Source organism: Granulicella sp. L60, from assembly GCF_009765825.1.
Classification (GTDB): Bacteria; Acidobacteriota; Terriglobia; order Terriglobales; family Acidobacteriaceae; genus Edaphobacter.
Genome location: NZ_LMUR01000018.1, coordinates 1,425,900 through 1,483,570, shown reverse-complemented (window position 1 = coordinate 1,483,570; position 57,671 = coordinate 1,425,900). Strand labels below are relative to the sequence as shown.

41 protein-coding genes, 2 tRNA genes and 1 pseudogene (1 of these 44 only partly in view) are annotated in these 57,671 nt (G+C 57.1%); 24 read left to right on the top strand and 20 right to left on the bottom strand.

What is annotated here, in order from left to right; translation table 11 throughout:
* From GSQ82_RS16505 to GSQ82_RS16490, 4 genes are all read left to right on the top strand, one after another.
* On the top strand, positions 1 to 258 hold the final stretch of the coding sequence (locus GSQ82_RS16505) for a DinB family protein (protein WP_158793281.1). 300 nt of this gene lie to the left of the window's left edge; the window shows 258 of its 558 coding nt (coding positions 301-558); the start codon falls outside the window, past its left edge; the stop codon is at positions 256 to 258.
* A 37-nt stretch (positions 259 to 295) separates the two neighbouring features.
* On the top strand, positions 296 to 1,285 hold the full coding sequence (locus GSQ82_RS16500) for a heme-binding domain-containing protein (protein ID WP_158793280.1): 990 nt from the start codon (positions 296 to 298) through the stop codon (positions 1,283 to 1,285).
* Positions 1,282 to 1,779, top strand: a complete 498-nt coding sequence (locus GSQ82_RS16495; RefSeq protein WP_158793279.1) for a hypothetical protein — start codon at positions 1,282 to 1,284, stop codon at positions 1,777 to 1,779. Before GSQ82_RS16500 ends, GSQ82_RS16495 begins: the two co-directional genes overlap by 4 nt.
* A 292-nt stretch (positions 1,780 to 2,071) precedes the next feature.
* On the top strand, positions 2,072 to 2,491 hold the full coding sequence (locus GSQ82_RS16490) for a DUF1810 domain-containing protein (protein ID WP_158793278.1): 420 nt from the start codon (positions 2,072 to 2,074) through the stop codon (positions 2,489 to 2,491).
* 102 nt (positions 2,492 to 2,593) lie between these two features.
* On the opposite strand, the gene GSQ82_RS16485 is transcribed toward GSQ82_RS16490, so the two are convergent.
* The 3 genes from GSQ82_RS16485 to asnS all read right to left on the bottom strand — a co-directional run bounded on the left by GSQ82_RS16485 (position 2,594) and on the right by asnS (position 5,793).
* Positions 2,594 to 3,676 carry a DNA topoisomerase IB gene (locus GSQ82_RS16485; protein ID WP_158793277.1) on the bottom strand — a complete coding sequence of 361 codons (1,083 nt, stop codon included), beginning with the start codon at positions 3,674 to 3,676 and terminating at the stop codon, positions 2,594 to 2,596.
* 222 nt (positions 3,677 to 3,898) lie between these two features.
* Positions 3,899 to 4,411 carry a hypothetical protein gene (locus GSQ82_RS16480; protein WP_254061689.1) on the bottom strand — a complete coding sequence of 171 codons (513 nt, stop codon included), beginning with the start codon at positions 4,409 to 4,411 and terminating at the stop codon, positions 3,899 to 3,901.
* Between the two features lie 35 nt (positions 4,412 to 4,446).
* A complete protein-coding gene (gene asnS, locus GSQ82_RS16475; RefSeq protein ID WP_158793276.1) occupies positions 4,447 to 5,793 on the bottom strand; it encodes an asparagine--tRNA ligase in 1,347 nt (448 codons plus the stop codon).
* A 146-nt stretch (positions 5,794 to 5,939) separates the two neighbouring features.
* On the opposite strand from asnS, the gene GSQ82_RS16470 reads away from it, so the two are divergent.
* Positions 5,940 to 6,434, top strand: coding sequence for a DoxX family protein (locus GSQ82_RS16470; protein ID WP_216847101.1), 495 nt, complete (start codon positions 5,940 to 5,942; stop codon positions 6,432 to 6,434).
* 27 nt (positions 6,435 to 6,461) lie between these two features.
* Here the strand turns inward: GSQ82_RS16470 and GSQ82_RS16465 are convergent, their stop codons facing one another.
* Positions 6,462 to 7,340, bottom strand: coding sequence for a sugar phosphate isomerase/epimerase (locus GSQ82_RS16465; protein WP_158793275.1), 879 nt, complete (start codon positions 7,338 to 7,340; stop codon positions 6,462 to 6,464).
* 99 nt (positions 7,341 to 7,439) lie between these two features.
* Here GSQ82_RS16465 and GSQ82_RS16460 point away from each other — a divergent pair, with 99 nt between their 5' ends.
* Complete coding sequence (locus tag GSQ82_RS16460; protein ID WP_254061688.1) at positions 7,440 to 8,231, top strand: SGNH/GDSL hydrolase family protein; 792 nt, start codon at positions 7,440 to 7,442, stop codon at positions 8,229 to 8,231.
* A gap of 2 nt (positions 8,232 to 8,233) precedes the next feature.
* Here GSQ82_RS16460 and GSQ82_RS16455 read toward each other — a convergent pair whose 3' ends face one another.
* The 3 genes from GSQ82_RS16455 to ggt form a co-directional block, all read right to left on the bottom strand.
* Positions 8,234 to 9,004: a DUF72 domain-containing protein gene (locus GSQ82_RS16455; RefSeq protein ID WP_158793274.1), complete on the bottom strand. Its 771-nt coding sequence runs from the start codon at positions 9,002 to 9,004 to the stop codon at positions 8,234 to 8,236.
* An 8-nt stretch (positions 9,005 to 9,012) separates the two neighbouring features.
* Entirely contained in the window at positions 9,013 to 9,363 is a 351-nt protein-coding gene (locus GSQ82_RS16450; RefSeq protein ID WP_158793273.1) for a hypothetical protein, read from the bottom strand.
* 178 nt (positions 9,364 to 9,541) lie between these two features.
* The gene (gene ggt, locus GSQ82_RS16445) at positions 9,542 to 11,281 is read right to left on the bottom strand and encodes a gamma-glutamyltransferase (RefSeq protein ID WP_158793272.1); all 1,740 of its coding nucleotides are present in this window, start codon (positions 11,279 to 11,281) and stop codon (positions 9,542 to 9,544) included.
* 133 nt (positions 11,282 to 11,414) lie between these two features.
* Here ggt and GSQ82_RS16440 point away from each other — a divergent pair, with 133 nt between their 5' ends.
* The 9 genes from GSQ82_RS16440 to rplI all read left to right on the top strand — a co-directional run bounded on the left by GSQ82_RS16440 (position 11,415) and on the right by rplI (position 18,544).
* Positions 11,415 to 12,647, top strand: coding sequence for an amidohydrolase family protein (locus GSQ82_RS16440; protein ID WP_158793271.1), 1,233 nt, complete (start codon positions 11,415 to 11,417; stop codon positions 12,645 to 12,647).
* 52 nt (positions 12,648 to 12,699) lie between these two features.
* The gene (locus GSQ82_RS16435; protein WP_158793270.1) at positions 12,700 to 13,866 is read left to right on the top strand and encodes a 4-(cytidine 5'-diphospho)-2-C-methyl-D-erythritol kinase; all 1,167 of its coding nucleotides are present in this window, start codon (positions 12,700 to 12,702) and stop codon (positions 13,864 to 13,866) included.
* Positions 13,867 to 13,921: 55 nt separating this feature from the next.
* Positions 13,922 to 13,995: transfer RNA gene (locus GSQ82_RS16430), tRNA-Gln, on the top strand.
* A gap of 361 nt (positions 13,996 to 14,356) precedes the next feature.
* Positions 14,357 to 15,337: a ribose-phosphate diphosphokinase gene (locus tag GSQ82_RS16425; protein ID WP_371417235.1), complete on the top strand. Its 981-nt coding sequence runs from the start codon at positions 14,357 to 14,359 to the stop codon at positions 15,335 to 15,337.
* A gap of 62 nt (positions 15,338 to 15,399) precedes the next feature.
* The gene (locus GSQ82_RS16420; protein ID WP_158793268.1) at positions 15,400 to 16,092 is read left to right on the top strand and encodes a 50S ribosomal protein L25; all 693 of its coding nucleotides are present in this window, start codon (positions 15,400 to 15,402) and stop codon (positions 16,090 to 16,092) included.
* Between the two features lie 69 nt (positions 16,093 to 16,161).
* Positions 16,162 to 16,791, top strand: coding sequence for an aminoacyl-tRNA hydrolase (gene pth / locus GSQ82_RS16415; protein WP_158793267.1), 630 nt, complete (start codon positions 16,162 to 16,164; stop codon positions 16,789 to 16,791).
* Between the two features lie 166 nt (positions 16,792 to 16,957).
* The gene (gene rpsF, locus GSQ82_RS16410; protein ID WP_158793266.1) at positions 16,958 to 17,470 is read left to right on the top strand and encodes a 30S ribosomal protein S6; all 513 of its coding nucleotides are present in this window, start codon (positions 16,958 to 16,960) and stop codon (positions 17,468 to 17,470) included.
* 170 nt (positions 17,471 to 17,640) lie between these two features.
* Positions 17,641 to 17,994, top strand: a complete 354-nt coding sequence (rpsR, locus tag GSQ82_RS16405) for a 30S ribosomal protein S18 (protein WP_158793265.1) — start codon at positions 17,641 to 17,643, stop codon at positions 17,992 to 17,994.
* Between the two features lie 73 nt (positions 17,995 to 18,067).
* Entirely contained in the window at positions 18,068 to 18,544 is a 477-nt protein-coding gene (rplI, locus tag GSQ82_RS16400; RefSeq protein ID WP_158793264.1) for a 50S ribosomal protein L9, read from the top strand.
* Positions 18,545 to 18,680: 136 nt separating this feature from the next.
* On the opposite strand, the gene GSQ82_RS16395 is transcribed toward rplI, so the two are convergent.
* On the bottom strand, positions 18,681 to 19,955 hold the full coding sequence (locus GSQ82_RS16395; protein WP_158793263.1) for an ABC transporter permease: 1,275 nt from the start codon (positions 19,953 to 19,955) through the stop codon (positions 18,681 to 18,683).
* A 129-nt stretch (positions 19,956 to 20,084) separates the two neighbouring features.
* Between GSQ82_RS16395 and GSQ82_RS16390 the strand changes: the two genes are divergently transcribed.
* A tRNA-Ser gene (locus tag GSQ82_RS16390) sits at positions 20,085 to 20,174 on the top strand.
* A gap of 96 nt (positions 20,175 to 20,270) precedes the next feature.
* Here the strand turns inward: GSQ82_RS16390 and GSQ82_RS16385 are convergent.
* The 4 genes from GSQ82_RS16385 to GSQ82_RS16370 all read right to left on the bottom strand — a co-directional run bounded on the left by GSQ82_RS16385 (position 20,271) and on the right by GSQ82_RS16370 (position 30,385).
* Positions 20,271 to 22,772: a TIM-barrel domain-containing protein gene (locus GSQ82_RS16385; RefSeq protein WP_158793262.1), complete on the bottom strand. Its 2,502-nt coding sequence runs from the start codon at positions 22,770 to 22,772 to the stop codon at positions 20,271 to 20,273.
* Between the two features lie 68 nt (positions 22,773 to 22,840).
* Positions 22,841 to 25,069 (bottom strand): right-handed parallel beta-helix repeat-containing protein, encoded by a 2,229-nt coding sequence (locus GSQ82_RS16380; RefSeq protein ID WP_158793261.1) that lies wholly within the window; start codon positions 25,067 to 25,069, stop codon positions 22,841 to 22,843.
* Between the two features lie 158 nt (positions 25,070 to 25,227).
* Complete coding sequence (locus GSQ82_RS16375) at positions 25,228 to 26,691, bottom strand: alpha-amylase family glycosyl hydrolase (protein WP_158793260.1); 1,464 nt, start codon at positions 26,689 to 26,691, stop codon at positions 25,228 to 25,230.
* A 247-nt stretch (positions 26,692 to 26,938) separates the two neighbouring features.
* Positions 26,939 to 30,385, bottom strand: a complete 3,447-nt coding sequence (locus GSQ82_RS16370; protein ID WP_158793259.1) for a TonB-dependent receptor — start codon at positions 30,383 to 30,385, stop codon at positions 26,939 to 26,941.
* A 265-nt stretch (positions 30,386 to 30,650) separates the two neighbouring features.
* On the opposite strand from GSQ82_RS16370, the gene GSQ82_RS16365 reads away from it, so the two are divergent.
* Positions 30,651 to 32,894, top strand: coding sequence for a winged helix-turn-helix domain-containing protein (locus tag GSQ82_RS16365; RefSeq protein ID WP_254061687.1), 2,244 nt, complete (start codon positions 30,651 to 30,653; stop codon positions 32,892 to 32,894).
* A 97-nt stretch (positions 32,895 to 32,991) separates the two neighbouring features.
* Here the strand turns inward: GSQ82_RS16365 and GSQ82_RS25780 are convergent, their stop codons facing one another.
* The 4 genes and pseudogenes from GSQ82_RS25780 to GSQ82_RS16350 form a co-directional block, all read right to left on the bottom strand.
* Complete coding sequence (locus tag GSQ82_RS25780; protein WP_371417219.1) at positions 32,992 to 33,273, bottom strand: HD-GYP domain-containing protein; 282 nt, start codon at positions 33,271 to 33,273, stop codon at positions 32,992 to 32,994.
* Between the two features lie 68 nt (positions 33,274 to 33,341).
* Positions 33,342 to 33,599, bottom strand: a pseudogene (locus tag GSQ82_RS25775) (HD-GYP domain-containing protein); the annotation flags it as partial.
* Between the two features lie 925 nt (positions 33,600 to 34,524).
* Positions 34,525 to 35,835, bottom strand: coding sequence for an OmpA family protein (locus GSQ82_RS16355; RefSeq protein WP_158793257.1), 1,311 nt, complete (start codon positions 35,833 to 35,835; stop codon positions 34,525 to 34,527).
* A 48-nt stretch (positions 35,836 to 35,883) separates the two neighbouring features.
* Positions 35,884 to 40,845, bottom strand: coding sequence for a putative Ig domain-containing protein (locus GSQ82_RS16350; RefSeq protein WP_158793256.1), 4,962 nt, complete (start codon positions 40,843 to 40,845; stop codon positions 35,884 to 35,886).
* A gap of 591 nt (positions 40,846 to 41,436) precedes the next feature.
* On the opposite strand from GSQ82_RS16350, the gene GSQ82_RS25770 reads away from it, so the two are divergent.
* The gene (locus GSQ82_RS25770) at positions 41,437 to 41,670 is read left to right on the top strand and encodes a toxin-antitoxin system HicB family antitoxin (protein ID WP_158793255.1); all 234 of its coding nucleotides are present in this window, start codon (positions 41,437 to 41,439) and stop codon (positions 41,668 to 41,670) included.
* 341 nt (positions 41,671 to 42,011) lie between these two features.
* Positions 42,012 to 42,923 (top strand): AraC family transcriptional regulator, encoded by a 912-nt coding sequence (locus GSQ82_RS16340; RefSeq protein ID WP_254061686.1) that lies wholly within the window; start codon positions 42,012 to 42,014, stop codon positions 42,921 to 42,923.
* A 198-nt stretch (positions 42,924 to 43,121) separates the two neighbouring features.
* On the opposite strand, the gene GSQ82_RS16335 is transcribed toward GSQ82_RS16340, so the two are convergent.
* From GSQ82_RS16335 to GSQ82_RS16325, 3 genes are all read right to left on the bottom strand, one after another.
* On the bottom strand, positions 43,122 to 43,322 hold the full coding sequence (locus GSQ82_RS16335; RefSeq protein ID WP_158793254.1) for a hypothetical protein: 201 nt from the start codon (positions 43,320 to 43,322) through the stop codon (positions 43,122 to 43,124).
* A 146-nt stretch (positions 43,323 to 43,468) separates the two neighbouring features.
* Positions 43,469 to 44,044, bottom strand: a complete 576-nt coding sequence (gene efp / locus GSQ82_RS16330; RefSeq protein WP_158793253.1) for an elongation factor P — start codon at positions 44,042 to 44,044, stop codon at positions 43,469 to 43,471.
* Positions 44,045 to 44,286: 242 nt separating this feature from the next.
* Positions 44,287 to 46,974: a beta-glucosidase gene (locus GSQ82_RS16325; RefSeq protein WP_158793252.1), complete on the bottom strand. Its 2,688-nt coding sequence runs from the start codon at positions 46,972 to 46,974 to the stop codon at positions 44,287 to 44,289.
* Between the two features lie 1,316 nt (positions 46,975 to 48,290).
* Here GSQ82_RS16325 and GSQ82_RS16320 point away from each other — a divergent pair.
* From GSQ82_RS16320 to GSQ82_RS16300, 5 genes are all read left to right on the top strand, one after another.
* Entirely contained in the window at positions 48,291 to 49,988 is a 1,698-nt protein-coding gene (locus GSQ82_RS16320) for a hypothetical protein (RefSeq protein ID WP_158793251.1), read from the top strand.
* A gap of 75 nt (positions 49,989 to 50,063) precedes the next feature.
* The gene (locus tag GSQ82_RS16315) at positions 50,064 to 50,471 is read left to right on the top strand and encodes a hypothetical protein (protein ID WP_158793250.1); all 408 of its coding nucleotides are present in this window, start codon (positions 50,064 to 50,066) and stop codon (positions 50,469 to 50,471) included.
* Positions 50,471 to 51,151: a C39 family peptidase gene (locus GSQ82_RS16310; protein WP_158793249.1), complete on the top strand. Its 681-nt coding sequence runs from the start codon at positions 50,471 to 50,473 to the stop codon at positions 51,149 to 51,151. Before GSQ82_RS16315 ends, GSQ82_RS16310 begins: the two co-directional genes overlap by 1 nt.
* 52 nt (positions 51,152 to 51,203) lie before the next feature.
* Positions 51,204 to 52,451, top strand: coding sequence for a transporter (locus GSQ82_RS16305; RefSeq protein WP_371417234.1), 1,248 nt, complete (start codon positions 51,204 to 51,206; stop codon positions 52,449 to 52,451).
* Positions 52,452 to 52,952: 501 nt separating this feature from the next.
* Positions 52,953 to 56,531, top strand: coding sequence for a TonB-dependent receptor (locus GSQ82_RS16300; protein WP_158793247.1), 3,579 nt, complete (start codon positions 52,953 to 52,955; stop codon positions 56,529 to 56,531).
* 43 nt (positions 56,532 to 56,574) lie between these two features.
* Here GSQ82_RS16300 and GSQ82_RS16295 read toward each other — a convergent pair.
* Positions 56,575 to 57,671, bottom strand: a 1,097-nt coding sequence (locus tag GSQ82_RS16295) for a PLP-dependent aminotransferase family protein (protein WP_158793246.1), incomplete at its 5' end; no start/stop codon positions are given.

Here is a 57,671-nt window from a genome sequence, read left to right as displayed (position 1 = left end):
GACATGGGCAAGGTTCCAGCCGACACTGCGGACAAAGCCGCTGTTGTCGATGCGCTCAAGGCTTCGTTTGACGCATGCGACAAGGCATTCGCTTCGCTCACTGACGCTAATCTGACCGACATGTTCGACCTGGGGAAAGCAAAGCGCTCGCGCGTCGGTCTGGTGTGGGGAACGGTCTCGCATGACAATGAACAGTATGCGACTCTGGCCTTGTATCTTCGGCTGAAGGGTTTGGTACCGCCTAGCAGCGAAAAATAAGCGCGGGCCAATCGTGCGTCGAGCGGGGAAGAACATTATGGATGCAACATCGCAGACTCGTTTTCGTGGTCTTGCCTGGACCATTGCTGTCCTGGGCCTGGTCTTTGTCGGCATTCAATTCCTACGTCCGGAGCTGACTAACCCACCGGTGACAGCAGAGTTGCAGGCCCCTCCTGAGGTGATGCAGGTTCTGAAGGGCTCTTGCTATAGCTGCCACTCCAATGAGACGAAACTTCCGTGGTTCGATGAGGTGGTGCCTGCGTACTGGATCGTCACCAGTGATGTGATGGAGGCGAGGCGGCATATGAACTTCTCCGAGATGGGGAGGCTTCCAGTTGCGCAGCAGAGGGGGTTCCTGTTCGAGGCGGTGAACATGATCCAGCTGGGCGCGATGCCTCTGCCCGCGTATACGAAGGTTCATCCGAATGCTGTCGTGAAGCCGGAGCAGCTTGCCGTTCTGCGGAACTATCTCAGCGGACCGCCTGCTCCGGACGCGGCGAGGACAGCTCAGGCCGCTATGAAGGCGACGGCAGATGCGGCGGCGGATAATGCGGAGTATGGAAAGTGGATCCAATCCAGCGGTCCGGCGACGAATGTGCAGCCTGAGTTCAACGGTGTTGGGTTTCTGCCGGACTATAAGAACTGGAAGGCGATCAGCAGCACGGACCGGTTCGACAATCACACGATGCGCGAGATTCTTGCGAACGATGTTGCGGTGAAGGCGATCGCTGAAAATCATATCAATCCGTGGCCGGATGGGAGTGCTTTTGCGAAGGTGACGTGGGTGCAGCCGGCTCCGGATGAGAAGGGCGTGGTGAAGGCTGGAAGATTCGTCCAGACGGAGTTGATGATCAAGGACAGTCAGAAGTATTCGGCTACCGAGGGCTGGGGTTGGGGACGCTGGCGCGGGATGGATCTGAAGCCGTACGGGAAGGACGCGGCGTTTCAGAACGAGTGCACGAGCTGTCACGAGCCGGTGGCGAAGAATGACTATGTTTACACCATGCCGCTCAGGGGGCAACAGTGAGATCTTCGGCGAAAAAGATATTTGTTTTCGGTGCGCTGCTGGCTCTTGGGCTTGCGGGCTGTTCGGATAAGGTGAATCCGAGGGTGGCCACCAAGTTCAACCAGGATGCGGAGATGCCGGGCGATCTGCCGTCGAATCCGCTGCGGAACAAGGTGATTACTTCGTGGACCGACAGGCAGGATGCGACTATGTCCACGCTCTTCGGCAACGATGCTGCGGTGCAGTATGCGCGGACGAGTGCGGATGGGAAGTATCCGGCAGGGTCGATTCTGTCGGCTGTTACGTGGAACCAGGTGGAGGATCCGCGGTGGTTTGGTGGAAAGATACCGCACACTCCGAAGGCGGTTGAGTATGTGACGGTCACCGGGCCGGGGCAGTACACGTATCAGCGGTACGAAGGGTCGCCCCTGAAGAAGGTGGCGAGCATCGAGGGAGCCGATCCTAACGACCGTGCGGCCTATCTGCTGGCTCAGCGGGCTTCGGTGATGCCTTAGTCCTTTCGACATCTGTGGGGTACCCCCTCCCCTGGGGGTACCCCATGGTAAGTGGCTTATTTTGAGCGAGATGGCAAAATTGACGTCTGCAAAATATTCAAAACAAACGGGTTACGGCTAAAAATTTGATAACAAAGGAGAAAGCCCCGGAGACATCCCTCCGGGGCTTTTTCTCACTCTCTATATCCAGTATAGCGGCTGGAGGATAACTCCTACGCAACGCGAATCCCCTTGCCTGGCGCGGGTTTTCGCAGGTTTGGGGGTTGACAGGAGTTTTGGATCGAGAGGGACGATGGCGAAGGGGTACGATCTGGAGCGGTTTGTGGAGGCGCAGACTGGCGTGTATGAGCAGGCTTGCGCGGAGTTGCGGGCGGGATGGAAGCGGAGTCACTGGATGTGGTTTGTGTTTCCGCAGATTCGGGGGCTGGGGCGCAGTCCGATGGCGGTGCGGTATGCGGTGTCTTCGCTGGAGGAGGCGCGGGCTTACCTGGACCATGCTGTGCTGGGGCCGAGGCTGCAGGAGTGTGCCGGGATTGTGGTTGGGTTGCAGGGGAGGACGGTTGGGGAGATCTTCGGGTATCCGGATGACCTGAAGTTTCATTCGAGTGTGATGTTGTTTGCGAGGGCGGATGCGGAGGGTGGGGTGTTTGGGGAGGCGCTGGGGAAGTACTTTGACGGGGAGATGGATCGAGGAACGCTGGAGCGGATTTAGGTGGTGCTAAAGCGGTTCGCGCGGGACGCGAATGCCCACCTTAGCGACGATGAGGCCGTCGCGAAGATGGGGCACCCGGATTTTTCGGAGTGCGTTGTGTGGTTAGGCGACGGCGAGGTTGACTCGGCGGCGTAGGAGGTTGAGGAGGGCTAGCTCCTGGTGTTGGAGGTCTTCGGAGGCGTTGGGGGCTTCTTCGTGGACGCGGCGTCTGACCTTTTCCAGCATGGCTCCGCTCATGTAGGAGTCGAGGACCGCGGGGTGGACGTAGCACTTTCTGCAGACGGAGGGGGTGTTGCCGAGACGGGCGGCGACGGATTTGATGGCCTGCACGACGTTGCGTTTGGCTTGTGTTTCTGACTGGAACTCTTCGAATTCGTAGAGCAGCTCGCAGGCGAGGACGGAGCCGGCCCAGGTGCGGAAGTCTTTGGCGGTGAAGCTCTGGCCGGAGATGTCCTGGAGGTACTGGTTGACGTCGGAGGAGTCGATGGAGTGCTGGGTGCCGTCTCTGTCGATGTACTGGAATAGCTCGTAGCCGGGGATGTCCTGGCAGCGCTGCACGATCTTTGCGATGCGGCGGTCGGTGATGTCGACGGTGTGTTTGACTCCGCTCTTTCCCTGGAAGTTGAAGGTGACGGTGGATCCGTCGATGTCGACGTGTTTGTTGCGCATGGTGGTGAGGCCGTAGGAGTGATTTTGGCGGGCGTACTCTTCGTTGCCGACGCGGATGAGGGTGGTCTCCATGAGGCGCACGATGGTGGCGAGGACCTTGGGGCGAGGCAGGCCGGGGAGGGAGAGATCGTGTTCGACGCGCTCGCGGATGGTGGGGAGGGCGGCGCCGAAGATGGTCATGCGCTCGTACTTGGTCTCGTCGCGGACTTCGCGCCAGAGGGGGTGGTAGCGGCTCTGCTTTCGGCCTCTGGCGTCGCGGCCGGTGACCTGGAGATGGCCTTTGGGGTTGGGGCAGATCCAGACCTCGGTCCATGCGGGAGGGATGACGAGGGACTTGATGCGGGAGAGGGTTTCGGCTTCGCGGAGGGCGGTGCCGTCTGGGTTCAGGTAGCGGAAGGCTTTGCGCCAGGGCTTACGCTGGATGCCGGGTTTGGTGTCGGTGACGTAGCGCAGACCGGCGGCCTTTGCGGACTCTGCTGGATCGGTGATGATTTGCAGTTGCTTCTTTCGCGGCATGGAGGGTCTCGGGTGTTTACCTGAGAGGGTTGGATGCGGGTGGGGCTTTGAGGGGTGGTGGGGTTTTGATGGTACGGAAGATTGGGCGCTGCCTGATAGGTATGGGTGGGGTTTAGACCGTCGGGTTCGTGCGTTGCACGAATGCCCACCTTAGCGACGATGAGACTGTCGCGAAGATGGGGCACCCGGATTTGGTTTGGGTGTTTGGGCGGGTGCGGCTGGTTATTTGGTGTAGGAGAAGGTGCCGCAGAGGGCGGTGGAGTTGGCGATGGCGTCGTGGGTGAAGACGGGTGGCTTTTCGCCGGAGAAGAGAGCCATCTGCAGGTCGTGGCCGGTGACGTAGGTGACCATCCACTGGGTGTCTTCGTCGCCGCAGAGTTTGTTCTTGTGGAGGAATTTCTTGTCGCCAGGGATGCTGAGGCGGTAGAGACTGGCGCTGCCGGGGGCGGTGCTGTCGGCGTCGAAGATGGAGCTGACCTCTGCCTTTTCGAGGGGGCGGATGCGGGCGATGGTGAAGGTGGCGAAGTTGATGGCGACCTTCTCTTCGGCGATGCCGATGTCGCCGGTGATGGAGCGGGCGGTGGTGCTGACGGCGCGCCAGTTGCCCTTGTCCTGCGCTGCGGCGGTGAGGGTGCAGAGGAGCAGGGATGCGGCGAGTGTGCTTTGGAGAGTTTTGATAGGCGTCATCTTATTCATCATCATCATCTTCTTCATCATCTTCGTCATCTTCGTCATCTTCATCTTCATCTTGGCGTCCAGTCTTTGGAAGGCTATGGGTAGATGCGGTTGAGGGTGCGGGCGAAGGGGATGGTCTCGCGGACGTGGTCGAGGCCGCAGATCCAGGCGACGGCGCGCTCGATGCCCATGCCGAAGCCGGAGTGAGGGACGGAGCCGTACTTGCGGAGGTCGAGGTACCACTGGAAGGCGGCGAGGGGAAGGTCGTGCTGCTCGATGCGGGATTTGAGGAGGTTGTAGTCGTGGATGCGCTGAGAGCCGCCGATGATCTCGCCGTAGCCTTCGGGGGCGAGGACGTCGACGCAGAGGGCCTTGGTGGGGTCGAGCGGGTCGGGCTGCATGTAGAAGGCCTTGAAGGCGGCGGGGTAGCGGTGGATCATGACGGGCTTGTCGAATTGACTTGAGATGTAGGTTTCGTCGGGGGATCCGAAGTCGTGGCCGTAGGTGTGGGGGGCTTCGATCTTGCCTTCGGCGAAGGCTGTTTCGAGCATGGCGTGGGCTTCGTCGTAGGAGACGCGGGGGAAGCCGCCGGGGGTGATGACGGCTTCTAACTTTTCGACGTCTTTGCCGATGACTTTGAGGTCGGCTCGGTGGTGGGCGAGGACGGTGGTGACGATGTGGGTGATGAAGCCTTCGGCGAGGTTGAGGAGGCCGTCGAGTTCGAGGAAGGCGACCTCGGGTTCGATCATCCAGAATTCCGTCAGGTGCCGACGCGTCTTCGACTTCTCGGCTCTAAACGTGGGGCCGAAGCTGTAGACCTTGCCAAGGGCCAATGCCGTGGCTTCGATGTAGAGCTGGCCGGACTGGGTGAGGTAGGCCTTGTCGTCGTCGAAGTAGTCCATCTCGAAGAGTTCGGAGGTTCCTTCGCAGGCGTTGGGAGTGAGGATGGGTGGGTCGGTGCGGATGAAGCCGTTGGTGTCGAAGTACTCGGCTGCGGCGCGCATGATGGTGGCGCGGACGCGGAGGATGGCGGACTGGCGCGGGGTGCGGACCCAGAGGTGGCGATGCTCCATGAGGAAGTCGACGCCGGCTTCTTTAAGCTGGATGGGGAACGGGGTTTCGACTGGGACTTTTTGGATGACCTGGACGTCTTCGACGTCGAGCTCGAACCCGCTGGGGGCGCGGGAGTCGGCGCGGACTTTGCCGGTGACGGTGAGGGAGGATTCGAGAGTGAGGTTTTTCAGGGTCTCGAAGACGGCTTCGGGGACGGCGGCTTTGGGAACGATGCCCTGGATGGTGCCGGTGCCGTCGCGGAAGATGGGGAAGAGGAGTTTGCCGGAGGCGCGGAGGTTGTAGAGCCAGCCGCGGAGGGTGACGGTCTGGCCTTCGTGCGCGGAGAGTGAGGCGATGGTGGCGATGGGTGCGGAGGTCGTTATAGACATGAGAATAGAGTCAGTTTACGCGTTTTCGGGGTTGGAGGTCTTCGATGGCGCTTAGAGGAGATGGCTTGTAACTCTATTGCACGTATCGAATCGAACAGAGTGGTGAGTGATAGAGCTAGGCCTCGCCGAAGAGAGGTCACGATCCAATGAGATCTGCAGAGTCGATTTACTCCTCTGATTTTCCATCTGGGGCAATGGGACAGAGTTTTGCGCGATGGGTTCCGATTCCACTGCGGCTGATCGTGGGTTTTGGCTTCATGCAGCATGGTTTCGCGAAGCTGTCGAAGGGGCCTGATGCGTTTGCCTTAATCCTGCATGCGATGGGTGTGCCGGCCCCGCACCTGATGGCGTGGATGACAGTACTTACGGAGATTGTTGGGGGCCTTGCTGTGCTGCTGGGCGCGCTTGTACCGCTTGCGAGCATACCGATGGCTGCGGTTTTGCTGGTGGCGATCTTTACGGTACATCTTCGCTACGGGTTCAGCTCGATCAAGCTGGTCGCGGTGACGGCGGCGGGGGCGCAGTTTGGACCGCCGGGGTATGAGTGCGACCTGCTGTATCTAGCGTGCCTTGCGGCGCTGGTGATGGGTGGGTCGGGTCCGTGGTCGATAGATGGCGTTATACGAAGACGAAACTACTAAATCAGGGTGATCTTGCAATCAGGCGGTCTAAATCTGCTCCACGGCTCGCTTGAGCAGGTCGAAGGCTTTTGTGGCTTTGGCGATGACGGATTCGGTCGTCTCTTCGAGGTCGTGGGAGATTTCGAGGATGGCGGGGGTGTTGGCGGGGAGGGTGGCGATGTGGCGGGCGGCGTTCTGCCAGTCGATGCTCAAGCTACCTGAGTCTGCGGTGCCGGGCCAGAGGTGGTCGTCTTTTTGGCCGAGGTTGTCGTGAAGGTGGAGTTCGGCGATGCGGGGCTTGAGGAGTTCGAAGGCTTCGTCGATGCCTTTGTGGGCTTCGGGGGCGGCGAGGTGGGCGTGGCCGAGGTCGAGGGTGACGCCGACTCGGTCGAAGTGGCCGACGCGGATGATCTCCAGCAGGTGTTCGGGCGTGGTGATCTCGTTCTGGAGATTTTCGAGGAGGATGCGGACGCCGAGGGGGTGGGCGAAGGCCTTGAGGTGCTCGATGGCGGTGAGGGAGTTTTCGAGGGCGCGGGGGTTCCAGGCGTCGTCTTTGTGGCCGAGGTGGAGGGTACAGGCGGTGAAGGGGATCTGCTCGGCGGACTCGAGGGCGCGCTTGACCTCATCCATGGCGGCGATGCGGCGAGACTTTTCGGGGTCGATGAGGTTGAGATTCGCGGCGACGTGGCGGGACCACTGGGCGTCGGCGCGATCGCTGATGTAGAGGGGTTGGTGCAGTGTGGCGCCGATGTTCGTGGAGCGGAACCAACTGGCGATGTCGCGGACGGCGGCGCGGTCGGTGTAGTCGAAGTGGTGGCGAGCGGCGAAGATCTCGATGACTTGTGCGCCGGATTTGTGGAGGGCGTCCAGCAGGCCGGGGTGCAGGCGCTGCGGCAGGAAGACGTGAGTGGAGATACCGGGTTGCATCACTCTTTAAGGTACAGCAGCGGGGCTTCGGTATGCTGAGCGGAGCCTGGGAGGGAACGTCGGCTAGAATCGGTACGCGATAGTACGGAGGGTGCAGACGTGGTGAAGATCCTGAGGTGTGCGGTTTTATTGGCTTGCGTGAGTGGTGTGGGGTATGCGCAGACGGGGCAGGTGGGGGGCGCGACCTCTGCGATGGTGCCGCCGGTGGCGGTGCCGGTGGAGTTGGCGAAGCGGATTGCAACGATGGAGGCGAAGTTGGCGGACTGGCCACAGTTGGCGCGGTATAAGGCGGACGATGCTGCCCTGGCTCCGGCGACTGCGGACGAACAGCGGGTGGTGTTCTATGGGGATTCGATTACGGATGCGTGGGGACGGCGGCCGGATACGGGGAGTTTCTTTCCGGGTAAGCCGTATGTCAATCGCGGGATCAGCGGGCAGACGACGCCGCAGATGGTGGTGCGGTTTCGGCAGGATGTGATCGATCTGCATCCCGCGGCGGTGGTGATTCTTGCGGGGACGAACGACATTGCCGGAAACACGGGGCCGATGACGCCGGAGATGACGGAGGATAACTTCCGTTCCATGGTGGAGCTGGCGAAGTCGAATGGGATTCGGGTGATCGTCGCGTCGATTACGCCAGTGGCAGACTATCCGTGGAAGCCGGGTATGACGCCCGCGCCGAAGGTGAAGGTGTTGAACGACTGGCTGCAGGGATACTGCGCGAACCACTCGTTGACGTACCTCGATTATTTTTCGGCGATGGTGGGGCCGGACGGTGGCATGAAGCCGGGGATCAGTTTTGATGGGGTGCATCCGAATGCGCAGGGGTACGCGATTATGGGGCCGCTGGCGCAGGCTGCGATTGATAAGGCGCTGGGCGGAGGCAAGTAGTTTTACGTGGGATTTGCTGTTTGGGGCTTCGCGTGGAGCAGGTTTCGAAGGATGTTGACGTCGCCGAGTGCGGCACCGGTGGCGGTGTTGTCGAAGATGCACCATACTGTCGATGCTTGCTGATGCTGGGCGATGGAGTCGGCGAGTGAGTTGAGGAAGGCCTGCGTGTAAGGGCTGTAGTACATGCGCGGAGAGCCGTGGAGCCGATAGTAGATGAGTTTGTTCCAGCCGCCGGGAGTGGCGGCTTCGGGGACAGGTGCGGGATCGGCTGCGACTCTGGCGATGTGAAGGACTTTCAGGAGATCGTCGGCTTCGGCGGTGAACCAGGTTGCGTGGCGGGGCTCGAAGACGATGGGGCCTTGATGGAGATCGCGGAGCATGGTGAAGAAGGTCTTGGCGGTGGCGGACTGAAACGCGAGGCTGGGAGGAAGCTGGACGAGGATGGGGCCCAGCTTCGGTCCGAGGGTTGTGATCTCTGCGAGGAAGTTCTTGAGATCTTCCGGGGTGCAGGCGAGGCGTGCTTCGTGGGTGATCGTCTTCGGGGCCTTTACGGCGAAACGGAAGTCATCCGGGACCGATGCCGCCCACTTTGCCCAGGTGGAGACTCTGTGGGGACGGTAGAAGGAGGAGTTGATCTCTGCGCAGGTTAGAACGGCGGCGTAGCGTTCGAGATGGGTTCCGTTGGCGGGGAATTGTTCCGCGGACTGACGTGGGATGCTCCAGCCGGCGGTGCCGATTCGGAGGTCTGGTTGGTTGGGCTTGGATTGCTTCAAGGGCTTCGCTACCACTGGTTGGAGCGGTAGAAGATGCAGTAGGTCTCCAAGTACCAGGAGATGACGAAGAGGAGCAGCATGATGCCGGTGGCCCAGTAGAAGAGGCGCATGGGCAGGGTCGCGGAGAGGGATTGGTGCGACGGAGTTGCGGCTTCGCGGAAGAGGAGGCCGCTGATGACGCTGATGCCGGCGGAGAGACTGAAGAGGAGGAGGGATACGACGATGCGGTCGTGCAGCTCGGGGCCGGGGATGAGGAGGGTGTCGCCGCTGCCGGGGGCGAGGAACGCGGTGTGGAAGAGCCCGTAGAGCGAGAGCAGGCAGAGCAGTAATGCGACGGGCTTGGCGAGTTCGAGCACCATGATGCGGCTCCTGGGCGGTAGTGTACTGCTTGGGGTGATGCTCTGTCGTGTGGGTTTGGGCTAGGTTCGAAGACTTTGTCCTGCCGGACGGGCCGTCTGCTCGGCGAGAGGTCACTTCGTGACTTGTATACCCCTTCGGGTGGTGCTCCTGCTGGTCGCAATCGAGAGTTGATATGGCTTAGTAGCCGGCGGCTTTGCCGTAGGCTCGGCGATTGTCGTGGCCGCCGAGAAGCTCGTGGGTCTTGGGATCGACGGCTATGAGTTCGCTGTCGCCCCAGGTACCGGGGTTGCGTTCGTCGGCGATGGCGGTCTGGTTGACGGTGTAGCCTATCTCCTTCAACTGTTCGGCGACTTCGGGGGAGAACTTCTTTTCGAGGTCGAGGCGGTCGGGCAGATACTGGTGGTGGAAGCGCGGTGCGTCGGCGGCCTGCTGGATGTTGAGGCCGTTGTCGACGACGCTGAGGAGGTCGTTGGCGACGGTGGTGATGATGGTGGAGCCGCCGGGGGTGCCGAGGACGAGGGCGAGCTTTCCGTGCCGGGTGACGATGGTGGGGGTCATGGCGGAGAGCGGGCGCTTGCCGGGTGCGATGGAGTTGGCGGGGCCCTGGATGAGGCCGTAGGTGTTGGGGACGCCGATCTTCGAGGTGAAGTCGTCCATCTCGTTGTTCATGAGGAAGCCGAGGCCTTCGACGGTGACGCCGGAGCCGAAGCCGCCGTTGAGGGTGTAGGTGCTGGAGACGGCGTTGCCGTCGGCGTCGACGATGGAGAAGTGTGTGGTCTGGGTGGACTCTTTGACGGGTGCGGCTTGCGGGGGTGGAGGCATGAAGCCGGCGGGGCGGACGAGATCTTTGGAGGGCGTGGGCTTGGTTGGGTCGATGGAGCTGCGCCAGGCGGCGGCGTATTTCTTGTTGGCCATCTGCTTGAGCGGCAGGGTGTTGAAGTCGGGGTCGCCGAGATAGTCGCCACGGTCCATGTAGGCGCGGCGAAAGGCTTCGGTGATGATGTGGACCTGCGCGGCGCTGCGGTCGGGACCGAGTTTGGGGAGGTTGTAGGGTGCGAGGATGTTGAGGATCTCGAGAAGGACGATGCCGCCGGAGGAGGGTGGCGGAGCGGTGATTATTTTGTAACCGCGGTAGTTGCCTGTTATCGGGGGACGCTCTTTTACTTCGTAGGCGGCCAGGTCGGCCTCGGTGATGAGACCGCCGCCGGCCTTTTCGAAGCTGGCGATCTGGTGGGCCATCGCGCCTTTGTAGAAGTCAGTGGGATCTTTGGAGATGCGGGTGAGGGTTGCGGCGAGTTCTGGTTGTTTGAGGGTGTCGCCCTCTTTGTAGAAGTCGCCGTCACGCTGGAAGAGGTGCGCGGAGGTGGGGAAGCGGGTGAGGTTGCGGCTTTGCAGGTTGTGGGCCTCTTCGGCGGAGAGGAGGTAGCCTTCGGTGGCGAGGCGGATGGCGGGGGCCATATCCTGCGCGAGGGTGAGTTTGCCGAAGTGCTTCTGCGCGTAGGTGAGGCCGGCGACGGAGCCGGGAACGCCGCTGGCTTTGTAGCCGACGAGGGACATGCCGGGGATGACGTTGCCTTTGGCGTCGAGGTACATGTCGCGGCTGGCGGCGGCGGGGGCTTTTTCGCGGTAGTCGAGGAAGTGGGTCTTGCCATGTTTGCTGCGGATGAGCATGAAGCCGCCGCCGCCGATGTTTCCTGCGGCTGGATAGACCACGGCGAGGGTGAATCCGACGGCGACGGCGGCGTCGATGGCGTTGCCGCCCTGCTTGAGGATGGCGAGGCCTGCGTCGGTGGCGTCGTGATGGATGGTGACGACCATGGCGTGTTGGGCGCGGACCGGGTCGCTGGTTTGTGCGGGGGCCTGCATGGGGAGCAGAGCGACGAGGAGGGCGGCGGTGGTTCGGATGGACGGACCCATGTTCAAAGGCTTTTCTCCGATGCTGGCGGTTAAAACGAAGATATCGTTATGGCCGGGTGGTTCAGTTAGCCAGTTTTTGAAGGAACAAATGTAGTCTTATCGTCGTTCTTTATCTGAGATAGAGGAGATGTTAATGAGACTACCTGCTGCTGCCTTATCCGTGCTGTTGTTTTTATCCGGCATTGCTGCAATGGGGCAGGTTGCGATAGGCCAGGGGCCTTTGGTGCTGCAGGGTGGGCGGGTTTATCCTTCGCCGACGGGCAGCCCTATCGATAACGCTGCGGTGGTGATGGAGGGCGGCAAGATCGTTGCGGTAGGGGTGAGCGGGGTGGTGAAGACGCCGAAGGGTGCGCGGGTGATCGATTGCAAGGGGAAGGTGACCGTCGCGGGATTCTGGAATAGCCATGTGCACTTCGAGAGTGGGTGGGAGGACGTTCCGCATACGTCGCCGGAGAGGCTGGAGGCGCACATGCAGGAGATGCTGACGCGGTGGGGGGTTACGACGGTTTGGGATCTGGGCTCGGCGCCTGAGAATACGCTGGAACTGCGGCACAGGATCGCTGCGGGAGAGATCGGCGGGCCGCAGATTCTGATGGCGGGCGATATCTTTCCGCTGAACGGCCACCCTGTGTATCTGCCTGCGGAGATGAAGCTGCCGGAGGCCGCTAGTCCGGAGCAGTCGGAGCGGATGGCGCAGGGATATCTGAAGATGGGGCTGGACGGCATCAAGCTGTTTACCGGGGCATATATGGGCGATAAGCCGGTGGTGAATATGGACACGGCGATCGTGAAGGCGGCGGTGGATGTGGCGCACGCGCAGGGCAGGCCGGTCTTCGCCCATCCGCAGAACCGGGAGGGACAGGATAATGCGCTGGCTGGAGGCGTGGATGTGTTGGCGCATACGATCCCGAACGAAGGACGCTACACGGCTGAGGAGCTGGCACGCATGAAGCAGCAGCATACGGCGCTGATTCCGACGCTGACGCTGTGGACTACGGTGGTGTCGGACCCGGCGGTGACAAAGATGCTGGTGGACGCCGGGGTTGCGGAGTTGAAGCAGTACTTTTCGGAGGGTGGGCCGATTCTGTTTGGGACCGATGTAGGGTTTCAGTCGAAGTACGACACGTCGCAGGAGTATGAGTTGATGGGGCGGGCGATGGGATGGCGCGATATTCTGGCGTCGCTGACGACGAATCCGAGCGGGTACTTCAAGGACGCGACGAAAGGGCGGGTGGAGCAGGGGATGCAGGCTGATGTGGTGGTGCTGGATGCTGATCCGGCGGGCGATGTGCATCGCTTTTCGCAGGTCGCGTATACGATTCGCGGTGGGAAGATCATCTACTCGGCTAGTGGCAGGGTTCAATAGCTGAGGCGCGCGAGTCGTCTTCGCGCAGGAGCCGGACAGTACACTGAAGTTTATGGCTACGCGTGTTCGTTCGTATTCGAAGATAAATCTGGGGCTGGCGATTGGGCCGGTGCGGCCGGATGGGTTTCATGGGCTGACGACGCTGTATCAGACGCTGGAACTGCATGATCTGGTGACGGTCTCGGCGCGGCGGCTGGACTTGGGGGCGGAGACGAGCATCACGCTGACGACGAATCATCCTTTTGTGCCGCGGGATAACAGAAATACCGCGTGGCGGATGGTGGAGCGGTGCCTGGGACGGCTAGGGATCGCTGCCGAGGTGCAGATTCATATTGAGAAGAACCTGCCGGTGCAGGGTGGGATGGGTGCGGGTTCGGCGAATGCGGCGGCGGCGCTGCTGGGGCTGGAGCGGGAGCTTGGGGTGGCGCTGCCGGGGGTGGAGCGGCTGCAGCTGGCGGGGGAGATTGGGTCGGATGTGCCTTTGTTTCTGTTGGGTGGGGCGGTTCTGGGGCTGGGGAGGGGTGAGCAGGTGGTGCCGATTCCTGATCTGCCGCGGACTTTTTGCGTGGTTGCGGTGCCGTCTGTGGGGGTTTCGACGCCGGCGGCGTTCCGGGAGTGGGATGCGCGACGGGCGGCGGATTCTGGCGATAAAGGGGCGGCGGATGATCCCCAGGCAGGTGGAGGGTTGACTTCCCTGCCCCAACTTGATAAGCTACAGGAGTTGAGTCTTGCTTACTCATCCCTCTCTGCTCCAATAGGCGTTAGCCATGGAAAGACAGGCGATAGGAAGCCCGGCACCTCCGGTATCGTTCGCGATCATAATCCTGAGAAAAAGCAGGATTTGTCTGGTGAAAATCAGACTGACGCGATGAACGATCTGGCCGAGAATACCCTTCTCGCGCTTGTCCGCACCGGGATTGGAAATGGCGTTCTTCAAAATGATTTTGAAGAGGCTGTCTTTCCTCAGTATCCCTCCTTGCGAATAACCAAGCGTCAATTGATGGGTAGTGATTTGGATAGTTCTTCTGTAGACAGCCCTGCTGTTTATGCAGCTCTATCAGGTTCTGGCTCTGCTCTGTTCGGACTATATCGGTCTGAGTCGGATGCGAAGGCTGCTCAACTGCGCGTCCAGTCCGCTGCGTCGGAAGTTGGGGTTAAGGTCTTTGTGACCAGCACCCTGCCCCGGTCGGAGTACTGGGAGAGAATGTTCGCAGAGTGACCTCGCCGGTCCGATGGAAGTCGATAGTAAGATAAGACTGCATCCGGCGATGTACTGGGCGATCGACTAATGGTAGGTCAAGAGACTTTGAATCTCTTTGTCTAGGTTCGAATCCTAGTCGCCCAACCAATGTCGACGCCAGATGCGGCAGGAATTTAGGGTATTTCGCGGCAGCAACTTGCCGTTGAGTAGACAGTTTGGACTTCGCGGGAAACAGCGCGAAGGAAGAAGCGAGAAGTTTGAAGGACCGAAGTCTTTAGTTTTTTTGAGTAGTCCGCAACGAGGATTTCAAAAGAAGTAACGGTGCCGCAACAAGGCAACGCAAGACAGTGCAGCAGGAACATTCAAGGTCAACCAACCTGGAGGGTTTCACGTGAACGAACGATACACGACTGCGGTTCTATCCCCTATTTCAGGGCAGGCTGAAGAGACAGAAGCGAGCTCTCAGCCTGCACCGGCGCTCTCCTCCCAAGACGGAAGGGCACGCGTAATAACAGCTCCGGAAAAAAAGCGCTCCGGGCGGCTGAGTGAAGACAAGCGCGTCAAGATTTTTTGCGGATCGTCCAACAGGCCTTTGGCCGAAGAGATCTGCAAGTTCGTCGGTGTGCCGCTGGGCGAGACCCGGTTGCAGAGATTCTCCGACGGCGAGGTTCATTTTCAGCTGCTCGAGAACGTTCGCGGTGCGGATGTCTTTGTCGTTCAGCCTACGTGTTTCCCGGTGGATCAGCACCTTGTCGAGCTGCTGATCATGATGGATGCGCTGAAGCGCGCCTCAGCCGGACGGATCACGGTAGTCGTTCCCTACTATGGCTACGCCCGGCAGGATCGTAAAGATCGGCCGCGTGTTGCCATTACGTCGAAGCTGGTTGCCGATCTTCTGACCACTGCCGGTGCAAACCGTGCTCTGCTGGTTGATCTGCATGCAGCGCAGATACAGGGGTTCTTCAATATTCCGGTGGATCACCTGTTTGCCAGCCCGGTGCTGGTGAGCTACTTCCGGGAGCTTGACCTGCCGAATCTGACGGTGGTTTCGCCGGATGCGGGTGGTGTGGAGAGGGCGAGATTCTTCGCCAAGAAGCTGGATGTACCGTTGGCCATCGTCGACAAGCGGCGGACCGACATCAATGTCACCGAGGTGATGAACGTGATCGGCGATGTAAAGGGCCGGACGTGCTTGATCCTCGACGACATCATCGACACCGCCGGAACGCTGGTGAAGACGGTGGATGCGCTGCTGGCTGAAGGCGCGGATAAAGTTTATGCGTGCGCAACGCATCCGGTGCTCTCGGGCCCGGCGGTTGAGCGTATCGCAGCATCACGGTTGGAGCAGTTGATCGTGACGAATACCATCCCTCTGCGCGAAGATGCGGAGAAGGTGGAGAAGATTAAGGTACTTTCGATCGCCGGTCTACTGGGCCGCGCTATCGAGAGTATTCACATGGAGACCAGCGTCAGTACGCTGTTCAACTAGAAGCTGCAGGGAAGAAACAAAGGGAGCAGAGCTCAACTCTGTGCCCGAAAGGAAGATTTATCATGGCATCCAGCACCCCTATCGAAGCAGTCGTCGCAACGCCCCGCGAGGGCAAGTTCAACAAGAACGCCGCACGTCGCGTACGTGTCGCCGGCAAGATTCCCGCGGTTGTCTATGGCGCGGGCCAGGACGCAGTCGCCGTTGCGGTTGACCCCAAGGTTATCACCAAGATTCTTCACTCTGACTCCGGTCACAACACGATCTTCGACCTCAACGTCGAGGGCTCGGCCGTTGTGAAGGCCATGATCGTGGACTGGCAGCATGAGCCCATCAAGGGCAGGCTGCTGCACATCGACCTGAAGCGGATTGCGATGGACAAGATGATGCGCGTGTCCGTGCCCATCCAGTTGGTTGGAACCGCAGTCGGCGTCAAGGCGCAGGGCGGAATTCTTGAGCATGTTCTCCGCGAAGTCGAGATCGAGTGCCTGCCAAACGACATTCCGAGCCACCTTGATGTGGACATCACCAACCTCGCGCTCAACGACTCGATTCACGTTTCGGATCTGCCGCACTCGGGCAGCATCAAGTTCCTCGGCGACGAGCATGCCACCGTGGCGCACGTCACCTCGGTCAAGGAAGAGGTTGTCGCAGCCGATGCCGTGGCTGCAGCCCCAACCGAGCCAGAGGTTGCCAAGAAGGGCAAGACCGACGCGCCTGCTGCTGCCGCACCTGCAGCCGATACGAAGAAGAAGTAACTGTTCCGCGGCCTGCGTTCTCCTTACGGGGCGCGGGCCGCTTGAGTTTGTTGGAGAGGGAAAGATCGCGTGAAGTTGATTGTCGGTCTCGGAAACCCCGGTATCGAGTATCAGTTCACGCCGCACAACGCCGGCTTTCTTGCGGTGGATCGCATCGCGGAGGACTGCGGCGTGGTCCTCTCCAACCGCAGGGGCAGAGCTCTTACGGCGAAGGCAAGACTGGCGGGACATGAGGTTCTGCTGGCCAAGCCGGAGACGTATATGAATCTGAGCGGGATTTCAGTTGCCGCTCTGCTTCAGGAGTTGGAGCTGCCGGTTCCGACAGAAGATTTGATCGTGCTGTATGACGAGCTTGCTCTTCCGCTGGGCACGATCCGGATTCGGGAGCGTGGATCGGCCAACGGGCATAACGGGGTGAAGTCGATCTCCGGGGTGCTTGGAACAGAAGAGTGGTTGCGCATTCGCATCGGCGTCGGAAAACCGGCGCTGGCGGATGGAAGAGAGATCAAAGCAGGCGGCAAGGATTACTTATTGTCGCCGTTCCGTAAGCAGGAGCTTGCGGTGCTGGATGAGGTGCTCGACCGCGCACGTGGTGCTGTCGAGACGGTGCTGACAGAGGGTGTCGGCGCTGCGATGAACAAGTTCAACCGTCGGCTGGACGATCCCGAAGCTGGGGCGAACGGCTCGAAGGAGAAGTAAAAGAAGTAAGCAAAACGGTCGTTGCGTTTTTAGTTTGTTGCGCTTTGGTTTTGAAGTAAGCAAGAGCGCGGCAGAGCAGCATAAACAGGGTTGATTTTCCAAACCGAGTCGGCAGAGCATACGCCGGCGAGGTGCGAAGCAGAACTTCGCAGAAAGAAGTAAACGAATGAATCGTACCTACGAAATCATGTTCATCGTCCGGCCGGACGTTGAAGAAGCCGACCTCGACAAGCTGATTGAAGGCTTCTCCGCGAACGTCACCAATGGTGGCGGCGAAGTGAAGTCTGTCGAGAAGATGGGCCGCCGCCGGCTCGCCTACACTGTGCGCAAGTTCAACGATGGCTTCTACGTTCTGCTGAACGTCGCCGCCGCCGGTTCGCTGATCACCGAGATCGAGCGCCGTCTCCGCGTCTCCGAGCAGGTGATCAAATTCATCACCGTGCGCATGGACGAAGAAGAGAAGCGTCTTGCGAAGATCAAGGCCATCCGCGACACCAAGGTGAAGCGCAGCGCGCAGCCGATCGCACAGCCTGTGCAGGCTCCTGTCGTAGCCGCTCCGGATGCAGAGACCGCAGCTCCTGCCGCAGCAGCCGAGACCGAGGAAGAGAAGAAGCCCGCAGCTTCGGCTGAGCACGTGGCCTCCGACTCGACACCCGAGACTGTCTCCGCAGCCGTCTAGTCTTTCTAGTCTTCGCTTGAAGAGATCTGCGACGCCGCTACCATTCGCTTCGCACAACGCAACACGATCGCCCTGCCCGCTTCCACTTGATCGATCCTGATCGAATGTTCAGAGACTCCAATGCGAGTCTGGAGCGCGCGAAGGCATAACGCAACTGAGAGGAAATGATCATGGCTGACGAAACCAGCACGCAATCCACTGAGCAGCACGCAGCACCGACACCCCGCCCGGCACACTCCGGCCCTGGTGCCGGTCCCCGCACCCCACGCCCCGCCGGCGCTCCTGGCGGTGGTCCTGGTGGCCGCAAGTTCTTCCGTCGTAAGAAGGTTTGCAAGTTCTGCACCGAGAAGATCGACGCTATCTCCTACCGCGATGTCCGCCTGTTGCAGGGCTTCGTCGCCGAGCGCGGCAAGATTGTTCCGCGCCGGTTGACCGGTGTCTGCACCCGCCACCAGCGCAAGCTCAGCCTGGCCATCAAGCAGTCGCGCAACATCGCTCTGCTCGCCTTCGCTGCACGCTTCTAACTTCTTCCGCTCCTCGCGGGCGGACCTACGATCTGGCGGCATCACGGGCCAGAGTTGAAATCGGAGAATTGCAATGGAAGTCATTCTGAAGGAAGACGTAAACAAGCTCGGGCATCGCGGCGATGTGGTAAAAGTCGCCGATGGTTACGGGCGCAACTTTCTGCTCCCCGGCAAGCTCGCCATCGAGGCGAACGCCGCCAACAAGGCAGTCATCGAGCAGATGAAGTCCTCAGCCGTGCGCAAGTCTGCCAAGGAGAAGACCGCAGCCGAAGAACTGGCTACGCAGCTCTCCGCGGTTGAGCTTGTGTTCGAGCGCAAGGTCGGCGAGAACGAGCATCTGTTTGGCTCGGTCACCTCGGGCGATATCGCGCATCAGCTCGAAGCCAAGGGCTTCACTATCGATCGTCGCAAAATCTCCCTTGAGGAGCCGCTGAAGACGATCGGCGAATACCACGTTCCCGTGAAGCTGCACCGTGAGGTCACCAGCCACGTGAAGGTGACGGTCAAGGGCGATCAGCCTGAGGCTGAAGCGGCTGCTGTCACTGCGTAATTGCTGTAGCGAACTATCGAAGCATGCACCATAAAGAAGCACCAGCCAATGCGAGAGATCGCGGAGGCTGGTGCTTTTTGCAGTTAGAGTGCGGGGTTATCTTCTCTTGCTTCGGAGGGCCGCCAGGTAGGAATGACTACTCGTACTTCAGCGTCTGCACTGGGTCGAGGCGGGCGGCACGGTTAGCTGGAAGGGTTCCAAACAAAACGCCGACCAGGACTGAGCTGCCGAGGGCGAAGACTGGCGCCCAAGGGTTGATCGGGATCTTGAATGGTGTCAGCAGGCCGAGGGTCAGGGGCAGAGCAAGGCCAAAAGCCGTCCCGATAATGCCTCCACTGAGCGACAGGAACACAGCTTCGGTGAGGAATTGGAGCCTGATCTCGCGGCTGGTGGCGCCGAGTGCCTTGCGGATACCGATCTCTTTGAGCCGCGACTGAACGTTGGCCAACATGCTATTCATGATGCCGACACCGCTGACTACAAGTGTGATGCCCGCGCCCAGGGTGAGCACGATGGTGAGCATGTCGGCGATCTTGGCCATGCTGCTGAGAAGGTCGGTGAGTACCGCGGCGCTGTAGACTGAGCCCGCATAGTGGCGGGAGCGGACGATCTCAAGAATGCGCTCGCTGGAGGGCACGACCATGGAGGCGTCGCGCATGGTGAAGAAGATCTCTTTCAGGCTGTTGGTTCCGGTGAAGTAACGCAGGACGGTGTAAGGCACCAGCATGGTGTGATCGCTGATCTCCGAGTTCCCGTAGGTGTTGAAGGCTTCGCGGAAGACGCCGATGATGACGAACGGTATGCCTTTGACGCTGATGGTTTTGCCGATGGCCTCGTTTGAAGTGCCATAGAGCTCTTCGGCGAACGGCTGCACAATGACGGCGACCTTTTCGTGGGCCAGATCGTCCTGCTCGTCAAAGAAGCGGCCAGAGACCATCACAAGGTTGCGCACGATCTTGTACTGGGGTGAGACGCCGAGCAGCATGGTCGCCTTGGTAAGACCGCCGCCGATGCTTACATTGTCGTGAAACTCCAACATGGGAGAGGAGGCGACGATGCCAGGAACCTGTTCGAGGACCGCATGCAGGTCGTCCAGTGTCATGAAGTCGGGAGTCGTGGTGTTGTCCGGGCCGGAGACGGTGCCGCCGCCGTACTGGAGTTCGATCTTATTGGGACCGATGCTGGTGAGCTGATCGAGGGCATACTGCTTACCGGTGGAGCCTAAGGTCGCAACCAGAATGATGGAGGCTGAGCCGATGACCATCCCGAGCATGGTGAGCAGGAACCGCGTCTTGCTGGCGCGAAAGCTGTCGACCGCAAGGCGCACGACCTCGCTGAACATCATTGTGGAGCGTGCGCTGGCCAGCGTCCGGTCGAACGAGCTCGTTTTGAGAAGATTAACGGTTGCCATCTCGGATAATTAGACGTCTTTCGGCAGGGCAGCGGTGCATGTTTCGCCACCGACTACCTGGCTAGTCAATAGAATAGTCCTGAGAAGATCTTTTTGCGCTGTGGACCACCGCGTAATAAACTTCAGAGAGGAAGAGTGGCCGAGTGGTTGATGGCTCCAGTCTTGAAAACTGGCGTACCTGAAAGGGTATCGGGGGTTCGAATCCCTCCTCTTCCGCCAGACACTTGCTCGAAGACATCCTAGAGTGCAGATGCCAAAGAAAAAGCCCAGATGATGCTGGGCTTTTTCTTTTTTTGTTTTATAGTGCTGCTGTGATCAGCGCAGATCGATCTTGGCTCCGTCCGGCTTTGCGGCGATCGTGATGCCCCAGTTGCCGCCCTCGCGAGTGAGTGCGCTTTTATTTCCGTCGATCGACCCCTTCCCTTCCTTAGGCGTCCAGCCGACCACTTCCACACGGTATTGTGTCCACCAGGGCTTCCAAGTGCCTTCCTGCTTACCGATGGCCAAGCTCATGCTGCCGTCGGCTGCCATGGAGCAGGTGAAGTGAATCCTGGCGAAGGCACCGTTGCGGAAGTCGAAGGTGTGGCCGTCGTCGGTGTATACCTCTCCCGCGCACGTCTCACCGGGAGTGTTCAGGCCAGGAGCCAAGGGGTAGACGCGAAGGGTGAGTGGCCCGACTGGAACCTCGGAGGTGCTTTGGGTCAGTGGAGCGACGGGAAGGATGCTGCCTCCACGGACATAGACAGGCAGCCGCTCCAGTGTGGGGGTGACGGTCAGGGTCTTTTGAGCGAGAACGAGGTCGCGCTGCTCGAGATCAAGCGGGCCACCTGATTTTGCGGCGCGGGTGTAGCGTTCGCCGGTCCAGTAGTCGTACCAGGTACCAGGCGGAAGATGAATGGTGTAAGGTGCGACCTCTTCCGGGCTTGGATTGGGCGCGACGAGGATGTGGTTGCCGAACAGAAACTCACTGCCTCCAGTGGTGGCGTCGAACGGCGTGCCGTTTTCGATAGCGTGGGGGAACTCGAGGAAAAGCGGACGGTCGATTGGCACGCCGTCGCGCGAGGTCTCTTCGGCGAGCGTGTAGAGGTAAGGCATGAGCCGATAACGCTCTTCGATGTAGCGACGGCGGATGGACTCCTGCTCCGGACCGTCGGTCCAGACCTCGTGCGGACGCGTGCCTTTGGCGGAGTGGTCGCGGTCGATGGGCTGAAAGGCCGAGAGCTCGATCCACTTGGTGAGCAGATCGGGCGGAGGCGATCCTGCAAATCCGCCCACATCCCCACCGGCGAGTGAGAAGCCGCTGAGGCCGAGATTGACGAGCTGAGGGACGCTCGCGCGCATGTGATCCCAGGTGGAGCTGTTGTCGCCTGTCCACGTTGTGCTGTAGCGCTGGCCGCCTGCGTAGCTTGCACGCGTCATCACGAAGGGACGCTCGTTGGGCCTTAGCGCGAGCTCTCCGTCGTAGGTGGCACGAGAGTTCTCCATGCCATAGACGTTATGGATCTCAAGATGGGTGGTGGTGCGTTTGCGAAAGCCGGGCTCGTCGATTCGATGCTGCACGTCGTCCGGCATGGTCTTCGTCGAACCGTCAAAGACAGACGGCTCATTCATGTCGTTCCAGAATCCGGCCACTCCGTCTGCAACGAAGGTTTTGTAGAGCGTTCCCCACCACTGTCTGGTCTGCGCACGCGTGAAGTCCGGGAAGACCGAGGGGCCAGGCCAAACCTTTCCAACATAGATTGAGCCGTTCGGGTTCTTTACAAAGTGATCGCCTGCGAGGCCGGAGTCGTATGGAGCGTAGCCGATCCTGGGCTGACTGGCGATGTGAAGATCCGTGATGACGACAAGCTTGAAGTGTTCGTGCCCGAGGTCCTGCACCATGCCGCTGAAGTTTGGGTACGCCTGCTCGTTGACGGTGAACGGCCAGTTGTTGTGCTGGAAGTCGATGTCCAGCCAAAGGACGTCGCTTGGGATCTTGTCTTTACGGAGTCGCTCAGCGACCTCGCGCAGTTGGGATGCAGGAAAGTACGTGAACCGGGACTGCTGGAAGCCGAGGGACCAGAGAGGAGGCAGCGGCGTGGGGCCGGTTAACCAGGCCCAATCGGTGACTACCTGCTTGGGCTCCGGGCCATAGATGAGGTAGTAGTCCAAGGGTCCATCTAGTGCGCCGAAGTTGTATTCGGCAGGATTGGCGCGCCCGAAGTCGAAGTTGGTGCGCCAGGTGTTATCGAGGAAGAGACCGAGGGCGCGGCCGTGATTGATCTCCATGAAGAACGGAATGCTCTTGTAGATGGGATCGGTGTAACTCTGCCAGCCGAAGGAGTCGGTGTTCCACATGGTAAAGGCTTCGCCGGAGCGGTCGAGTGGGCCGGGCTTGTCGCCAAGGCCGTAGAAGTGATCCGTCGCCGTGCGGGTCTTGCTGACGGTGAACTGGCTTCCCTTCCACTGCACAGGTGCAGCATCTTCCTGCAGGACGTTGCCAGCAAGATCACTCACCTTGAGGCGAAGCTGGTCGTCGAGGGTGACGCGCAGTTGCGTGGTTGCGAAACCGTTCGGCTCCGGCACGGTCCGCACAGAGCTGGTTCGGGCTGAAGTAAGAACGGCCCAGGAGGCATCTTCGGGCACAGCATCACCCCTCCATACACGGACGCGAAGGATGTCGTTACGAAGCGCAGTCACCTGTATGGTCGTGCCTGCGCTGACGGCTGTTATGCCGTTAGGCATTGGGATCAACTGCTGAGCGTTAATCCTTGCGGCTGGCAGACTAAGAAGAAACAGAATTGCAGCCGAGATCCGATTGGATGCAATGGATGACATGGTCCTCCCGGGGACGCAATGCGTTGAGAGATGTTTTTGTTTTTGCAGAGCGATTCTTCCTGCCATCATCATTGAGCGCTTACCGCGAACTCCGTGAAGCGGTTGCTGCTGCGGAAGGCGAACATGCCGACATCCAGAGCTCCGGTTGCGTCGGGCACATCACATTGACCAACCTGGGTCCAGTGCACATTGTCTGTGCTGGAGGACGCGATAAACCTGGTGCCTTGTCTGTGCAGCTTGAGCCAGTGCGGCCAGATGGTGAATCCTTCTGCCTCAGCATGCTGATTGAGCACGCCGCTATCGTGTCCCGCCCATTCGAGGTAGGTGCCTGCGGCGGGCGAAGATCCCAGAATCACGTAGGCGCCGGGCCTGCCGGGTTGGTCGATCTTGTCTCTCACGATAATTCCGGAGAGGCCTGGCCAGTTGCTGCGCAGATCAGGGTTGTCTACCTTGACGACGACCGTGCTGTTGGGCGGCAGGGCTTGGTTGAGATAGATGGAGCCGTACTGATCGCCGTAGTGCATGACGGTAGAGTCGCCCTCTGCTCGGATGTAGAAGCTGTTGTTGGATTGGTCGAATGCGAAGGTGACGTTGTGGAATGTCTTGAAAGGCGCGCTAACTGGCTGTGCGGGATTCTTCTGAGCGACAGGAAGAACTTTGCTAAGTTGTCCAGCGTGCAGCGGGGCTTCGCCGGCCTCGGCGTATTGCAGATTGGTAAAGGTTACGTCTGTCTTCTCACCGGAATCGAGCCACACGCTCCGAGGCACGGTCTGCGTTCCGATCTGCAGGGGAATCTCCGCGAGACCTTCTGCGCCCAGGTTTTGAATGGTCTCGGTAATCGCGAATGGATCTCCTGCTGTTACGGGAGCCTGCGGCATTTTAAGAGCGCTTACGCTGACCTTCGCAACGGCTGCTTGCTTTCCGTCGATGACAAGCCGGCCAATGCCTGCGGCTTCAATCGATGGAGAACCTCCTGGGACGCGTTCAGCGTGGAAGCGATCGAGTTCAAGGAGGCCGACGTTTTCTCCGAAGAACGCGGGCCTGAAATCCGCCACAGTCGAGCCAACACGAACGTCATGAAGTTCGACGCTCTCTACATTGCGAACAAAGACACCGTAGGAGTTGAGAACGGAGTACGGACTGAAGCCCTGGCCTTCCGACTGCGCCGGGGTTTCGCCTCCTGCAAAAGTGATGCGGACGTTTGTCAGGATGATCGATTTGGCGGGATTGTCCTTCGGAGCAGAGATGTAGATCGGCGTTCTACCAGCCTGCAACGCTGTGAGATTGTTGACGATGATGCGGCCCACTCCAAGGTTTCGTGCGCTGTATGGAGCATCCGCGCTATAAGCCACGTAGATGGGCGTGCCTGTGTTGATCATGGTGATGTTGGAGAGAACCATGTTATCGACAGGACTGGGTGCTGCATATTTGTTGCCGTTACCTGACCCGTTGGGAAGAATCTGGAAGCCTGCTTCGGTAACGTTTCGTAGAGATGTGCCGCTCGCCGTCTTGGCCGGTCCGTAGATGATGGTGTCGGAGATCAGAACGTTACGCCCGCCGACACGAATGCCGTTTGCCGCAGCGTTAAGGATGCAGTTGCTGACGGTGACGTTCTCCCAATAGGCGCCTGCGAGGCTGTCGTCTCCGGTGGAGAGGCGGCAGTTTGAGATAGTCGCATTCTTGACGTCGTGCATGTTGATGCCATCCCATCCACCGAGGGTCTTCAGGCCATCGATGGTCACTCCTTCGGCATGGCGCAGGATGAGGGAGTAGTTTCCAGCGTTTCTGATCGTGACGTCGCGGACGGTCACGTTTTCGGTATTGAAAAAGAGGAGCGCGTGCGGACCTCGTATGTGCTCCTCACCGTTTGGATTGGAGACGTGGTTTCCATCGATGATGCCTGGGCCAACGACGGCCACGTCATGCACATCTTTGGCGACGATGAGGGCGTCATACCAATCCCGCCCGGATCCTCCTGGCGCAACAGACTGATACGCGGTTATATCTTTGGTTCCGAGCAAAGTCGCACCGGATGAAAGCCACAAAGTGACGTTGCTCTTCAGGTGGATCGTGCCGGTGACATAGGTGCCTGCGGGAACGTAGACCGTTCCTCCTCCGGCGCTGGCGCTGGCCTCAATTGCTGCCGTGATGCCCTTGGTGGCGGACGTGACGCCGTCTCCGGTCGCGCCATACTGGGTCACATCGAAGGACTTGGGCGTTTGAGCACTTGCCAATTGCGCCGCTGGCAGTAACAACATTAGTCCCGACAGAAAGATGCCAATCTTCACTCTGTTCATTTGCAATCTCCTTTGAGTACCCATTACGCACGGCCTGCGCGGATCAGACTTCGCCAATGTCTGTGTACCGCCGTTCCACACCGCGAACGTGTGGCCGCAGAAAAATCGACGTGTCAAAAATGCCCAGGACGACGGCGGAGAGTAAGCCTTGCCAAACACTAGTTAGCCGAGGTTCGGTTGGCCGAAGGGTTTCGGTTCCGATGAAAGATGCGGAATTCAAATGCGCCCAAGGACAAAGCGGGAAGCGCGCTCTGACGGACATCAACGTTCTTCTCGTCCGACGCACCCGTGTTGTGACGTCTCTGAGCGACTGGCACCTTGACCTCTTCCCATGCGTCTGAGACTTCCACCGTCCCGCGGAATGGAACGTTGGAGAGGTTGATCGTAATCAGAAACTCTTCGTCCGCGGTGCGCCGCAAAAAGCTGACGATGTGCGCTTCATCCGAGTTGTGCAGCCACACTGTGTCTCCGTGGATCAGGGTAGGCTGGCGCTCACGAAAATGAATCATGAAGTCGTAGAACCTGGAGAACTCCGGGCGCATCTCGCCTGCCTGCCACCAGATCTTCAGCGGCTCAAATAGGGCGGGTGCGCCGGACTCTGTCGGATCGCTTACCTCCATGCCGTTGTAGATCATCGGGACGCCATCAGAGGTGAAGATGAGCGCCGCAGCGGCGAGCGAACCGCCAACTCCATAGCGTGCGAGGGCGCGCTGCTCATCGTGGTCGTCGAACATGCGCATGTGCACCGAGTGCTTCGGAAAGAGCCTCTGCTCTTGCTCGAAGGTCGCTTCCACGGAACTCGCCGGCGCTCCGTGTTCGATGACATTGTTCAGCGCTCCCATCAAGGGCCAGGAGTAGTCGATGTCGAAAGCGCTGCGAAGCAACTCCGGCTTTGAAGCTTCGGCCAACATGATGAGACCGGGATGGACGCGATCCAGCTCCTTACGTGCGTTCTCCCAGAAGTCGGTCGGTATCTCGCCAGCGGCATCGCAACGAAATCCATCCAGGTTGAAATCCTTGATCCAGTAGAGGAGCATGTCCGTCATGTAACGGCGCAGTTCGGGATTCGTATAATCGAGCGCTGCTACATCGGTCCAGTCGTAAGGCGAGAGTACTTTTCCCTGCGCGTCGTGCTTATAGAAGTTGTGGTGCGACATCATCACGCTGTCAAAGGACGTATGATTTGCAACGATGTCGATGATGACCTTCATATTTCGCTTGTGCGCTTCATCGACGAGGCGATGCAGATCGTCTTTCGTGCCGTAGCTTGGGTTGATGGCGTAGTAATCGCGCACTGCGTAGGGGCTGCCTTCTGTCCCCTTTTTTTGAATCTGCCCAACGGGGTGCAGCGGCATAAGCCAAAGTACGTTGACACCCAGATGTTGCAGATCATCGAGCTTTTTCGTAACGCCATTGAGGTTTCCTTCAGGCGAGAACGAACGCGGAAAGATCTCATAGATCACACTCGCGTCGAGGCCCGGAGGCAGCGTCCGCGCTTCGGTGGAACCAAGTGCTTTGGTGGTGGGGCTCAGTGGTACATCAGGCATCTGCGCCGAAGCGCCGAGAGCGAAGACAAGCAGGGCGTTCGCAAGAAGTATTTTTGAATGTATGGAAGTCTTCATGATCTCTGGGTTCCGTTGGCAGAATTTGAAAAGACGTTGCAACAAATCAGCTTGAAGATGCAGTAGGAACTCAACCTTCGCCGACCCTGGCCTCTGCCCACAGACAGATCGTTCTGTCGCAGACTTGATGGTTTTGCAGGAGCATTCCGCGTCTTCTCCTGCTGCTTTCATCTGAGCAAGACGTGAAGATGTAAGAACTACGACCGGGCAGCGCGAAATATCTCCGCGCTGCCCGCTGTAGTTTCCCTTAGAAGACCAGGCGGGCTGCCAGTTGGATCTGACGAGCTTGCCCAAAGAGGCTGGTGATCTTGCCAAAGGTAGTTGGGTCTCCCTGGGCGTTCCCTGGGTTGCCAAAGTTTGCAGTGTTGAAGACGTTGAAAGCATCGCCGTGGAGTTCCAGATACTTGCTCTCCGTTAGATGGAGATTTTTTTGCAACCCCAGATTCATGGTTCGGCTGCCCGGACCATAGACCTGGTTGCGTCCAAGCGTGCCTACTCTCGTATAGATGCTTTGGTTGGTTCCATCTGTCGACAGAACCGTAGGAATGGAGCTGGAGAAGGAGGTGGGATCGAACCAATAGCCATCGTTGATCTGCTTCGGATATTTGATCGGCCCGACCAAGTCTGGCCGGTTGCCCGGTGCGGCGCTTCCCTGTGCAGAGAGGTCGACCGGTTGCCCGGTGGCGAGCAGTACGATGTCGTTGATCTGCCACCCGCCGACCGCAAGGTCCAGTAGACGGTTTGCGCCTCCCATGAACTGCTTACCATGCCCGAAGGGCAGGTTGTAGACGAAGGAAGAGCTGAAGAAGTGCCTCTGGTCCTGTGTTGCATTGCCGTAGTTCGCTTTCTGATCGTAGTAGAGCAGGATGGTTGCCGGCGTACCACCAAAGGCGCTCACAGAGTTGTCGAGTGCATGGGACCAGGTATAGGCTCCCGTTGCGGTGAAGTTTGTGCCTCGGTGTTCAAAGTGCAGCTGCAGGCCGTTGTAGTTTCCAGACCCGTTGTAGTTGTTATAGGTAATGCCGCCAAGATTCGGGAACGGCTTGGTGGTTGCACCGATGGTGTAGGTGTTGTAGGTGTAGTACGTTGAAAGGCGATCGCTGAACGTGCCGACGTAGGCTACGGAGAACACATCCCTTGCGCTCAATTGCTGTTGAAGCTGGAGGTTGTACTCCTGGATGCGGCTGTGCTGGTTGTTCTGATTAACCGCGAGTCCGCCAAGTCCCTGCGGAGGATTGTTGGGATCGAAGTTGGGGAATCCGGGCTTGGGCAAAGCCGCAGTCGCGGATGTGCCGGTTGTGTAACCGGGGCAGCTATAGGGAGTCCCTGTTGCGGTTTGACCGGTGAAGGTTCCGCAGAAGCCGTTGAAGGCGTAGTACGTAACGGATCCGCCGAACGGTGGCTGTTGTCCTAATTGGTTGCTGATTCCGCCGTAGTCGGGGAAGTAAAAGATGCCGTAACCACCGTGGAGCGCGCTCTTACCATCTCCGCTTAGATCGTAGGCAAAGCCGACACGCGGTGCGAAGTTCAGATAGTCCTGGTTGATGATGCTTCTTGAAACACCATTCACTCCGGCTTCAAGGATGTGGCCGGTTGCGATATCAAAAGAAGCCTGCTGGTTGTGCTCTTCGTAAGGCCAGGTCAGCAGGTCCCACCGGATTCCAAGGTTAAGTGTGAGCCTCTTCGTGATGCGCCAGTCGTCTTGGGCGAAGACGGCATCTTCCTGGCTCACATTACCGAAGTAGCCGGTCTGAGCGCCAATGGAGTAGTTGTCTACAGGCGCAGCCAACATCTCGCTGGTCTCGTATCCCGTGAAGTCGGACCCGTTGTTCGCAAAGGCGAAGAAGCCTTTACCGGAGATTGGACGAAAGAAGTTAACCTGACGCCGGAGAAACGTTCCACCGACGTTCAGCGAGTGGCTGCCGAGATTCAGGTTCAGGGTGTCCGTTACCTCAATCACATTCTGAGGTACGGCGAACAGGCCGTAGTCACCGGTGTACTCAATCTCGTTTCCGCTAGCGCCAATCAGCGGACCTCCTGCTGTGGATGAGGGACCACTCGGGCCCATCATGCCAAGTTCTTGAGTAACATTGATTCCGTTATTGGATGGCGCAAAGCCATAGTTGTCGCGGTTGTAAGCGATACGTGCATCGTTAACAATGCGAGCGGAAAAGATATGAGTGTAGCCAAGGTCATATCCTCGGCCACGACCGAAGTTCTCGGAACCGTTCGCAGAGAGCGGCGGTTGGCCGGGCTGCTGCGGAAGTTCGGACTGGTTGTCTGATGTGGAGTTGTCGTAGGAGAAGCGGAAGAAGAACAGATCACTCGGCGATGCGTTCCAGTCCAGACGTACATCAAAGGTGTTGTACTTCGAAGCCGAGCTGTTCTGCACCAGGTAGTTCTGCAGCACGCGGTCTGTACGTGACGGCATCGGGAAGGCATTGAAGTAGTTCAACGCAGCAGGGTTAAGACGAGCTGTTGGGATGATGTTTCCGACGAACGGTGTGCAGGTCAGCGGATCGTAGATCTGGCCCTTGCTGTTTGCGGCGAGGTTGCCGTTGAGATTTCCAGAGTTCGGAACGCAGATCGGGAAGGTGGTATCGAAGTTCCCGCCATTCAGCGCTGGATTCAGCAACTCCTGGAATTTTCCCTGGCGCATCAGCGCGGTTGGTACCGTATCGTAGTGAGTGCCATCGGGCGAACCGATGCGGGTGCCCTGATAGTCGCCAAAGATAAAGACTTTGTCCTTGATGATTGGAGCACCGAGGGAGCCACCAAACTGGGAGCGCCGGTACGGCGGATTCGGCGTGGCAGGCGCATCCAGAAACTGGTAGTTCGGATTAGCCGCCCACTTGTTGCTTCGGTAAAATTCGAACGCCGAACCGTGGATCGAGTTGGTACCGGAACGGATAGAGCTTACGACCAGGGCGCCGCCAGCGCGGCCATACTGTGCGGGAGCTACGTTCGTTGCCACCTTGAACTCACGCGTCGCGTCGACTGGAGGGAAGAACAGAATGACGTTCTGCAGTCCGTCATTGTTGTCCACGCCGTCCAGGATGAAGTTGTTCGCCTGAGAACGCAGGCCGTTGACGGAGATCGCGCCTCCACCTGAGTCGCTGAAGCGGTTGACCGTGTCCTGGCCGTACTCTACCTTCGTTCCCTGGGTGACGCCGGGCGTCAGCAATGCCAGGTTGAGGGCGTTTCGTCCGTTCAGAGGCAGCTCGGTGATCTGTTTTTCGCTGACCGTCTCTCCCAGGGTGGCATCGGTCGTATTGACCAAAGACGCAGCGGAGGTCACTTCTACGGTCGTCGAGGCTTCGCCGGGACTAAGCTTGAAGGTGAGCGTCTGAACCTGGGTCACGATGACCGAGAAGTTGAGCGTCTGCGATTGAAATCCGGCAGCTTCGATCTTGGCGGAGTAGTTGCCCGGTGCGAGGGCCGGGATATTGAACTCTCCGATGGGGCTTCCTTTGTCGACGCGAATGGCGCTTGTCGCAAGATTCGTAATGGTCAGGGTCGCGCCTGGGATGATCGCCCCCGTGCTATCGGTTACGGTTCCGACAACGCGCCCGGAGTCGGCCTGGGCAAATGCCCGAACGTGTACGGCTAAGCAGAGTGAACTCAGCAGGAGTGCGCCGCGTACAAAAACGAGGAGCGACCGTTGGATCGAGGTTCTTTTTCGGGTGATTGTCATAACTGACTCTCCATAGGATTTTCGGTTCGGACAGACAGTCTTGTTCTGTTCAGGCTGCTGGCGTCCGGCATTTCTAATTCGAACGCAACACTCTTCCAGAACGACGGATTTGCGCAATACTCTGCGAGTTGATTATTCGTGGAATGTGTCTTTCCAGATAAGCCTTTATTTTTGTTATTCTTATAGAAATATATTGTTTGTAACTCTCAGTTCATGCCGACAATAATTTAGTATTCGGTTCGGGGAGAAAGGACGGCAATCGTCGGTGGCAATCCTTAAAACAGCGAACAGGATGTCGTTTGGCCTGTTTGAAGTTGATCTCCAAGCCGGCGAACTTTGGAAGGCTGGCTTCAAAGTCCGGCTTCAAGGGCAGCCGTTCCGGGTACTCACAATGCTTCTCTCCGTCCCCGGAGAGGTGGTCACGCGTGAAGAGTTGCAGCTAAAAATTTGGGGCTCTGACACCAATATTGACTTTGAGCGTGCGCTGGCTGGAGCCATCAACAAAATTCGCGAAGCGCTGAACGATTCGGCGGACAATCCCCGGTTCGTTGAGACACTACCCAAACGAGGGTATCGCTTTATCGCCCCGGTCAGCTTCGTAGAACCAGCCTCTCCGAAACCGGAGCATGCGCAAGCCTCCTTGGGATCGAGCGTTAGCGACTCACCAGAGCAAGTGCTTGTACTACCGGGCGGTCCTCAGCCAACGACCTCGCTTGTAGGAAGCCCCTCTTATGAGAGTTCGCTGATTGTTCACAAGGAACTCCCCGACCCGATTCGCCCCGGCCGGAGCATCCTGGAAAAAGCACTATCAGGCTTGGTGGTCGCGCTCCTGGTTGCCATGTTGACGATACTTTGGCTCTGGCAGCGGCAGACGGACGCCCCTCCGCTGAAAGTCGAACAGATCACACGCGACGGCTCCATCTCGACAGGGCCGCCGAACATGGAAAACCTGCTTACGTTAGCCACCGACGGAGATCGCATCATCACCTCTGTGATGAACGATGGACAGCCGGAGCTAGCGGCTATCTATATAAGTACGGGTGAAGTTCAGAGACTGGCGTTGCCTCGCGATCTGGCCTCAAGCTCGTTGGCGGACATCTCTAAAGATGGTACGAAACTCCTGCTAAAGAGCCACCTCTCCTCCGCTTCGGAGCAGCCCTTATGGGTTGTGCCTTCTTCCGGCAGCAGCGCGTTAAGGGTCGGTGGCGTTCTCGCTCATGACGCATCCTGGATGCCCGATGGAGCGAGCATTCTGTATGCCAACGGGAACGATCTGGCTGTGGTCAAACTGGACGACGGCGTATCGACTCCATTTGCCAGACTCAAAGGGCGAGCCTTCTGGATGCGCTGGTCTCCGGATGGCAAGCTGCTCCGCTTTACCTTAATGGATCCTGTGACACATACCTCTGGCGTGTGGGAGGTGGGCAGCGGAGGCGGTGAGCCGAGACAGGTCTCCACTCCGGATCCGAATCATCTTTCGGCATGTTGCGGAACATGGACGGCGGACGGCGGAGCATACATCCTGCAGGCGGGCGACAACCTCTGGGAGCTGAAGGGAAACGGTCGAAAGGCAACCTTAATCCAACTGACGAACGGACCATTGCGTTTCTTATCCCCCGTAGCTGCTCGGTCCGGCTCTCGTATCTTCTTTATGGGTCTGGCACAACCGTTTGGACTGCAGAAGCTGGACGGAGCAAACGGATTCCGCGCAGCACCTTCCTTTATTGCAGATGCCACACGTGTAGATTACTCACGAGACGGAGCGTGGGTTGCGTGGACGGATAGCAACAAGCGTCTGTGGCGCGCAAGGGCCGCCGACGGCTCCGATAAGCTCCAGCTGACGCCAGAATATCTTGAGGCATTTATGTCGCACTGGTCTCCAGACGGCAAGCAGCTCGCGGTGATGGCTCGCACCCCGGGCAAAGTCTGGCGAACCTACCTGATCGATGCGGCGGGCGGAGCACCGCAGCCCTTACTAAATGAAGATCGCAATGCTGCAGATCCGGGATGGTCCGCAGATGGCAAGAGCATCGTGTTTGGCCGGGAGCCAGACTTGATGGGCAAAGAGAGTGGATCTCATTCGATTGAGATCGTGAATCTTGAAAGTAAGAGAACAGAAACGGTACCAGACTCCGAAGGACTCTTCAGCCCACGCTGGTCGCCGGATGGCCGTTGGATCGCCGCCCTCTCACTCAACCAGAAGAGCCTGATGCTCTACGATGTGGCACAGCGGCGCTGGAAGGAGCTTGCCTCGACCAGCGCTGCAGATCCAATTTGGAGCGGGGACAGCAGGTTTATCTACGTCCATGCCTTTCAAGCCAACAAGGAGCCGATCCTCAAAGTGAGTGTGCCGGATGGCGCAGTTCATGTAGTCGCTGATCTTGGCGACTTTCATAACCTGGAGACAGTGAACTACTTCTTCGGAGGACTGACGCCTGCAAATGAACCACTCGTCGAACCGCGGATCGGTGCGGGCAATTTGTATACCCTCGATCTCAAGCAGCGATAGCGATGGTCATGCGTTGGTGACAATGCGGGCTTCAACGCGACCCTTCGGATCAAGCTTTTGTACAGGCCGGGAAGGCCTCCGAGAGTTAGATCTCTATCTATTTAGTTCCAGCCGATTGAATCGCCACCGCTAACGCATCCATACACGATTGGTCGATCGCTTGTGGAGCATCATTTGTCATTATCTTGAACACTTCCTCACTTCCAAGCTTCTTTCGATAGGGACGCGAGCACGAAAGTGCATCGTACATGTCCGCGACTGTAAGTATCCGCGCAAGAAGCGGTAGCTCATGCGCGCGCAATCCTCGTGGATAACCTGACCCATCGAGTTTTTCATGATGTGCCGCTGCGACCTCAGCGATCTTTTCAAATCCTGGCATTTTATTGAGGATCTCTCTGGTGTACCGGGGATGTTGGTAGATGTAGTGCACTCCCAGGAGGTGAGTTTGCCGGCCTTCTCGAGTATGACGTTGGGCACTCCGAGCTTTCCAATGTCGTGGAGCAGTGCCGCCCGGTGCAGCAGCTTGATGTTGGACCGATCAACCCCCATCACCTCGGCGACGGAGATCGCTGTCCGGGCGACGCCCGTGGAGTGGCTGAACGTAAAAGGAGATTTGGCATCAACGATCTCTGCGAATGCGAGGCAGATGTTATCTACTAAGAAGATATTCGGAGACTGTCTATATCCTTCCGGGGCAAGTTCCATCACGTAGGACAAGATCTCTGGCGATTGCAGCCCATTCCATAACTCGAGCTGTTCGTGCAGGCGGTTAGCGTCCGCACTGACCTCTGGATCGAACCATCTGCTGCAACGTCTCGATACGAGATTGATGGCAACCGCGGGGCCATATCGCTCGGCAGCAATGTCCAGGGCTTGAGCAAATTTAATGATGCGAGCGAGCAAAGAAATCTCTTCGCTCTGTATGCCAAGGGACGATTCAAATCTATCCCACGGCTCATCAGACTGATAGATCGCTTCGCTCACCTCGAAGGGTAGGCCGAGATCCCTTGCGATGCGTGCGGCACGTTCACATGGAAGATGAATGGTGGTGTCGAACGAATCGGCGTCGAACGAGTTGGTGTCACAGGCATCGGAGAGATGATTCGAGCCTCCCTGCAACGGTTGCGCCCACCCCCATGACGGACGGTGGTCTGCAGGTTGCGAAGCGCTTCTATCGTCTGCATTCGGGCCAGTGTTCCCAGGAGATGTCTCCGTTGGCGAGGCTATATATTGATTCGAGGCCGTCGAGTCCAGCATCCATGACGAATCACCCCTGCAGCCGACATCTTTGAGCAGAAGAGCGCAGTAGAGATGAGCAAGCATCTCATGAGACAGATGAACTCGTTCTCCAATGCGCATGCCGATGACGCATGAACGAAGGACATGTCCCATCGGACGTCCTTCTGTCAGGTCGAGTGCGAAGGCAAGCGCAGGAATCAACGCCGAAAAGGATAAGGAGTCCGGATTGTGCGATGCGTACTTGGAAGAAACAACTTCAATATCAGAGGATGAACTGTTCATGAGGTCTCCATTGCGTCGAGCGGCGACAAGACGCTTGCGAAGAACGTGTACGAACGGAACCCCTCTCATCCAGTTCCCCGCCGACTATCTCCAACAGCCGTACTCCCGGTTAGGGATGCATTGAGAAAGCTGCGCGTCGATTTTGCTGCCAGCAACTCTCGTTTTGAGCTGTGCATACCTGGGCCTCCTTTCCGTAGCTGATGACCTGGACGCGATCTGCGTCAACGCCCGCTGCGATGAGCGCGTTGCGTGCATTGTTTGCGCGCTCTTGCCCAAGGCCAAGGTTGTATTCGGCGGAGCCGCGCTCATCCGCGTAACCGCCTACGAGAACACGAATCGATGGGTTCTCTTTCAGATAATGAGCAGCATGTTCGATAGCAGTCTGCGCATCAGCCCTGATCACAGCACTGTCATAGTCGAAGAGAGCATCCTGGACATTTTCGTGGAAGATCGCGTCTTTTTTCGCCTGCAGCGCGGATTGGTCCGGAACAGCGCTAGGAGGAGTTGGAACGCTGCGCGCGGTGACACGGAATGCGGCATCGCAGTCAGCTGTAGTCAATGGACTTATGACCAACGCGACATGCCCGGTGACGTGATAGTCGCCGCTGGCCAGACCTGCCGTGTTGAGGGTGACGCTTCGGCCAGAACCTTCTATCTTGCCTCCGCTCGACGCCCATGTGTAGTTGACATCGAGGCGATCGGGTTCGGTGAGGGTATGGCCGATGATCTCCAACGGCTCTCCCGCGTTGACATTTGCAACGCTGGTGGCGCAGGTAAACAGAATCTCGCTCGGGCGCTGAACCGCCGTCCGAACAGGAGTGGAAGGAGAGTCGCGCTGGCCGAACTTGATGACGACGCCAGCACCGATCATGAGATGATTCTGTGAGTTATTGGTGCCGTTCGGCAGGGTTGTCCTCAAGTAGTCGGCATCCACAGCGCGAACAGCAAAGCGGCGCGTGAGGTTGATATCAACGCCGCCACCAGGAGAGAACGCAAAGCTCGATGCGCTGGAGGTGAAGGAGGTCGACGTCGGAAAATAAGAGTCGCTTCCATGAGCCCCGCCGAAGAGGATTTGGCCATAGGGCACAAAGCGATGTCCTGTCAGCGACACCTTTGGGCCAGCCTGGTAGGTGGTCAGGGTGAGATCCTGACCCAACATGCTGATGTCGTTTGCATGACCGCCGGTAAACTCAGCGGCGATACTGAACCAGTGAGTGAAGTAGAAATCTCCGGAGACGTATCCCCCGTTCAGGCCGAAGTAATCGGTCTGTCCCGGAGGTGCGTTTGCATTCATGTGGTTGTATCCCAGAGAGACAGAGAAGCGTGGGACGAGAAATGCCGGATTGTCGGGTCTCTGCTGCGCGATGGCAGAAGAGACTCCGAGGATTACAAGGACCAGAGCTAGAGTGATTCGACGCACAGTGTGATCTCCTTCCGGACTAGCGCCCGGTGTTAGCGAATCCGGTGCCTAGTACAGCAACGTGACGGTTGGCGAAGTCGTAATCAGGTTCGTATCCATCAGCACGAATCTGGTAGGCGAAATCTCGTAGATCACGTTTGTGCCATACACAAAGCGTCCGGCGTTTGCATCCGAGAAGGTTGAGAACAACGGTGGAGTTGAGTTGATTGTGTATGTGCCGGAAGAGGTTACGTCGAGGTCCAAAATATTAAGACTGCCGAGTCCTACATTCAGATCGGTCACACTGGTCGCATTCCCAGCTCCATCCGCATGGATCGAACCCGAGGTGTTGATCCCCGCGAGTGTAGCGGCTGGGAGGCTGCCATAGACGAAGGTTCCATCGAAGTCGGCGACGGTGAAGGTAGCCTGATTGATCTGCCCTTCGAAGTTACCGAGTCCTGCAAAACCCGATTCCAGGAAGAAGCCCTTATTGGGAGCGGTGAGATAGAAGGTGCGAGGTGCAGGAGGATTCGCACCCAGGCCGAGGAGATTTAAGAGGCCCGACAGCACGCTACTCGGTTGCGGGTAGTTGAGTTGACCACGACCATTGGCGCTTACCGAGCAACTGGCATTGCCGGTAGATTGATAGGTGCCAAGTAGATCCTGCAAGGCGTTGAGTGGTAGAAGCGATCCGACAAGGTTATTGATTGCGCTGGTCAATTGATTGATACCGGCAATATCAACGTTAGTGAAGTTGCATTGGCCGGACGCGGCAACCGTACGGAAGATAGTTGAAGTTGAGAGATTCAGTGTGTCCTGCAACGTAGTTTGTAGCAGACCAGGATTGGATTGCGAGTTTTCGTAGCCGATGATCGGACCATTCAATGACGTGGTATCGAAGTTGGCCTGCGTCTGCGACTGAGCGGTTCCAGCGAGCAGGACGAAGGATGCATGGCTGTCGTCGGACATGAGGAACACCTGATTCGCGTTGACCATATAGGCCACATAATTTGTTGGGTAAACGCTTGGTGTACCGGTCGTGGTGACCGACATGGTTAGGCGACCATTTGAATCGGCCGACTGATAAGTTCCTGTGAGAGATTCGCTAGGATAATTTGAAGCAGCGATATTGGCGTCGCTCATGCCTGAACTGAGAGCACCACCAGCGGCGGAGAACTGTCCTACTGCTGCTGCTGGGCCCGAAAGTCCAAGAGCGCACGAGACCAGGCAGGATGTATCACCCGAGACTCCGAAGGCGTAATTACCACTCAAGCCGGACGTGAACGCTGTCGATTGCTGAGCAAGTATCGAACCTGATCCTCGCGAGCCGATGACAAGATTATCGTCAAACTCAACCATCTGTGCCTGAGTTGAGACAGTAGCCGGCGAGACTGGAGCCTTGACCGAGATAGCGTAAATCTTGGTCCCAGCTGTAGTCCCATCGGGGTTAAGGGTTGTGAGCGCCATCATTCCCCGGTTATCGGAGCCTACCTCATAAGTTCCAAGGAACTGATTGCTCGCAGCTCCGGTGGTTTGGTGGTTTGAATCAAGTTCTCCGCTATTGATCCCTCCGATGCCATCAGCAGTGAAGCTTCCTACAGCTGCGGTTTGATAGGCGAGAATACCGACGAGTACATCGTCGTAACCTTGGAAGAGGAAGGCATAGGGACCAACCAACTCGCCGTTATTTACTCCTGACGGGTAAGAGACGAGGAGAACGTAATTGTTCGTCGTACTCTGCTCAGGAGTTTCATTGTCTGTCACTGTTACGGTGAAGCTGCTGGCTCCTGGCGCTGTTGGTATTCCATTAATGACGCCTGCAGTAGAGAGGGTGAGACCATTTGGCAGACTACCCGTAGAGATACTGTAGGAATAGGGCTGTACTCCACCAGTAGCTTGCAGAGTTTGGCTGTAGGCCTGATTCAGTATTGCGTTCGGCAGAGCACCAGTGAGGCTGAGAGCCGGCGCCGGCAAAACGGTCAATGGAACCGGTCCCGTCTTCGCCACAATCGGACTACTGGAATCAGTCGCGGTAACAATTAGCGTCGACGTTGCCGCAGTCGTCGGAGTGCCGCTGACCGTGCAGCCGGAAGCAACCAGCCCAGCAGGCAATCCGGTGATCGTGCAGCTATATGGGGCCGTTCCACCTGTTACACCAACCGTGCCGCTATAAACAGTTCCAACTGTCGCGTTCGCTAGTGTTCCAAGCGTTAGAGTGATCGAAGCCGGGACGATCGTCAGCGCAACCGGACCAGTCTTCGTCGCAACGGGACTGCTGGAATCAGTTGCAGTAACAGTGAGTGTAGATGTCGCGGCGGTTGTCGGAGTGCCGCTCACTGCGCAACCAGCAGCCGTCAATCCAGCAGGCAGTCCGGTGATCGAGCAAGAGTACGGTGCAGTTCCACCGGTCACACCAACCGTGTTGATGTACAGATTACCGACCGTCCCATTCGGAAGCGTGCCTAGCGTCAGATTGACAGCAGCCGGTGCGATTGTCAGAACTACCGGACCAGTCTTCGTCACAGCAGGGCTGTGAGAGTCCGTCGCTGTAACGGTTAGCGTCGACGTTCCCGCAACTGTGGGCGTGCCGCTGACTATGCAGCCTGAAGCTGTCAGCCCAGCAGGCGCTCCGGTGATTGTGCAGGTGTACGGTGCAGTGCCACCACTTACGCCGACCGTGCTGGTGTACAGCGTTCCAACAGTCGCATTAGGCAAAGTGCCAAGTGTCAAAACGACAGCAGCCGGTGCGATCGTCAGACTGACTGGTCCCGTCTTCGTTGCGGTAGGACTGCTGGAGTCAGTTGCGGTAACAGTGAGTGTGGATGTCCCCGCAGTAGTCGGAGTACCGCTGACCGTGCAGCCAGAAGCAGTCAACCCAGCAGGCAATCCGGTGATCGAGCAAGAGTACGGTGCAGTTCCACCGGTCACACCAATTGTGCTCGTGTATAGAGTTCCAACAGTTGCATCAGGCAGCGTGCCAAGCGTCAGAACGACAGCAGCCGGTGCGATCGTCAGACTAACCGGACCAGTCTTCGTCGCAGCAAGACTACTGGAGTCAGTCGCAGTAACGGTTAGCGTTGATGTCCCCGCAGTGGTCGGAGTGCCGCTGACCGTGCAGCCAGAGGCAGTCAACCCGGCAGGCAATCCGGTGATTGTGCAGGTGTACGGTGAAGTGCCACCACTTACACCAACTGTGGCCGTGTATAGAGTTCCAACAGTTGCATTAGGCAAAGTGCCAAGCGTTAGAACAACAGCGGCCGGTCCGATCGTTAGAGAAACCGGACCAGTCTTCGTCGCAGCGGGACTACTGGAGTCAGTTGCAGTAACAGTAATTGTGGATGTTCCCGCAGTGGGCGGAGTGCCGCTGACCGTGCAGCTAGAAGCAGTCAACCCAGCAGGCAGCCCGGTGATCATGCAGGTGTACGGTGCGGTTCCACCGGTCACACCAACCGTACCGGTGTACAACGTTCCAACAGTTGCATTAGGCAAAGTGCCAAGTGTCAGAACGACGGCAGCAGGTGCGATTGTTAGAGTAACCGGACCAGTCTTCGTCGCAGCGGGACTGCTGGAGTCAGTTGCAGTAACAGTAATTGTGGATGTTCCCGCAGTGGTTGGAGTGCCGCTGACCGTGCAGCCAGAGGCAGTCAGCCCAGCAGGCAATCCAGTGATTGTGCAGGTATAAGGTGCAGTTCCGCCCGTCACACCGACCGTGCCCGTGTAGAGAGTTCCAACCGTTGCATTGGGCAGTGTGCCAAGCGTTAGAACCACAGCGGCAGGTCCGACTGTCAGCGTAACTGAACCGGTCTTCGTTGTAGTTGGATTGCCAGAATCAGTTGCAGTTACGGTAAGCGTTGATGTTCCTGCAGTAGTCGGCGTGCCACTTATTGTGCAACCAGAGGATGTCAATCCAGCAGGCAGCCCAGTGATCGTGCAGATGTATGGTGCGGTTCCACCAGTTACGACAACCGTACCGGTATAAGGCGTCCCTGCCGTAGCGCCCGGAGGATTCCCAAGCGTCAACGTCACAGCACTCTTTGCAGCGTTGATCATAATGCTAAAGCCAGCACTCGCATGACTGCCTGACGCATCCTGCACCTGAGCCGTAAATCCATACGTGCCCTGCGCTGTTGGGACTCCCGAGATAACGCCCGTCGAAGCAGAGAGCGCGAGACCAGCGGGAAGACTCCCGGAGATAACGCTCCACGTGTAAGGCGCGGTTCCGCCCGAGGCTGCGAGAGAGGTCGAATAGGCTGCACCCACTATTCCAGCAGGAGGATTTCCTCCGATAACGGTCAGTGGCCCAGATGCGCCTACACCGGTAGAGATCACAATCGTCTCTTTTGCGGTCACGGAGTCAGGAATGTCGCTGGAGTCCGTAGTTTGAACAGTGAAGCTGGACGTGCCTGGAGCGGTGGGCGTGCCAGAGATAACACCCGTCGTCGTATTAAAGCTGAGACCCACTGGAAGAGATCCACTGGCTACGCTCCACTTCAAAGGAGCCGTGCCGCCGGTGGCGGTCAGCGTAGCGGAGTAAGCACTTCCTACGGTCCCACTCGAAGGAGTGCCGGAGATCGTCGGATCCGGGTTGACCGTGATGCTGACCGCGCTGGCGTCTTTTGTTCCTGTAACTCCCGCTGTCAATGTTAGTTGCAGCTGCGAGGTGATGCCAGCAGGGGCCGTATAAGTCACGGACGAACCAACTGCGCTCGAGAGCGTTCCGCAACCGCTGGAGTTACAGGCGTTGCTTGAAAGCGCCCAAGATACAGACGGCGCTCCAGAGAGCTTCGAATTGATCATGAAGGCCTGGCCGGCATCCAGCGTAACCGCAGAACTCGACAGGCTGACGACACCGCCACCGGCATATCCGCCAGATCCGCATCCTGTAAATGCTAGGCAAACTGTAAGAAGAAACATAAACATTGCAGTCGTATGAAGAATGATCAATACGGCGGAATTACCAGTCGCATTGTCGTTCAAGACAGTAGTGTTCAGGCGATCCGCATTCAGAAACGGCAGCAATTTACTCGACATGGAGAACTCCTTCTGATTTGGGCAGGGACGAAAGGAACTTGGGGAATCGTTCTGTTTCGGCGCCTGTTTATGTCTCTTGGCCGACAGAGTCAGCGGCCACCAGTCCGACCAAACTTCGGTGTCTACTAAGCTGGAAAAGAAATGAGGGAGGTATCGGGCAGTTATCGCATCGAGCTTGCCGGGCAGTTGAAACATGGGTTCCTCCAAGGCCAAATCAAACGCAAAGTGATTCCAAAAGTAACCGCAAATCTTTGCAGTAACCTATATAGCGCGTGACTTTGAGTTTGGATTTAGAGGGTAAGTAATAAAGCTACAGTTTGATATCAGTGGTGATATCACTACCGAATTTCTTTCGATATCTCGCAAAAATAGCGACTTATCGTGGTCGGTTTTTTTGAAACGGAAGCTCGTTCCTATAACTTAGGCAGATATAGGTTGGTCTTTTGCCGTCATGAAAAAAGTAGAAGAAGATAGTCATCCGCACAGAGGTAACCTATTTTTGTATTGCCATTCATGCGTTCTGGTATCAGAATCGCTTTAGGTAGCAAGTAGAAGGTTCCATCGTCCGTAGAGCAGCAAGACGGGAGCATAATGAGCCAAGAATATAAGCGGCACCAGAGCTTTCCACTCCGCCTATCTCCTTCCATTCGCCAACAGGCAAATGATCTCGCCCACGCCGAAGGCATATCGCTCAACCACTTCGTAAGCCTCGCAATCGCGGAAAAAATCAGCAGGATGGAGCAAACCACCCTGATAAAAGAACAGGCGACACTGAAGAAGGCTGCCCTTCCGCGTTCCGACTTACGATTTGAAAGGCCAGCTTAGTCATACGTGAAGCCAAGGCCCGGATCTCTGCAATCTAGATGTGCCTGCAACTAGCGTTCTCTTAGTTGCTGCTAAATCGCTGGGTGACTTCATCAAGCACCGCGAAGGCTATGCCCCCGGACTCATGTAGAGTCACAGACACGTCAGAGACTAGGCGTGTTACTTCCTGTTGGCCTGCCATCCAAGACTAAGCTTCTCGACGTGAGGCCTGCGGCCTGCGATGGATAGGTGATACTTAACACTGTCCGTATATTGGTTCGATCGTCCGGAGACTGCATGGATCCACTCTCAGATGTGTTGTCGTTGCTGAAGCCGCGAAGCTTGCTTCGGGCGGCTTCGAGGTGGGTTGCGATACGGCTATCCAATGGCCAAAACATCAAGGCATCAAATGCTACGCCGTGGTCTCTGGCCAATGCTGGCTATCAGTGGAAGGCGTTCCTGATGCTGTGCTTCTCACGGCCGGGGACTGTTTCCTCTTGCCGCACGGGTTGCCCTTCTGCCTCGCGACCGATCTGTCACTCACGCCTGTTGATTTCAGCAAGTTTCTCATGGCGCTGAAGAGTGGTGAAATGGCCCCGCGCAAGGAAGGTGGTGGTCACTATATTGTCGGCGGCCACTTCGTTCTTACCGGCAGTCATGCCGACATTCTGCTAAAGTCCCTGCCACCCATCGTGCATATTAGGAAAGAATCGGATAAGGCGGCGATGCGTTGGTCGCTCGAGCGCATGAAGGAGGAGTTGCGCGACCCGCAGCCGGGCAGCTCGTTGATCTCACAGCAACTTGCCTACATGATGCTCGTTCAAGCTCTCCGCCTGCACGTGGCCGAAGGGGCGAGAGGAGGCGTCGGCTGGCTCTTTGCGCTTGCGGACAAACAGATGAGCGCAGCCATCACATGCATGCACGACGATCCGGGGCATCCGTGGACACTACAGAAACTCGCTGAGCGCATCGGCATGTCGAGATCGGTCTTCGCTCTTAGATTCAAAGAGACGGTTGGAACGACACCCATGGAATATCTGACACGTTGGCGGATGCTGCTGGCAGGCGACAAGCTGAACAACTCCGGCGACTCTATCTCCGTGATTGCCCTATCGCTCGGCTACGGATCCGAAAGCGCCTTCGGTAAAGCCTTCAAAAGGATGATGGGTTGTTCGCCACGACAATACACCCGTGGAAGCAGTTCCCCACCGCCTTCTCCAATCACCTCCGGAACCAGCCACGAGAATAAGTTGGAAGTTGCTGCTGTTGGGTAGGGCTTCTCTATTTCAGCGTCTACGATAGCTACCCATAAGTGCATATAGTTTGGACGAAGTGACAGCCGCTCTGCGCACAATCTCATCACCTTGAAGTAAGTATTCCGGCAAACTGAGCATATCCACGACTCCCACTAAACTTTGAAGGGGCGCGGGAGATCCGCGGCCCCTTCAAATACTGACCACTTCTTGTGCTAACTACTTCTTGCTCGATGCCGCCGACTTCGCATGTGCATCAGTTGACTTGCCATGAGCAGACGTAGATGACTCATGGGCCTTCTTGGAGTGTTCGTGAGCCTCATCGTGACTGCCCGAGTCGTGCTTGTTGGCTGCGTTGATGTGGTGACCTGCTGCTTCGGTGTGATGCTTTGCAGCATCCATGTGCGCTTGTTTTGCCATTGGTGTCCACTACCTTTTCTAAGAGCATCAGCTCTTGTCCGGTACGATGGCATCGCCTCGGGTCGCGTTATCCCTCGGTCCAACCTGAACTGAAGCGCAGCCGCAGATTTATTGATCCCTTCAACAAATGCCCGGTTCGCGCCAGTTCAGGCCCGCCCGGCAAACTCGCGCGTCTCTGTATAGACCCTGACCTTTTCGCCTTCTTTGATGAACATGGGCACGCGGATCTCTATGCCGGTCTCCACCTTGGCTGCCTTGGTCACGCTTCCACCGGCGGTGTCGCCACGAACACCTGGTTCGGTATACGTCACCGTCAACTCCACAAGCTGCGGCAACTGCAGCCCGATAGGATTGCCGTTGTATTTGTCGATCTGAATGATGACTCCCTCCACCAGCAGGTCCAGGGCGTCCCCTACGATCGTCTCGTTGAGCGAGAGAGTCTCAAAGCTCTCCTGATCGAGAAAGTAGGAGCCATCCCCGTCGCTGTAGAGATAGGAAGCCTCCACCGTCTGCAGGTCCGGCTCCTTGAACTTGTCGCTGGCCTTGAACGTCTTATCGAAGACGGCGCGGGTGAGCATGTTGCGCATCTTCAGGCGAACCAGCGTCTGACCGCCTCTGGCGGTAGGGGTGGAGATATCCGACTCCAGGCAGCAGAACGGGGAGTTTTCAAACTCGACAAACATCTTGCGCTTTACATCGATTGCGTCGATTAGTGCAGCCATATACTCCCAGAATACCAGCGTGAGAACGTATGCCGGGGTTCCATTCCTCTCACAAACCCTTCCAAAACATCCCCTCACTTGACACAGATGTTGCGTTTAGAACACGGGAGCGCACGAGCCCCATCGAAGCGACTCTCTGTACTCAAAGCCGAGGCATATGCCTCGGCACCAAGGTCCGGACTTAGGTCTATTGTTTTGAAGACTTTGCACACTTTTGACCGGGAGGAGGGAGGTACTCCACTTCATCTCTCAGCCGTAAGTCTCAAGTCGCGCGAGGAAGAGCCAATCCTGACCAGTCTCTTATCCGAACGCACCCAACGCTTCTCCGCAACCGACCAGTATTCAAGGCTGCGTGGAGACACGTGCAATGTAACCTCTTTACTCTCACCCGGCGCGAGCGTCACACGATCGAACGCAGCCAGTGTACGCATTGCGAACTGCACTCCCTGCGACCTCTGCTGCGGTGCATCCAGATATACCTGCGGCACTTCATCCCCCGCGACACTGCCAACATTCTTGATGCGAACCGATACATCCAGTCCTTCGTCCGCCGCCTTTTTCACGTGGAGATCCGAGTAGTCGAAGCTTGTATACGACAGCCCGTAGCCGAATGGAAATAGAGGCTCGATCTTCTGTTTATCGAACCAGCGATAGCCGACGTCTACTCCCTCGGAGAACGTCGTTTTGCCATCGACGCCCTTGGCCGAACGCTCTGGATACGCTGGATCGTTCGCCGCATAATCCTGCAGACGTTTCGCCCAGGTAAAGGGCAGACGGCCCGCCGGATCGGTTTTACCCAAAAGAACATCCGCAGTCGCCCAACCGCCCTCATCTCCGGGCCACCACATCTGCAGCACCGCTTTTACTTTGCCTATCCAGGGCATGGCTACCGGTTGGCTGACGTTCAGTACGACAATCGTATTTGGGTTCACCGCCACAATGTCCTCAACGAGTTTGTCCTGTTCTCCCGGTAACTCGAAGTTCGGCTTGCCGCGCGTCCACAAAAACACGACTGCAGTATGTGCATGCTTCGCCGCATCAATCGCCGCGTCATGATTGCGCTGCCGCTGCTCAGGAGTCATCCAGCTTAGACGAATCTGCTCAGGATGATTCGACGTATCTCCGCTCGCCTTCACCGTGATGTCATGCGGACCAGCAGTCAACTGCACCGAGCGTCGGACATTGTCCAACCCATCTGTCGTGGGAAATCCATTGTCCTGCGTCGCATGTTGCACATCTCCGTGCACCGTGCCCTTTGCGGCACCCGTACGCCCAACTTCTTTGCCGTCGACCGAGAGTATGCCACGTGCGCCCAGCACCTGTAGGTAAAGCCAATAGTCTCCCGCGCCCGGCGCGCTCAACGTTCCTGTCCAAGTCACGCTTTCGTTAGCCGGAAGCGGTCTGCCATTGGTATGAGTAAAGTTCAGTTGTGCGTCTATGAAACTCTTTCCTGTGCTAACAGTCCTTACCAGTCCAGGTCTGCCTTCATGCGAGAGCATCGCTGCATCGATAGGTACACCAGTCATATCGTCATCCACTGCGTAGCGGACATTGGTCCCAGGTGCGAGCTTCTTCAAAGCCTCAAGCGGTCCAATTTGCCTCTCCACTAACCCCGGACTGCGCTCTCCAAACGTTCCGATTGCCGCGACCTGCCCTGCGCCGGGACCTATCAAGGCCAGCGATTGTAGATCGTCTTTGCTTAGCGGAAGCGCGTGCTCATTCTTCAGCAGCACCGCTGCGTCCTCTGCAGTCTTTCGGATAATCGCCGCATTGGCTTCAACATCTTGCGGCGTCACTGTATGTTTCTGCTTTCCATCCAGATAGCCGAAGCGATCGATCTCGTAGAGGACTCTTCGGGCCGCCGCGGTAATCGTCGCCTCAGTTACTGTCCCATCTTTCAACGCCGCTTCCATCGTCGTCTTATCGTTGTCGCGGGGGAACGCGTTCATATCCATGCCTGGTGCTGCATGCTCCTCTGGAATAGACCCTCCCAGAATACCTTCCAGCGCATCCTGATCGAGCTTGCTCGCTGGAGCAGTCTCAGCGCCGGCGGTCACAAAGTAGGAGTTGATGAATGCAGTAAAGGGACTGTCTGGTGGCAGCGAACCAGGCATCTCCATATCCATCCCATGGTTGATGAATGTAACGCTGTGTACCGCACCCCAGTCCGATGTTACGAAGCCTTTGAATCCTATCTCGCCCTTGAGAATGGTGTTCAGGGTATCGCTGTTATCGCAGGCAAACGGGCCATTGACGTGGTTGTACGAACACATGACGGACGAGACGCCCGCCTTCACCGCCTGCACAAATGGCGCAGTGTACACCTCATGCAGCGTCTGCTGATCGATAAACACATTGTATGAATCGGTGTCATATCCCACGTAATGCTTCGCCTGCGCCATCACTCCCTGTGCTTGCGCCCCGCGAATCTCAGCCGCTCCCATCAGGCCTGTCAGCAATGGGTCTTCGCCTAAGGTATTGTACCCGCGTGCAAAGGTGATGTCGCGATCTATATTGATGAACGGCTGCAGCACCACATCGATTCCAAGGGAGCGAGCCTCCCGGCCGATGACCACACCATTTGCCTCTGCGTCCTTCGTGCTGAAGGTTGCCGAAACTCCCATCGTCGCCGTCTCTGCCTGCGCAGGAACTCGCGTCAGCAGCCCGGGAGGCCCATCCGCCATACGCAGCGAAGGAACATGTAGTCTCGGCACACCCGGCATATACCCTGCCTGCCCCTGGTAGACCGAAGAATCTTCCACGCCACCTCGGATCAAGTTCATCTTCTCTTCCAGCGTCATCTCTCTTAGCAGATGCTCCACTCGAGCGTCATCTGCCTTCTCCGCCGGAATCACTTGTCCCTGAACTACCGCACCAGAAATACCTAAAAATAGAATCGCCGCAAGGTACTGCCTGTTCCCTAATGACATAGCCCGAATTCCTATTCCTTTGAACATCTACAAATGCTCGTACTATGCCAATAAGATGAGAGGACACCAATGTCCACTCGCCGGGGTCTTGCGACGTAGCACTCGTTCGATTTCGCTTATTGCCATAAACTTTTTGGCTATGATTCAACATCAGAAATTCGGTAACGTGAAATCAGCCCTCGATGAGTCGGTGAATTGTAGCCGATGCGTTGATGGTATGGCTAAAAAAAGACCGAGGTCGCTATATGGCCAAAATCGTGGCGATAATCTCGCGAGGGTTGGGATATCGTTACACCGCCTTCCTGAGATTTTCGCCACTTGCTAAGCGGTCCCGATTCTGCCGTCTAGCAAGCGACAATCTAGGAACTTTCGCATTATCCCGAATAGTGACCGGCATTTTGTTGGCCTTCGTCCCTCCTTTGAGTATTAATTCTTAGCTGTTAGAACAACGTAGTGCATAAAGGATAGCCAGTGGATACATTACAGATTTTTGAAAAGAGTTCGGGCACAACAACGCATTCCCGCAATAACTGTAGGAGCTATCGTTATAGGTGCGACGACGACTATAGACCGGGCAATTTCCGGCTGTCAATTTCAAAACGCTAATTATGCCCATGCTGTGAATAATCGGCATTATTTACAGCATGATCCGATATATCTCTGCCTAGTCGATTATCTGAAAGTAGAAATCAGCTGATAACTTTCGCTGTCGCAAAAAAATGGGGTGAGCCAAAACTAACTACAATGCCACCCGGAACGAGCTTGCTAGTAGTTAGCTTATCTATTATTCAGATATTCAGAGGAATAAATCCGGGGTTACGACCGGGTCATGCCATGGGGTTACTGCTGCGGTAGATGCAACTGGGCAACTTTTTCCTCGATATTTGCAAGTTGCTGCATGGTATTCGAAGACACATGCGATATTTGCCATGAAATGCAAGGTCCGCAATTGGTATGACGATTGCATATATCACGCCGTCGGAAGTCTGAAGGCTTCTGAAACGGGCTCTATCTGTCGCGCGATGTATGCAAGACAGAGATGACAGTCATTAGGAATAACGGGCTTCACGCACGACATGGACTACGACGCGACCGGCTTCTATGAAGCGTTTCGATCGCATGATTTTTTCTTTTTTTGTTTATGCTGATTTTATTCAGCCCGTATTGAAGCCCTAACTCAAATATTCACGTGATGTCCCACTGCGCCCATCTCCTGCCGGGCCCGCGCAGATTGGTGCGTCAAATTTGTCCACTGTGCAGCCGGGTCTGCTGCGTAGACGGTCGCGCTTCGTCAACAAATGCCCCAGGAGGCAGAAGTGAATAAGCTCATTTGCACTCTCATTACCGCATCGGTTCTAGTCGGCGGCTCCGCCTACGGACAGAGCAACAAACCAAAAACCACAAACGACAAACAGAGCAAACAGGCTCTCCGTGATAACCAGATGGATAAGGTCACGGCCGGTCAAAGCGATCCCTCTGGCGCAGGTTCGATCGCGGCGAATAACTCGACAGTCAACTCCACGGATACGGGCGCGGTGAATGTAAGTGGAAGCGCCTTGAGCGGTGCGAGCGGTATTAATATTGTGAACTCGAGCGACAGCCTGGTTGCAAACGGCGTTAATGTGTACGACAGCAGCATGACCGCAGATAGCACTACGAAAGGCGCCGATGTCACACAGGGCAACGTCATCTCGCAGTCTGCGGGCACGACGGCATCTCTAAGCGGTTACACTCGCGGTGCCAACAGCCAGCTTACGGTCAATAAGAGCTCGAACGTGTCTAAGACAGATGCCACCTCGTCGAGCCTGAATGGTTCTTTGAACCATAGCGCGAGCGACAACAAGTCGTACACGAATGACCAAGCGAGCAATAGCAGCTTCACGAACAGCTCTTCGGCGTCGAAGAATGCTTCGCTCACAAACACGAACAGCAACAGCTCTTCTTCTTCCGACAACGCTTCTGCGTCGGCCTACGATAACAAATCTTCGGGAACAACGAAGTCTTCTACGTCCAACAGTGCCTTGAACGCAAGCGCAGCGAAGTCATCGGGCTCCACAGAGAGCCTAGGCGCAAGCGAAGGCAAGAGCAATACCTTCGGTGCAAATGCCGCTACGTCCAGCGGCACCACGAACGATAAATCACTCAATGCAAGCGGCGCTGTCAATGCTTCGGGTGCGAACAGCTCGAACTCGGCAAGCAACTACGCGAACTCGGCAGCAAGTCAGAGCGCATCGTCTAACTATCAGCAGGGCAAGGGTGCCACAACCAACAACGGAGCAGCAAAGAGCGCAGCGGCCAATAACGCTGCGAACGGTGCGAGCAGCACGAGTTCAGCGGCGAACGGATCGTTTGCAGGCAATGCTTCCCTGGCGGCCGCCGACAACTACCAGACTGGCTCCAGTTCGAACGGCGCGAGCAGCGATGCATCTACGTCGAACAAGTCGCTGAATGCAAGTGCGTCCGACAACTCGGCCTCCAATGCAAGCCTTGCGGCAAGCACGGGCGACTCCAAGAACTTCGCCACCAACTCCAGCTCATCGAAGGGCGGACAGGAAGCTTTTTCGTCCAGCGCCAACAAAGCTTCTATGAGCTCCTTCGGTGCGAGCAGCGCCAGCAGCAACAGCTCTATGCTGTCCAAGAGCGATGCTTCGTCGCATAACATCAACTCCTCGAACGACTCGGCAACCAGCACGGTAGCGAGCCTTTCGACCAGCAGCTCGGACATGAGCTCCAGCACGGCAGTGAAGAACACCGCAGTAACTCAGAACATTGAAGGAGCAGTCAGCCTGGATAATGCCGCCGCGACCAACATCGCAGTGGATGGCTCGACTGTCAATGCAGCTAACAACTACAGCGTGACCCTCGCCGGTTCTGCTGAGTCGAACGCGAAGGCGTTGAACATCGTGAACGCAGCTGGTGGCATGGTTGCAAATGGGCTGAACATCGCTCACTCGGCAAACATGAACGCGATTCCTTCGCTGAGCCAGGTCAACAGCATCTCGCAGGTCCACTAAAAGCAGTTACAGGTCGGAACTCCGCACTAGCGGCGGAGTTCCGGCCTTTGCTGCACTCGGCTTCAAGGAGGATGTATGAGTCGTCTTTTAGTGATTGCGAGTCTTACTATGCTAGCCACTGCAGGATTGGCCCAAAGCCCAACCAGGCACACGGGTCAACCGCTGAACGACGCTGCCATGGATCGAATCACGGCAGCGGGCGTTACAGCGGGAGTCTCAAATGGAGTTGTGCAGTTTCAAGGATCAGCGCCAACGGCCAACGGCCTGGTAACAGGCGCGGGTACGCTGCAAGTCCTCACTGGACCGCTGACCGGGACTAATATGAGCACACTCACATTGAACGGCAGCGCACAGCAGAGCCTAAGTTCGCTGGTGAATATCAACGCTGTGAACTCGAATATAAACGTGCTGCTGAACCTGAACGTCAATCTTAACTCGACGGTCGGAACCATTCTGCAGTCCAACCTGAACGGGAAACACTGATGAGCTGCCTTCGGTCACTAGTCTCCGCTGGAGCGGTGATTCTTTCTCTCTTCTCTGCCCCCGCGCGCGCCCAGAGCACTGGAGGCGCAACCGGGGTGCAGGCGAGCAAGAATATTCGCAGCATGAAAGAGATTCGTGACGAAGGCGTGGTGAAGCAACGCTGGGATATGAGCTGCGGCGCTGCGGCATTGAGCACCTTGCTGGCTTACGATTTTAAAGACCCAACACCTGAAACCTCGATCGTGGTGTGGATCCTGCATCGGGTGGACCCGGTTCGTGTGCGAGCTCGCGGGGGATTTTCGCTACTGGACCTGAAGCGCTTCTCTGAGGCTCGTGGATATCATGCGGAGGCCTTCAGTGGCATGTCGATTGAGGATCTGGCAATGGAAAAGACTTCGGTCATCGTTCCGATACGGGTGAAGGGTTTCGACCATTTTGTAGTGGTGAAAGGTATCTACGCGGGGCATGTGATTCTGGGCGATCCGGGGTTCGGCAATATGACCATGCGGGTTGATCGATTTCAGACTCTGTGGAAGAACGGCATTGTGTTCACGATTCATCCGCCGGACGACAGGATGATTGGAGAGAAGAGTGTGTCTGTTGCATCGCGGCTGCTACCGGACGAGTCGGTGATCTCACGAAAGATCGGAGTCGTGGCTCCGAGTAACTATCTGTACTGAAGGGAAAGGCGGCTCGATGTTGCGGCGAAGAGTTTTATCAGGCCTTCTTTTGATGCTGACGTGTGCGGGAACTCTTCTGGCCCAGACGACGCCGGTGAAGGAACAGCCACAGAATCAGCAGATCGCTCAGGCCAAGGTAGCGGCTCCGTCGAAAGACCCGATCGATTTGAAACTACAAGATGCGCTGCGAGAGCGCGATGCCATCATCCGGAACCTACTGGAACGCGTAAGCGAGCTCGAGTTGCGAGTGAACGGTGGAGCTACTTCTGCCAAGCTTGACGAACGCCCTGTCCTACCTAGTCCGTCAACCAGTCGTGTCATCAATTCGATCGTATCGACATCCACGTACGACACCACAGAACGGCAGGCGACCGAGGCGCTCGATCAGGCTTTGATTGTGCGTGGCGGCTTACTGCTGCCCTCCGGAACGTTGGAGATCGACAACACAACCTCCTACTTCAGCGCATCCTCAGACCATGTCACAGTCAACGGATTTGCGCTGCTTCCAGTACTGGTGGTGGGCGATATCGCATCGGAGCGCGTGCGTGAGGACTACCTATTGCCGTCCCTTACGGCAAGACTCGGATTACCTCATAAGTTCCAGGGCGAGTTCACAGTTCCATATGGGTATGAACTAATTCGAACCGTGGATGCGAACAATGTGCAAACATCTTCAAGCAGCTTCGGGTTGGGCGATATCTCGGCCGGCATCTCACGGCAGCTGACAACCGAACGTGGAAAGAAACCCGATATTCTAGCAAACGTTCGCTTCAAATCCACGACAGGCAAGGACCCTTATAACCTGCAGAGTAGCGAGGTGGCGCTGGGAACAGGATTCAATGCGCTTCAGGGAAACCTGACACTGGCGAAGTCCAGCGACCCGGTAGTGTTCTTCGGAAATCTTTCCTATACAGCCAATTTTGCAGGCGACCACACGGTTTCAGCTAACGATCCGAACAATCCAGCAGCTACCACTGTGGGTCACTTCAAGCCTGGAGATGCGATGGGATTCCAGATAGGATCGATCCTCGCATTAAACCCAGAGGTTTCGATGACCCTCGGCTGGGATCAGCGATTTACGCGGAGTACCACGTTGAACGGCGCAGATATTCCTGCGTCTTATCTGGTGGAGGGGACGCTGCGCCTGGGAACGAGTTACCTTTATGCACCTGGACGAACGATCGATTTAAGTTTTGGCGTGGGGCTAACGCCCGACACACCAAATCTGCAGTTCTCTGTTGGAGTGCCTTTCCGGGTAGGTCTATGGGGACCAAAGCAGAGGAAGCTGTCTGTACAGTAAGCAAAAATAGTCTATGTGCCTAACTCGATCGCCTGACACATATGCACATCGTGACAAGTGGCTATGTGAAACTTTCCTGAGGTGGCCATAGCAGTCGTGCTGCGCTTGCCCTAAAGTCGTTTCTACGTGGTCGCGACTTGGTCTTGTCCTGTTTTAATATGGGCACTCCAATCAACTTCCCAGGAACTGAAGCGTTTAGTGCATACGTTCCCGTGATCCTCTAGATGATCTGCGGTGAAGTACGACTGATGGCTTAGTAAGTGGTTCCGTAATATCCCGTCAAAGCGGATAGAGAAGTAGCCAGACGCGATTGTAGCTGTGTTCGGCCAACCATATCGTACTCAAAAGCGAAGGTGCGCCTGAAATTACAACAAGAGCAAAAGGCGCTTGAATTGATTTCGTACTACATGTCGGAATTCGAGAGATGACCGCGAGCAGCGCGGCGGACCACATGATGATCTCGGATCCATGTTTTCAACTTTGGAAGCCAGGAGAAAGTTCATGAAGACGCTACTCAGTATATTGATGTTGGTTCTTGCGACTGCCGTGATGGGAGAGGGGCAGGCAATCTCTGTCAACGGTGGTTCAATTCAGGGCACGATCACTGATAGCACAGGTGCAATCGTGCCGAATGCCGTAGTCATCATACTTGGGAATGACACTAACTCTTCGAAGACCCTAAAGACCGATACAAGTGGGTTCTATAGCATCGGACCTCTCAATCCAGGGCCGTATACGGTTACTGTAACCGCTCCGGGATTTGAAACGCTGACGGTAAAGACGGTCGTACGTACTGGTACGGCGACAAGCGGAAGCTTCCGGCTTGTAGTCGGGTCATCGACAGAGACAGTGGAAGTGACCGCCGGAGCACTTCAAGTCAACACTGACCAGGCAGGTGTGAGTGACGTTATCACGAGAGAGCAGATCGATTCTCTGCCGGTTAATGGTCGTAACTTCCTCGACCTCGCCCAGATCGAGCCGGGCGTAATTCTGCAGAGTGGAGAATCATTTGATCCAACCAAGGCGGGCTACTCGGCGATCTCAACGAGCGGTGTTTCGGGGCGAACGACTCGTATTCTCCTCGACGGCCAGGACATCACAGACGAAACGGTTGGTACAACGATCTTCAACGTCTCTCAAGGCGCAATCGGAGACTTTCAGCTAAATCGCTCGACCCAGGATGTTTCGGGAGATGTGACCTCAACCGGCCAGGTATTGGTCTCCACAAACTCTGGGACTAATAGACTTCACGGTCAAGCCTTCTACAACTTCCAGGATCATAGCGCGTTGTTCGCAAATACTGCAGGCGGTATAGATACTCCCTTCCAGCGAAATCAGTTTGGCGGAAGTGTCGGCGGGCCGATCCTTAAAAATAAGCTCTTCTTCTTCGGCAATGCGGAGCGTATCAAGCAGGAGTCACCGGTTTCTATCACGATGGCCCCAACCTTCTCGGCGATTCAGGCGGCGTACCCGACCATCCCATCCCCTTTCCGCGAGACATATTCCACCGTTCGCCTAGACTACGACGGGCCATGGGGCGTGCATTACTTTGCTCGTGCAAACTACGACGTCAACATCTCCAGCTCAAACTTCGGCGCGGGTTATGAGATCTATGACAATCGCGATAACACGCCCGGCCTCGCAGGTGGGGCGGACTTTGCAACAGGACATTTCACTCACTCGTTCCGAGCCAGCTATGAGAAGTTTCACAATCTGCTGGTAGATGGAACCGATGGAAACAGTAGCGTGTATAACGGCTTTCCGGGTCTGAACTTTCGTTTGGCAACAGCCGGTCTCTATTCGGGCCCGAACGTTGACTCCCCTCAAAACACCTATCAATCGGACAAACAATTTCGCTATGACGGAAGTTGGACGAAGGGAACTCATCTCATCCGTTACGGGTATAGCCTAAACCGTATTCTTGGCGGTGGTTTTGCCAGCTTCTTTGGCTTAGCCCCGCGAGTAAGCCTTCTTGCATCCACCTTGCTACCGAACTGCGGAGATGGGACACCTGGCCCCTGCCCCTCCGATCCTCTGAATGGCTACTTCGCCGCTGGAGTGAGATTCGGTAATGGAGAAGGATTTTTCACGGAAAACCCAGGCTTCAACCTGCCGGGTGGCGGAACAGAGGATTGGCGGCAGGGCGCCTATCTCTCCGACAACTGGAAGATCACTCCGAGCTTTACGTTGACGGCGGGCCTTCGCTGGAGCGTCGATACGGACCGCGCCAACCAGGACCTGCCAACGCCGCTTTGCTCGGATGTGGATCCTTCACTGGAATCTCCATGCTCCGGTAGTGCGCCTCTGCTTGATCAGTTTCAGGCTGGGCTGGGTAAGAAGATCCATCAGCCCTACGCTAACTTTGGCCCTCAACTCGGCTTCGCTTTTAGTCCGGGAGATCATAAAACTGTAGTGCGTGCCGCATTCGGCATCTTCTACGAGAGTGATGTCTTCAACAATACGACCAACGCCCGCGCGAATTTGATCCCAATGGGTCTCTTTAACGATTCAAACCATACTCTTTGCGGTGGTACCAACTCGCTGACGCTGCCGGATGGTTCCGTCGTTACAAGCGATGGCGGCGTTTCAATCGCGGCGATCTGTTCTGAACCCCTAGGCCAGGCGGGCCAGCATTTCATCAACCTTCAGAACCTGTTTCAGAGCGTCACCGCGAAGGTCGGCCCAGCCAGCAATAGCAGCTATGTTGGCAATAACCTGACGATCACCGAAGCTTATGGGGCTCCTTACCGCACGCCTTACTCCGAGCAGTGGAACGGCGGTATCCAGCATGAGATCTTCAAGGGAGGAATTCTCTCAGTTGATTATGTTCACAACTCGACTCTGAAGATCGCGCAGCAGATTGATGTGAACCATGTAGGTGCTGCACGCACTCTCAACACCACGGCCGCTCAGAACGCCATGGCTGTAACGACCAGCAGCTTCGGCTGTGCGGGAGGATACAGCAGTGCGGCGATCACATGCGCCATTGCAGCCGGTGCTCAGATCGCCGACTTCGCTTCGAATGGTCTTGACTCGGGAATCACCTTCAATGGCACGAATCCCGCATCGTACGTCGGCAGAACCGTTGCAACAGGTGCGGCGTTTCCCGGACTCAATCCGCTTCTGGGTCAAGGCCTCTTCCTGTTGCCTGTTGGCCGATCGGGCTACGATGCGCTGCAGATAGTCTTCCGCGAACAGAAGTCCCATCCAGTGCCTGGCATCATGAGCTCCAATCTGCAGATCTCTTACTCTCTGTCGCGCATCGTATCGACGGCAAACCCGGCTATCAACGCAGGGAATACAGGCGTAGGCGATCAGTTTTTCTCTTCGCCGTCGTACGACTTCGATCATCCGACGGCATACATAGGGCGCAACGGACTTGACCACACGCATCAGGTCTCATTCGGCGGCTCGGCAACGTTGAAGTATGGTCCGCAGATCGGCATCATTGGACATTTCTATTCCGCGGCGGCCACCGATCTCAATCTTGATAACGGTGGAACCAGCGGCAGCGCAACGGCAGGTATCTTTCAGTCCGATGTAACCGGCGACGGGACAATCGGCGATCTCGTTCCGGGAACAGGCCCTGGAGCGTTCATGCATCAGTACAAGGGAAATAATCTCAACAAACTAATCTCACAGTACAATGCAACCCAGGCCGGTCAGTTGACGCCCGCCGGCCAGGCATTGGTTGCATCTAACCTTTTCACCCAGCAACAACTGATCGCCCTGCAGGCTACGCAGCAACCCATCGTTCCAGTTTCGGAACAGATTGGTCCGGAGAACGCCTTCTACCGCAATCTCGACGTGAGCGTCTCCTATCCAATCCGTATCACCCGTCTGCGGGAGGGCTTATCGTTAGTACCGGGCATCGCTTTCTACAACGTCGGGAACTTCTCAAACTTCAGAGACTATACGAATGGGACGCTAGCGAATACGACGACTGGCAGTTCCAGCGGTCTGTTGAACGGTCCTAACGGCTTTACCGATCACGACCTGAATCGTGTTCAACGCGGCTCCGGCACATCGGATATTGGTGGTCCGCGAACGACGGAGTTCCAACTGAAGCTGAACTTCTAACTCTTAGACCGTTTACTTGCCTGAGCTACAGCACTCTATGAGCTCAGGCGAGAAAGACGGTTGCCAGACGCGACGCGACGAGCTGCAACTCCTTGTCGGAGAGCGTTCCGTATGCGAAGACAAACTGTACGTAGCCTGGCTGCTTCACGGATGCTCCAGCGGGCCAGAAGAGGCGCTCTAATCGCACTCCCGCGTGAAAGGCTCGAGTCCAGGCCTCGTCTTCTGACAGACTGCTCTGGAAGCTGGCAAGAAGGTACATTCCAGCTTCGTCTCCGGAGATTCTTACTCTTGTCCCGAAGTGATCTCTCAGGGCTTGCGTGAGAGTTGCGCGGCGACCATCGTAGAGTGTGCGCATCCGTCGGAGGTGAGAGTCAAGATGACCTTCGGCCAGAAAGTCCGCTAGAACGAGCTGGTGAAAGGACGAACTTTGCATATCGTTGAGTAGCTTTGCCGTTCGAAACGCTGTTACAAGTTGCTTCGGCAGTACGAGATAACCCAGTCGAAGTGAGGGAAAGAGCAACTTCGAAAAACTGCCGGTATAGATGACGGGAGCGGAGGGGGCCATACCTTGAAGCGCAGGCAGCGGGCTCTCTCGGTACCGGAACTCGCTGTCGTAGTCGTCTTCGAGGATGAAGGCGTTGCTGCTTCGGGCCCACTTCAGCAGTGCGATGCGGCGCGACAGGGTGAGCGAGGCTCCTGTGGGGAACTGATGCGAGGGCGTGACGTACAGCATGCGAACGTCTTTATGTCTCTTCAGCTCGGCGACCTTGAGTCCATGTCTGTCTACCGGAATCGGTATGAGTTGGGCGCCTTGAGAGGAGAAAATTCTTCCGGCGAAGTAGTAGCCGGGGCTCTCCATGGCTACGTGGTCGCCTTCGTTGAGGAGGATCCGGGCGGCGAGGTAGATTGCCTGCTGCGAGCCGCTGACGATCAGGATCTGGTCGGGGTCGCAGGTGACGGCGCGAGCCTGGGCGAGGTACCGCGCGGTGAGTGCTCGCAGGGTTGGATCGCCTCTGAAGTCGTAGGCGTACTCGAACATGGATCCGCCGTTCTCGTGCATGCGTTTGGCGACGAGCCTTGCCCAGACTTTTTGCGGGAAGTGGGAAACATCGGGTCCGTGGCGGTCGAGACGGATGGTGC

What these genes read in the sequence shown, in the direction of transcription:
- GSQ82_RS16500 (WP_158793280.1), top strand. Translation starts at nt 296, where the DNA reads ATGGATGCAACATCGCAGACTCGTTTTCGTGGTCTTGCCTGGACCATT.
- GSQ82_RS16490 (WP_158793278.1), top strand. Translation starts at nt 2,072, where the DNA reads ATGGCGAAGGGGTACGATCTGGAGCGGTTTGTGGAGGCGCAGACTGGC.
- GSQ82_RS16485 (WP_158793277.1), bottom strand. Translation starts at nt 3,676, where the DNA reads ATGCCGCGAAAGAAGCAACTGCAAATCATCACCGATCCAGCAGAGTCC.
- GSQ82_RS16480 (WP_254061689.1), bottom strand. Translation starts at nt 4,411, where the DNA reads ATGACGAAGATGACGAAGATGATGAAGAAGATGATGATGATGAATAAG.
- asnS (WP_158793276.1), bottom strand. Translation starts at nt 5,793, where the DNA reads ATGTCTATAACGACCTCCGCACCCATCGCCACCATCGCCTCACTCTCC.
- GSQ82_RS16470 (WP_216847101.1), top strand. Translation starts at nt 5,940, where the DNA reads ATGAGATCTGCAGAGTCGATTTACTCCTCTGATTTTCCATCTGGGGCA.
- GSQ82_RS16465 (WP_158793275.1), bottom strand. Translation starts at nt 7,340, where the DNA reads ATGCAACCCGGTATCTCCACTCACGTCTTCCTGCCGCAGCGCCTGCAC.
- GSQ82_RS16450 (WP_158793273.1), bottom strand. Translation starts at nt 9,363, where the DNA reads ATGGTGCTCGAACTCGCCAAGCCCGTCGCATTACTGCTCTGCCTGCTC.
- ggt (WP_158793272.1), bottom strand. Translation starts at nt 11,281, where the DNA reads ATGGGTCCGTCCATCCGAACCACCGCCGCCCTCCTCGTCGCTCTGCTC.
- GSQ82_RS16440 (WP_158793271.1), top strand. Translation starts at nt 11,415, where the DNA reads ATGAGACTACCTGCTGCTGCCTTATCCGTGCTGTTGTTTTTATCCGGC.
- GSQ82_RS16435 (WP_158793270.1), top strand. Translation starts at nt 12,700, where the DNA reads ATGGCTACGCGTGTTCGTTCGTATTCGAAGATAAATCTGGGGCTGGCG.
- GSQ82_RS16420 (WP_158793268.1), top strand. Translation starts at nt 15,400, where the DNA reads ATGGCATCCAGCACCCCTATCGAAGCAGTCGTCGCAACGCCCCGCGAG.
- rpsF (WP_158793266.1), top strand. Translation starts at nt 16,958, where the DNA reads ATGAATCGTACCTACGAAATCATGTTCATCGTCCGGCCGGACGTTGAA.
- rpsR (WP_158793265.1), top strand. Translation starts at nt 17,641, where the DNA reads ATGGCTGACGAAACCAGCACGCAATCCACTGAGCAGCACGCAGCACCG.
- rplI (WP_158793264.1), top strand. Translation starts at nt 18,068, where the DNA reads ATGGAAGTCATTCTGAAGGAAGACGTAAACAAGCTCGGGCATCGCGGC.
- GSQ82_RS16395 (WP_158793263.1), bottom strand. Translation starts at nt 19,955, where the DNA reads ATGGCAACCGTTAATCTTCTCAAAACGAGCTCGTTCGACCGGACGCTG.
- GSQ82_RS16385 (WP_158793262.1), bottom strand. Translation starts at nt 22,772, where the DNA reads ATGTCATCCATTGCATCCAATCGGATCTCGGCTGCAATTCTGTTTCTT.
- GSQ82_RS16380 (WP_158793261.1), bottom strand. Translation starts at nt 25,069, where the DNA reads ATGAACAGAGTGAAGATTGGCATCTTTCTGTCGGGACTAATGTTGTTA.
- GSQ82_RS16375 (WP_158793260.1), bottom strand. Translation starts at nt 26,691, where the DNA reads ATGAAGACTTCCATACATTCAAAAATACTTCTTGCGAACGCCCTGCTT.
- GSQ82_RS16370 (WP_158793259.1), bottom strand. Translation starts at nt 30,385, where the DNA reads ATGACAATCACCCGAAAAAGAACCTCGATCCAACGGTCGCTCCTCGTT.
- GSQ82_RS25780 (WP_371417219.1), bottom strand. Translation starts at nt 33,273, where the DNA reads ATGCCAGGATTTGAAAAGATCGCTGAGGTCGCAGCGGCACATCATGAA.
- GSQ82_RS16350 (WP_158793256.1), bottom strand. Translation starts at nt 40,845, where the DNA reads ATGTCGAGTAAATTGCTGCCGTTTCTGAATGCGGATCGCCTGAACACT.
- GSQ82_RS25770 (WP_158793255.1), top strand. Translation starts at nt 41,437, where the DNA reads ATGAGCCAAGAATATAAGCGGCACCAGAGCTTTCCACTCCGCCTATCT.
- GSQ82_RS16335 (WP_158793254.1), bottom strand. Translation starts at nt 43,322, where the DNA reads ATGGCAAAACAAGCGCACATGGATGCTGCAAAGCATCACACCGAAGCA.
- efp (WP_158793253.1), bottom strand. Translation starts at nt 44,044, where the DNA reads ATGGCTGCACTAATCGACGCAATCGATGTAAAGCGCAAGATGTTTGTC.
- GSQ82_RS16325 (WP_158793252.1), bottom strand. Translation starts at nt 46,974, where the DNA reads ATGTCATTAGGGAACAGGCAGTACCTTGCGGCGATTCTATTTTTAGGT.
- GSQ82_RS16315 (WP_158793250.1), top strand. Translation starts at nt 50,064, where the DNA reads ATGAGTCGTCTTTTAGTGATTGCGAGTCTTACTATGCTAGCCACTGCA.
- GSQ82_RS16310 (WP_158793249.1), top strand. Translation starts at nt 50,471, where the DNA reads ATGAGCTGCCTTCGGTCACTAGTCTCCGCTGGAGCGGTGATTCTTTCT.
- GSQ82_RS16305 (WP_371417234.1), top strand. Translation starts at nt 51,204, where the DNA reads ATGCTGACGTGTGCGGGAACTCTTCTGGCCCAGACGACGCCGGTGAAG.
- GSQ82_RS16300 (WP_158793247.1), top strand. Translation starts at nt 52,953, where the DNA reads ATGAAGACGCTACTCAGTATATTGATGTTGGTTCTTGCGACTGCCGTG.